At 70.4% G+C, this 56,001-nt stretch carries 52 protein-coding genes and 1 pseudogene (1 of these 53 running past the window's edge); 27 read left to right on the forward strand and 26 right to left on the reverse strand.

The window, feature by feature from the left end; genetic code table 11:
• The 3 genes from H565_RS0101855 to H565_RS0101865 form a co-directional block, all read right to left on the reverse strand.
• Positions 1-984, reverse strand: partial view of a phosphodiester glycosidase family protein gene (locus tag H565_RS0101855; RefSeq protein WP_027459543.1) — the 5' portion only. It extends 348 nt beyond the left edge of the window; only the first 984 of its 1,332 coding nucleotides appear in the window; its start codon is at positions 982-984; the stop codon falls past the left edge of the window.
• Between the two features lie 134 nt (positions 985-1,118).
• Positions 1,119-2,033 carry an ABC transporter permease gene (locus H565_RS0101860; RefSeq protein ID WP_027459544.1) on the reverse strand — a complete coding sequence of 305 codons (915 nt, stop codon included), beginning with the start codon at positions 2,031-2,033 and terminating at the stop codon, positions 1,119-1,121.
• On the reverse strand, positions 2,033-4,018 hold the full coding sequence (locus H565_RS0101865; protein WP_027459545.1) for an ABC transporter permease: 1,986 nt from the start codon (positions 4,016-4,018) through the stop codon (positions 2,033-2,035). Before H565_RS0101865 ends, H565_RS0101860 begins: the two co-directional genes overlap by 1 nt.
• Before the next feature lie 77 nt (positions 4,019-4,095).
• Between H565_RS0101865 and ndk the strand changes: the two genes are divergently transcribed.
• A complete protein-coding gene (ndk, locus tag H565_RS0101870; RefSeq protein WP_027459546.1) occupies positions 4,096-4,512 on the forward strand; it encodes a nucleoside-diphosphate kinase in 417 nt (138 codons plus the stop codon).
• Between the two features lie 126 nt (positions 4,513-4,638).
• Here ndk and H565_RS0101875 read toward each other — a convergent pair whose 3' ends face one another.
• Positions 4,639-5,115: a hypothetical protein gene (locus H565_RS0101875; protein ID WP_027459547.1), complete on the reverse strand. Its 477-nt coding sequence runs from the start codon at positions 5,113-5,115 to the stop codon at positions 4,639-4,641.
• A 32-nt stretch (positions 5,116-5,147) separates the two neighbouring features.
• On the opposite strand from H565_RS0101875, the gene H565_RS0101880 reads away from it, so the two are divergent.
• The 4 genes from H565_RS0101880 (at position 5,148) to H565_RS0101895 (ending at position 8,517) form a co-directional block, all read left to right on the forward strand.
• Complete coding sequence (locus H565_RS0101880) at positions 5,148-5,456, forward strand: hypothetical protein (protein ID WP_027459548.1); 309 nt, start codon at positions 5,148-5,150, stop codon at positions 5,454-5,456.
• A gap of 36 nt (positions 5,457-5,492) precedes the next feature.
• Entirely contained in the window at positions 5,493-6,326 is an 834-nt protein-coding gene (locus H565_RS0101885; protein ID WP_027459549.1) for a nitroreductase family protein, read from the forward strand.
• An 87-nt stretch (positions 6,327-6,413) separates the two neighbouring features.
• Complete coding sequence (locus tag H565_RS0101890; protein ID WP_027459550.1) at positions 6,414-7,313, forward strand: aldo/keto reductase; 900 nt, start codon at positions 6,414-6,416, stop codon at positions 7,311-7,313.
• Positions 7,314-7,449: 136 nt separating this feature from the next.
• Positions 7,450-8,517, forward strand: a complete 1,068-nt coding sequence (locus H565_RS0101895) for a type III polyketide synthase (protein WP_027459551.1) — start codon at positions 7,450-7,452, stop codon at positions 8,515-8,517.
• Positions 8,518-8,811: 294 nt separating this feature from the next.
• Here H565_RS0101895 and H565_RS0101905 read toward each other — a convergent pair whose 3' ends face one another.
• A complete protein-coding gene (locus tag H565_RS0101905; protein ID WP_034408034.1) occupies positions 8,812-10,740 on the reverse strand; it encodes a heavy metal translocating P-type ATPase in 1,929 nt (642 codons plus the stop codon).
• A gap of 282 nt (positions 10,741-11,022) precedes the next feature.
• On the opposite strand from H565_RS0101905, the gene acnA reads away from it, so the two are divergent.
• Complete coding sequence (acnA, locus tag H565_RS0101910; RefSeq protein ID WP_027459554.1) at positions 11,023-13,743, forward strand: aconitate hydratase AcnA; 2,721 nt, start codon at positions 11,023-11,025, stop codon at positions 13,741-13,743.
• A gap of 68 nt (positions 13,744-13,811) precedes the next feature.
• Here acnA and H565_RS0101915 read toward each other — a convergent pair whose 3' ends face one another.
• Complete coding sequence (locus tag H565_RS0101915; RefSeq protein ID WP_027459555.1) at positions 13,812-14,087, reverse strand: hypothetical protein; 276 nt, start codon at positions 14,085-14,087, stop codon at positions 13,812-13,814.
• 193 nt (positions 14,088-14,280) lie between these two features.
• Here H565_RS0101915 and H565_RS16935 point away from each other — a divergent pair, with 193 nt between their 5' ends.
• Both H565_RS16935 and H565_RS0101925 read left to right on the forward strand, forming a co-directional pair.
• Positions 14,281-14,415, forward strand: a complete 135-nt coding sequence (locus H565_RS16935) for a hypothetical protein (protein WP_255344317.1) — start codon at positions 14,281-14,283, stop codon at positions 14,413-14,415.
• 32 nt (positions 14,416-14,447) lie between these two features.
• Positions 14,448-16,136, forward strand: coding sequence for a PRC-barrel domain-containing protein (locus H565_RS0101925; protein ID WP_027459556.1), 1,689 nt, complete (start codon positions 14,448-14,450; stop codon positions 16,134-16,136).
• A gap of 47 nt (positions 16,137-16,183) precedes the next feature.
• On the opposite strand, the gene H565_RS0101930 is transcribed toward H565_RS0101925, so the two are convergent.
• Together H565_RS0101930 and H565_RS0101935 are read right to left on the reverse strand one after the other, a co-directional pair.
• Positions 16,184-17,431, reverse strand: coding sequence for an ABC transporter permease (locus tag H565_RS0101930; protein ID WP_027459557.1), 1,248 nt, complete (start codon positions 17,429-17,431; stop codon positions 16,184-16,186).
• The gene (locus H565_RS0101935; RefSeq protein ID WP_027459558.1) at positions 17,421-18,164 is read right to left on the reverse strand and encodes an ABC transporter ATP-binding protein; all 744 of its coding nucleotides are present in this window, start codon (positions 18,162-18,164) and stop codon (positions 17,421-17,423) included. Before H565_RS0101935 ends, H565_RS0101930 begins: the two co-directional genes overlap by 11 nt.
• A gap of 314 nt (positions 18,165-18,478) precedes the next feature.
• Between H565_RS0101935 and H565_RS0101940 the strand changes: the two genes are divergently transcribed.
• Positions 18,479-18,988: a transcription initiation factor IIE subunit alpha family protein gene (locus H565_RS0101940; RefSeq protein ID WP_027459559.1), complete on the forward strand. Its 510-nt coding sequence runs from the start codon at positions 18,479-18,481 to the stop codon at positions 18,986-18,988.
• A 100-nt stretch (positions 18,989-19,088) separates the two neighbouring features.
• On the forward strand, positions 19,089-19,418 hold the full coding sequence (locus H565_RS0101945) for a cyclic-di-AMP receptor (RefSeq protein WP_027459560.1): 330 nt from the start codon (positions 19,089-19,091) through the stop codon (positions 19,416-19,418).
• Positions 19,419-19,477: 59 nt separating this feature from the next.
• Here H565_RS0101945 and polA read toward each other — a convergent pair whose 3' ends face one another.
• From polA to glmM, 3 genes are all read right to left on the reverse strand, one after another.
• Positions 19,478-22,195: a DNA polymerase I gene (gene polA / locus H565_RS0101950; protein WP_027459561.1), complete on the reverse strand. Its 2,718-nt coding sequence runs from the start codon at positions 22,193-22,195 to the stop codon at positions 19,478-19,480.
• Positions 22,196-22,262: 67 nt separating this feature from the next.
• A complete protein-coding gene (locus H565_RS13980; RefSeq protein WP_051363361.1) occupies positions 22,263-23,177 on the reverse strand; it encodes a leishmanolysin-related zinc metalloendopeptidase in 915 nt (304 codons plus the stop codon).
• Between the two features lie 95 nt (positions 23,178-23,272).
• Positions 23,273-24,604 (reverse strand): phosphoglucosamine mutase, encoded by a 1,332-nt coding sequence (gene glmM / locus H565_RS0101960; RefSeq protein ID WP_027459562.1) that lies wholly within the window; start codon positions 24,602-24,604, stop codon positions 23,273-23,275.
• Between the two features lie 59 nt (positions 24,605-24,663).
• Here glmM and H565_RS0101965 point away from each other — a divergent pair, with 59 nt between their 5' ends.
• Both H565_RS0101965 and H565_RS0101970 read left to right on the forward strand, forming a co-directional pair.
• Positions 24,664-24,945 (forward strand): hypothetical protein, encoded by a 282-nt coding sequence (locus H565_RS0101965; protein WP_027459563.1) that lies wholly within the window; start codon positions 24,664-24,666, stop codon positions 24,943-24,945.
• Positions 24,942-25,922: a phosphotransferase family protein gene (locus tag H565_RS0101970; RefSeq protein ID WP_027459564.1), complete on the forward strand. Its 981-nt coding sequence runs from the start codon at positions 24,942-24,944 to the stop codon at positions 25,920-25,922. Before H565_RS0101965 ends, H565_RS0101970 begins: the two co-directional genes overlap by 4 nt.
• 12 nt (positions 25,923-25,934) lie before the next feature.
• Here the strand turns inward: H565_RS0101970 and H565_RS0101975 are convergent, their stop codons facing one another.
• Positions 25,935-26,537, reverse strand: coding sequence for a DNA-3-methyladenine glycosylase (locus H565_RS0101975; RefSeq protein ID WP_027459565.1), 603 nt, complete (start codon positions 26,535-26,537; stop codon positions 25,935-25,937).
• Between the two features lie 59 nt (positions 26,538-26,596).
• Here H565_RS0101975 and H565_RS15600 point away from each other — a divergent pair, with 59 nt between their 5' ends.
• Positions 26,597-27,967, forward strand: coding sequence for a polysaccharide deacetylase family protein (locus H565_RS15600; protein ID WP_027459566.1), 1,371 nt, complete (start codon positions 26,597-26,599; stop codon positions 27,965-27,967).
• Between the two features lie 145 nt (positions 27,968-28,112).
• Positions 28,113-28,865 (forward strand): DUF937 domain-containing protein, encoded by a 753-nt coding sequence (locus tag H565_RS0101985; protein WP_027459567.1) that lies wholly within the window; start codon positions 28,113-28,115, stop codon positions 28,863-28,865.
• A 106-nt stretch (positions 28,866-28,971) separates the two neighbouring features.
• Here the strand turns inward: H565_RS0101985 and cysK are convergent, their stop codons facing one another.
• Positions 28,972-29,931, reverse strand: coding sequence for a cysteine synthase A (gene cysK / locus H565_RS0101990; protein WP_027459568.1), 960 nt, complete (start codon positions 29,929-29,931; stop codon positions 28,972-28,974).
• Between the two features lie 102 nt (positions 29,932-30,033).
• On the opposite strand from cysK, the gene H565_RS16940 reads away from it, so the two are divergent.
• From H565_RS16940 to mglA, 4 genes are all read left to right on the forward strand, one after another.
• On the forward strand, positions 30,034-31,008 hold the full coding sequence (locus tag H565_RS16940) for a S41 family peptidase (RefSeq protein ID WP_051363362.1): 975 nt from the start codon (positions 30,034-30,036) through the stop codon (positions 31,006-31,008).
• 1 nt (position 31,009) lies between these two features.
• The gene (locus tag H565_RS0102000) at positions 31,010-31,846 is read left to right on the forward strand and encodes a metallophosphoesterase family protein (protein ID WP_027459569.1); all 837 of its coding nucleotides are present in this window, start codon (positions 31,010-31,012) and stop codon (positions 31,844-31,846) included.
• An 83-nt stretch (positions 31,847-31,929) separates the two neighbouring features.
• Positions 31,930-32,415 (forward strand): GTPase-activating protein MglB, encoded by a 486-nt coding sequence (gene mglB / locus H565_RS0102005; protein WP_027459570.1) that lies wholly within the window; start codon positions 31,930-31,932, stop codon positions 32,413-32,415.
• 106 nt (positions 32,416-32,521) lie between these two features.
• Entirely contained in the window at positions 32,522-33,112 is a 591-nt protein-coding gene (gene mglA, locus H565_RS0102010) for a GTPase MglA (protein ID WP_027459571.1), read from the forward strand.
• A gap of 84 nt (positions 33,113-33,196) precedes the next feature.
• On the opposite strand, the gene H565_RS0102015 is transcribed toward mglA, so the two are convergent.
• Positions 33,197-33,847, reverse strand: coding sequence for a hypothetical protein (locus tag H565_RS0102015; RefSeq protein ID WP_027459572.1), 651 nt, complete (start codon positions 33,845-33,847; stop codon positions 33,197-33,199).
• A 280-nt stretch (positions 33,848-34,127) separates the two neighbouring features.
• Here H565_RS0102015 and H565_RS15920 point away from each other — a divergent pair.
• Positions 34,128-34,514 (forward strand): annotated as a pseudogene (locus tag H565_RS15920) (GreA/GreB family elongation factor); the annotation flags it as partial.
• Between the two features lie 87 nt (positions 34,515-34,601).
• Here the strand turns inward: H565_RS15920 and H565_RS0102025 are convergent.
• From H565_RS0102025 to H565_RS13995, 8 genes are all read right to left on the reverse strand, one after another.
• Complete coding sequence (locus H565_RS0102025) at positions 34,602-35,372, reverse strand: ABC transporter permease (RefSeq protein ID WP_027459574.1); 771 nt, start codon at positions 35,370-35,372, stop codon at positions 34,602-34,604.
• Positions 35,373-35,505: 133 nt separating this feature from the next.
• Positions 35,506-36,450, reverse strand: a complete 945-nt coding sequence (locus tag H565_RS0102030) for an ABC transporter ATP-binding protein (RefSeq protein WP_027459575.1) — start codon at positions 36,448-36,450, stop codon at positions 35,506-35,508.
• An 88-nt stretch (positions 36,451-36,538) separates the two neighbouring features.
• Positions 36,539-37,963 carry a superoxide dismutase family protein gene (locus H565_RS0102035; protein ID WP_027459576.1) on the reverse strand — a complete coding sequence of 475 codons (1,425 nt, stop codon included), beginning with the start codon at positions 37,961-37,963 and terminating at the stop codon, positions 36,539-36,541.
• The gene (locus H565_RS0102040) at positions 37,960-39,240 is read right to left on the reverse strand and encodes a PQQ-dependent sugar dehydrogenase (RefSeq protein WP_027459577.1); all 1,281 of its coding nucleotides are present in this window, start codon (positions 39,238-39,240) and stop codon (positions 37,960-37,962) included. Before H565_RS0102040 ends, H565_RS0102035 begins: the two co-directional genes overlap by 4 nt.
• Positions 39,241-39,349: 109 nt before the next feature.
• Positions 39,350-40,189, reverse strand: a complete 840-nt coding sequence (locus H565_RS0102045) for a 1,4-dihydroxy-6-naphtoate synthase (RefSeq protein ID WP_027459578.1) — start codon at positions 40,187-40,189, stop codon at positions 39,350-39,352.
• Positions 40,190-40,299: 110 nt separating this feature from the next.
• On the reverse strand, positions 40,300-41,211 hold the full coding sequence (locus H565_RS0102050) for a bifunctional riboflavin kinase/FAD synthetase (protein ID WP_027459579.1): 912 nt from the start codon (positions 41,209-41,211) through the stop codon (positions 40,300-40,302).
• Positions 41,208-41,732 carry an NUDIX domain-containing protein gene (locus tag H565_RS0102055; protein ID WP_027459580.1) on the reverse strand — a complete coding sequence of 175 codons (525 nt, stop codon included), beginning with the start codon at positions 41,730-41,732 and terminating at the stop codon, positions 41,208-41,210. The genes H565_RS0102050 and H565_RS0102055 overlap by 4 nt, the downstream gene beginning before the upstream one ends.
• A gap of 5 nt (positions 41,733-41,737) precedes the next feature.
• On the reverse strand, positions 41,738-43,351 hold the full coding sequence (locus H565_RS13995) for a histidine kinase N-terminal 7TM domain-containing diguanylate cyclase (protein ID WP_051363363.1): 1,614 nt from the start codon (positions 43,349-43,351) through the stop codon (positions 41,738-41,740).
• 247 nt (positions 43,352-43,598) lie between these two features.
• Between H565_RS13995 and H565_RS0102065 the strand changes: the two genes are divergently transcribed.
• On the forward strand, positions 43,599-44,756 hold the full coding sequence (locus H565_RS0102065) for a deoxyguanosinetriphosphate triphosphohydrolase (protein ID WP_027459581.1): 1,158 nt from the start codon (positions 43,599-43,601) through the stop codon (positions 44,754-44,756).
• Positions 44,757-44,768: 12 nt separating this feature from the next.
• Here the strand turns inward: H565_RS0102065 and H565_RS0102070 are convergent, their stop codons facing one another.
• Positions 44,769-45,140: a hypothetical protein gene (locus tag H565_RS0102070; RefSeq protein ID WP_034404714.1), complete on the reverse strand. Its 372-nt coding sequence runs from the start codon at positions 45,138-45,140 to the stop codon at positions 44,769-44,771.
• Between the two features lie 238 nt (positions 45,141-45,378).
• On the opposite strand from H565_RS0102070, the gene H565_RS0102075 reads away from it, so the two are divergent.
• The 5 genes from H565_RS0102075 to H565_RS14000 all read left to right on the forward strand — a co-directional run bounded on the left by H565_RS0102075 (position 45,379) and on the right by H565_RS14000 (position 52,115).
• Positions 45,379-45,924 (forward strand): hypothetical protein, encoded by a 546-nt coding sequence (locus tag H565_RS0102075; protein WP_027459583.1) that lies wholly within the window; start codon positions 45,379-45,381, stop codon positions 45,922-45,924.
• A gap of 239 nt (positions 45,925-46,163) precedes the next feature.
• Positions 46,164-46,496, forward strand: coding sequence for a hypothetical protein (locus H565_RS16530; protein ID WP_034404717.1), 333 nt, complete (start codon positions 46,164-46,166; stop codon positions 46,494-46,496).
• Positions 46,493-47,236: a fimbrial biogenesis chaperone gene (locus H565_RS16535; protein ID WP_027459585.1), complete on the forward strand. Its 744-nt coding sequence runs from the start codon at positions 46,493-46,495 to the stop codon at positions 47,234-47,236. The genes H565_RS16530 and H565_RS16535 overlap by 4 nt, the downstream gene beginning before the upstream one ends.
• Positions 47,214-49,457 (forward strand): hypothetical protein, encoded by a 2,244-nt coding sequence (locus H565_RS0102090; protein ID WP_157468849.1) that lies wholly within the window; start codon positions 47,214-47,216, stop codon positions 49,455-49,457. The genes H565_RS16535 and H565_RS0102090 overlap by 23 nt, the downstream gene beginning before the upstream one ends.
• Before the next feature lie 84 nt (positions 49,458-49,541).
• Complete coding sequence (locus tag H565_RS14000; RefSeq protein WP_034408040.1) at positions 49,542-52,115, forward strand: ATP-binding protein; 2,574 nt, start codon at positions 49,542-49,544, stop codon at positions 52,113-52,115.
• On the opposite strand, the gene pxpA is transcribed toward H565_RS14000, so the two are convergent.
• From pxpA to H565_RS0102110, 3 genes are read right to left on the reverse strand one after another with little or no spacing between them, the layout of a single operon-like run.
• Positions 52,112-52,864 (reverse strand): 5-oxoprolinase subunit PxpA, encoded by a 753-nt coding sequence (gene pxpA, locus H565_RS0102100; protein WP_027459587.1) that lies wholly within the window; start codon positions 52,862-52,864, stop codon positions 52,112-52,114. The two genes, H565_RS14000 and pxpA, sit on opposite strands and share 4 nt — an antisense overlap.
• On the reverse strand, positions 52,861-53,802 hold the full coding sequence (locus H565_RS0102105; RefSeq protein ID WP_027459588.1) for a 5-oxoprolinase subunit C family protein: 942 nt from the start codon (positions 53,800-53,802) through the stop codon (positions 52,861-52,863). The genes pxpA and H565_RS0102105 overlap by 4 nt, the downstream gene beginning before the upstream one ends.
• Positions 53,795-54,421 carry a 5-oxoprolinase subunit B family protein gene (locus H565_RS0102110; RefSeq protein WP_027459589.1) on the reverse strand — a complete coding sequence of 209 codons (627 nt, stop codon included), beginning with the start codon at positions 54,419-54,421 and terminating at the stop codon, positions 53,795-53,797. Before H565_RS0102110 ends, H565_RS0102105 begins: the two co-directional genes overlap by 8 nt.
• Positions 54,422-54,460: 39 nt before the next feature.
• On the opposite strand from H565_RS0102110, the gene H565_RS14005 reads away from it, so the two are divergent.
• Together H565_RS14005 and H565_RS0102120 are read left to right on the forward strand one after the other, a co-directional pair.
• Positions 54,461-55,765, forward strand: coding sequence for a nitrilase-related carbon-nitrogen hydrolase (locus tag H565_RS14005; protein WP_051363364.1), 1,305 nt, complete (start codon positions 54,461-54,463; stop codon positions 55,763-55,765).
• 9 nt (positions 55,766-55,774) lie between these two features.
• Positions 55,775-56,001, forward strand: a 227-nt coding sequence (locus H565_RS0102120; protein WP_027459590.1) for a transposase family protein, incomplete at its 3' end; no start/stop codon positions are given.

Below are 56,001 nucleotides of genomic sequence, written 5' to 3' on the forward strand. Positions count from 1 at the left end.
GCCGCGCCAGGCGACCTTCTCGCCGTCTGCCCGCACCGCCCGGATGGTCGCTCGGTTGTCAGGAGTGATGGCGAGGCCCGCCGGGATGCGCCCCAGGGCCACCAAGCGCCCCTGCACCACCAGGTCGCCCGCCGGGATATACGACTGCGGATGAAAGTAACTCCCGTTGATGACCGCCTTCGCCCCGCTGAGGCGCGAGAGGGTGCTCACCCGCGCTCCCCGCCCGATGCCCCCCGGCGGCAGCACCGGCGTGACGAGCACGTCGCGCCAGCGCAGGTCCACGTTCACGACCCGCACGGGGATGTTCAGGGGCGTGAGGTGCTTGACGCTCACGGGCTTGCCCAGCGGCTTCGGCGGAATGGGCACCGGGACCCGCTGCGGCACGAGCACCCGCTGACCGGGGTAAAGGCGGCGGCGGTTCAGGTTGTTGAGCGCGAGGAGGTTCTTTTCAGTCGTGCGGTAACGCTTGGCCAGGGTGCCCAGGGTCTCGCCGGGCTGAGCGGCCACATAGCTGTGAATGAGGCGCACTTCGGTCGCTGGGCGCGGCGGGGTGGGGCGAGCGGCCCCCGGCGGCGGCCAGCTGCGGCTGCCGCGGGGGGGCACCCGCAGCTTCTGGCCGGGGCGAATCAGGCTTCCGCTCAGGCCGTTCGCTCCCCGCAGCGCCGCGACGCTCACCCCCGCTCGCTCGGCGATGGCGCTGAGGGTATCGCCGCGGCGCACGGTGTAGGGGGCCAGCCCGCCGGACGCGGGGGGAGCCGCCGCCCCGCCCCGCAGCCGCAGCACCTGCCCCGGACGGATGAGGTTGCCCTTCAACCCGTTGAGAGAGCGCAACTGCTCCACACTCACCCCGGTGCGCCGCGAGAGGTCATACAGGGTATCGCCGGGCCGCACGGTCACCGTGGCGGAGGCCGCGAACGCGGGCGGGAGAGAGGTCAGCGCGAGGAGGAGTAGAACACCGGACACGAGAGACGCACGCTGGACCATCCCCCCCAGGGGAGCACGCGGACGCGGGCGCGGGGATGAGAGGGGCTGACGCGAACTTGGCCCACGTCCGGCCCAAACCGGGAGGGCCGCAGGGGAAGTCCCCCTACGGCCCTCCCGGTTTGGCAGCGTCCCGCCTACCCGTCCAGCGGTTTGCCCAGCGCCTTGGGAGCGGCGCTGCGGCCCGTAAAGGCCAGCGCGACGATGGTGATGAGGTAGGGCAGCGCCCCCACCAGCGTGGGCGGCAGCAGGTTGGTGCCCCCCAGGGTGATGGAGAGCGCTTGCAGGAAGCCGAACAGCACGGTCGCCCCCAGCACGCCCAGCGGCTTCCACTGCCCGAAGATGAGCGCGGCCAGCGAGATAAAGCCCAGGCCCGCGCTGATGTTGCGGACATAGGAGTCGAGGTTCCCAATGCTCAGGAACACGCCCGCCGTCCCTGCCAGAATGCCCGACAGAATCACGCCGCTGTAGCGCATCCGCCGCACGTTGACGCCCATGCTCGCCGCCGCGCCGGGGTGTTCGCCCGTCGCCCGCAGCCGCAGGCCGTAGGGGGTGCGGTACAGCACGTACCAGGTCACCAAGACCGCCAGCAGCGCGAAGAAGACGGGCGGGCTAAAGCGCAGCTCGCCAAAGCCCCACAGCGGCAGGGCGTTCTGCACTTTGGGGCTTTCGGTCGAGCTGCCGTACAGCGCGGTCAGGATGACGGCGGGCACCCCCGCCGCGAGCAGGTTGATGGCGGTGCCGGAAATCACCTGGTCGGCCCGGTACTTGATGGAGACGACCGCGTGCACCCAGGCAATCAAGCCGCCCACGACGGCCCCGGCGAGCCAGCCCAGCCAGGGGGCGAGTGCGCCCAGCGACGGCTCCAGCGCCAGGGTCGTCACCGCGCCTGCGAGCGCCCCGAAGATAATCAGGCCGTCGAGCGCGATGTTCACCACGCCGCTGCGCTCGGAAAAGAGGCCGCCCAGCCCGGTCAGCAGCAGCGGCACCACGCTGCGGATGAAGGTGGCCAGGAAAGCCGTGGTCAAGAGTTGTGCGAAGAGACTTTCCATCAGCTTTCCCCCTGGGTCACTTCTTTGTTGGTCTCACTGGCGACCGTCACGTTGGGGTTGGGCGTGGCCCGCTCCTGCGCGGCCACCGAGGGCGTCAGGCCCACGACCGCCGGAACCGCGTTGCCCCCGCCGCCCGTGGCCCCCGCGAGCTGGGGTGGCGGCGGGTCAGTCACCCGGCGGCTGAGGAAGCCCCCCGCCGCGATAAACAGCACGATGAGGGCCTTGAGGACGACCACGATGTCGCGGCTGATGTTTTCCAGCCGCTGCACGCCCACGCTGCCGGTGTCGATGGTGCCAAAGAGCAGGCTGGCCGCCATCACGCCCGCCGGGGTGTTCTGGCCCATCAGGGCCACCGCGATGCCGTCAAAGCCCACGCTGACGGGCATGTTGGCCTTGAGGCGGTACTCATCGAGCGCCCCGCCGTTGACGTAGTGGGTCCCGGCCAGCCCCGCGAACATGCCCGCCAGGGTCATCGCCAGGATGGTGCCGCGGGCCACGCTGATGCCGCCGTACTCCGCCGCGCGGGGCGAGAGGCCCACCGCCCGCAGCGCGTACCCGGTCGCCGTGCGCCACATCAGCACCCCGAACAGGCCCACGCACGCCAGCGCAATCAGGAAGCTCGCGTTGAGCTGGCTGCCAATCACGGTGACCGGAATCCCGACCCGCCAAGTCAGCACCGCCGCGAGCAGCGCCGCCCCCAACGCCAGCCAGCCGCCGCGGGGCGTGCGCCGCAGCGCGAGGCGAGCTGCCGCATAGACCAGCAGCGCGGCGAGGGGGGCCACCGTCAGGGCCGTCGTGCCCTGGGCACCCACATTGAAGAGGTTCAGCAGGGTGGGCAGCCGCGCCCCTTCCTGCAACTCCTGGCTGGCGGGTTCAAAGCCCTCCGCCTTGAAGGGCAGGCTGTACTCGCGCCCCAGGAAGGTAAAGGTGTTCGACCCAATCAGGAAGATGAAAATCGCCGAGGCGACGTAGTTCAGCATGATGGTGTTGATGACTTCAGAGGACCCGAAACGGGCCTTGAGCACGCCCGGAATCGCCCCCCACAGCGCTCCGCCCAGCGCCGCCGCGAGCACCGAGAGCGGCAGCAAGCCCCAGCCCAGCGAGGCCGGGCCGTACACGCCCACCAGCATCGCCAGGATGGCCCCCATCGTGAGCTGCCCCGGTGCCCCGATGTTAAAGAGGCCCGTGCGGAAAGCAAAGGCCACCGACAGCCCGGTAAAAATCAGTGGGGTCGCCAGCTTGAGGCTCTCCAGCAAGGGGTTGAGCGCCGTTACGGGGGCGAAGAGGGTCGAATACACGAAGTACACCAGGTCGCTCTTGGCCAGCCAGCCTGTCCAGGGGGTCAGCGGGGTGCCCGAAGCGTTCACGGCGGGCTGTACGACCAAGACGACCACCGCGCCCACCAGCACCGCGAGCGAAATGGCGACGGCGGGCACCAGCAGTCCCCGCAAGCGGTTGAATCTCTCCCACCACGCCGGAAAACGGCTCAGGCCCGCTCCCGCCGTCATCAGGCCGCCCAGCACGGTCAGGAAGAGGGCCAGGTTCATCCCTCCACTCTCGTAAAAGGAACGCAGTTGACGCTTGAAGCCGGGGCGCAGGGTGGTGTCGGCGGCGATGCGGGCGGTCTGCTCATTCAGGCCCAGCCCCAGCGTGACGACGGCGGCGATGCCCAGCATGGCCGTCAGCAGCCCCGTCAGCCACACCCAGGGGGCGCGGCGCAGCGCTCCGACCACACTCGCGACCGCGAGGGCCAGGGCCGCCCACCCCAGCGCGAGGACGGTTCCGGTCGGCGGCAGGGGCGCGTCGGGGTTGGCACTGAGGTTGATGACGGTGCCGCTGAGGTGCAACAGGACCGGGTCAGCGTCAAAGCCGCGCCCCAGGGTGGCCAGGGGAAACAGCAGCAGCCCGGCGGCGGCGGCGGCGCTCGCCGTCAGCGCGATTCGCGCCGCTGCTGGCGAGAGGCGAGAGTCAGGAAGGTGCGTCACCCCAGCATTGTAAGCGGGCCTGAATGACCTTCACATGAATGGCTCAGGTCCCCCCACCTGCTATCCTCGCGGGCGGTATGGAACGCACCTTTGCCATGATTAAGCCTGACGGCGTGCGCCGCGGCCTGACCCCGCAGATTCTCGCCCGCATTCAGAACAAGGGGTACCGCATCGTGGGCCTCAAGCAGATGATGATTTCCCGCGAGACCGCCGAAGCCCACTACGGCGAGCACCGCGAGCGCCCCTTTTTCGGTGAACTCGTCGACTTCATCACGGGCGGCCCGGTCGTCGCCATCGCTTTGGAAGGCGAAAACGTCATCTCCGGCTGGCGGGCGATGATGGGCGCGACCAACCCCGCGAACGCCGCCCCCGGCACCATCCGCGCCGACTTCGCCACCACCACCGGCGAAAACGTCACCCACGGCAGCGACTCGCCGGAAAGCGCCGAGCGCGAGCTGGGGCTGTTTTTTGGCGAGGGCGAACTGCTGAAGTAAGGCGGCCAGCTTCCAGCGCCCAGCAACACAGGCCCCGGCTTCGGCTGGGGTTTTCTCTTTTCCCTCTCCCCTGGTGGGAGAGGGCGTTGCGAAGCAACGGGTGAGGGGGCGGCTGGTCGCTGGCCGCTACCGAAACGCCGGCAACACCTCCGGCTGAACCTGTGCTGCGTATCCCCGTGTCACTACCTGTAGGGTGCCGCTGGGTTGTTCCAGAATCACGGTGTCGGCGAGGCGGCTGCCGGGTGGGGGGCGCAGGCCTTCTGCTCCGGTCGCCGTGCGCACCTGCCGCGCCCCCTTGCCCGCGAGGTCGGCGGCGCTGAACTGCGGGGCTTCGAGGTCCAGCCGCCAGGTGAGGGGCCGGGCGTTGCCGTCGTAGCGCACGGTCACCCGCCGGGCGGGGAGGGGCGGCTGCTTTTCCCAGACCGTCTCGCGCAGGCCTCCGCTCACCTTCTCGCCCCGGCGGTCGCCCTGGCGGTCGTAGGTGCCGTTTCCGGTAAACAGCACCTGGGCGGTGAGGTCCTCGGCTTGCCCCCCGGCGCGGGGACCGCAGCCCACCAGCGTCAGGAGGGCGAGAAAGGGAAGGGCGGTGAGGCGGCGGGGCATGGCTCCCAGGGTACCCGTGCGAGCATGGCGGGGTGACCCCGCACCGCCTCGCTCTCCTCGTGACGGCTGGCCTGCTGCTGGGGCTGCTGACGCTGGGGCTGGGCTTGCAACGGGGGCGCTGGAAGGTGGTCCGGTGGCTACACCACGCCCTCTTTTTCGCGGTCTGTGTGGGGGTGGGCTGCTCGGCGGGGCTGGCCTGGCGTTCGGGCGGCTGGGCGCTCTTGCCCGCGCTGGGGGCGCTGCTGCTCATGCCGCGCACGAGGCCGGGCCGGGCCGACCACTGGCGGGGGGCGCTTGCGGCAGCGGCCCTCTTCACGCTGGGCTTGTGGGGGGCGTGGTAGGCTCTCTGCCCACGCGCCCGCGCTAGCCTGCTCCCGATGAGTTCTCCCCCTGTTCCCTCTGCGGCGGCCTCCGTCCCCCTCATCGAGGGGATGCTGGCCCGGCGCACCACCAACGGCCCCTTCCGGCCCGACCCCGTGAGTCGCGAGCACCAGCACCTGCTGCTGCGGGTCGCGCAGGCGGCTCCCAGCCACTTCAACAGCCAGCCGTGGCGCTTCATCCTGATTGAAGACCCGCAGACCATCGCCGAAATCGCCCGCATCTCCGGCGAGAGCATGACCGAGCTGATAGAAGCTGGGGTCTTTTTCGAGCGCTACCGCCGCTACTTCCGCTTCAGCGAGGCCGAGATGGAAGAGCGGCGCGACGGCATTCACATTGACCACCTGCCCGGCCCGCTGCGGCCCTTTACCCGCCAGGTCTTCAGTGACGCGGGCCTGAGGGTGATGCGGCAACTCGGTGTGCCGAAGCGCCTGGGCGAGGACAACCGCCGGCTCGTCGCCGGCAGCCCGTTGCTGCTCGCCGCGCTGCTGGATAAGTCGGAATACCGCCCCGGCGAACTCAGCGCCTTTTACTCGGTCTTCGGGCTCGGCGCGGCCATGGAGAACATCTGGAACGCGGTCGGGGCGCTGGGCATGGGCATCCAGTTCATCTCCACCCCGATGGAGATTCCCCGGCAGTGGCAGGCCATCGGGGCGCTGCTGAACGTGCCCGGCGACCTCGAACTGATGGCCGTCTACCGCCTGGGGTACCTGCCGCACGAGCAGGCGCGGCCCTCCATCGACTGGAGCAGCCGCCACCGCAAACGCCTCTCGCAGTTCGTCGCCCGCGAGCGCTGGGGCGAGCCGGAGGAGGGCGGGGAAGAGGCGGAGTAACCTCCCGCCCCGGTCCCGCGCAAGCCCCGCCGCTCACCGTCCGGTCACGGGGAAGGGCGCACAATGCCTCCCCGGAGGACATCACCCATGACCCAGACCACCCCCAACGCCGCCCAGAGCGGCACCTTCCAGATTGGCGGCGAACTGCGCGTGAACCGCCTGGGCTTCGGCGCGATGCGGATTACTGGCGAGGGCGTCTGGGGCGACCCCGCCGACCGCGAGGGTGCCCTGGCGACCCTGCGCCGCCTCCCCGAACTCGGCGTCAACTTCATCGACACCGCCGATTCCTACGGCCCCGCCGTGTCCGAAGAACTCATCTGCGAGGCGCTGCACCCCTATGACGCGGTGGTCGTGGCGACCAAGGGCGGCCTCACCCGCACCGGCCCCAACGTGTGGATTCCCTGCGGGCGTCCCGAATACCTCAAGCAGCAGGCCTACATCTCCCGCCGCCGCCTGGGGGTCGAGCGCATCGACCTGTGGCAACTGCACCGCATCGACCACAAGGTGCCGCGCGATGAGCAGTTCGGTGCGGTCCGCGAGCTGCTCGACGAGGGCGTCATCCGCTTTGCGGGCCTGAGCGAGGTGAGCGTCGAGGAGATTGAAGCTGCCCGCCGCGTTTTTCCGGTCGCCACCGTGCAAAACCTCTATAACCTCGCGAATCGCAAGTCCGAAGACGTGCTGGAGTACTGCGAGCGCGAGGGCATCGGCTTTATCCCCTGGTATCCCCTCGCCGCCGGGCGGCTGGCGCAGGAAGACAGCGTCCTGATCGAAGTGGCCGCCCGCCTGGGCGCGACCCCCTCGCAGGTGGCCCTCGCCTGGGTCTTGAAGCGCAGCCCCGTCATGCTGCCCATTCCCGGCACGGGCAAGGTGGCGCACCTGGAGGAAAACGTGGCCGCCGCTGCCCTCACCCTCTCGGACGAGGACTTCGCCGCCCTCGACGAGGTGGGCCGCCAGGAGTGGGAGACGCAGCAGGCCGCCCGGCGCTGAGCCGAGCGGGAATCCGGTGGGGGAGAGGGGACGACCTTCTCCCCGCTTTGCTGCCCTGCCCCAAAGGTGAAGCCCCCGTCAGGCCCGACGGTGCCGCAGGGCACGGTGCCCACCCGGAGACGGGAGAGAATGCCGCATGCTCGTTTCCCCGCCGCTGGTGCGCTCGCTCGTGACCGGGCACCCGCCCTACCGCGCCTCCCAGGGCGAGATTCGCGAGGCCGCCCGCACCCTCTTTCCGCGCATGGCGGCCCGTCCGCACCTGCTGGACGTGTTTGACAACGCGCAGATTGACTCCCGCGCCCTCTCGCGCCCGCTGGAGTGGTACCTGGAGCCGCGCGGCTTCGGCGAGAAGAATGCCGTCTTCGTGGAGGAGGCCCGTGCCCTCACCCTGCGGCTGGCGCGGGAAGCGCTTGCGGGGGCGGGCATGGCCCCGGCAGAGGTCGACGCGGTGGTCGTGGTGAACACCAGCGGCCTGAGCACCCCCAGCCTCGACGCTTTTCTGCTAGGGGCGCTGGGCCTGAATCCCCACGCGGCGCGGCTCCCGGTGTGGGGCCTGGGCTGCGCGGGGGGCGCGGCGGGCCTCGCGCGGGCCGCTGACCTCGTGCGGGCGGGGTACCGACGGGTGCTCCTCGTGGCGGTCGAGCTGTGTAGCCTCACGCTGGTGCGGGGCGACGAATCTAAGAGCAACTTCGTGGGCACTGCCCTATTTGCGGACGGCGGCGCGGCGCTGGTGGTCACTGCCGCCGACGTGCCCGGCCCGCCGCCCCTCGCGGCCCTGCATGGCGCTTTTTCCACCCTCATCGAGGACTCCGAGGACATCATGGGCTGGGACGTCGTCGATGACGGCCTCAAGGTGCGCTTTTCGCGCGACATTCCCACTCTGGTACGTTCGATGATGCGGGAAAACGTCGCCCAGGCCCTCGCTGCACAGGGCTGGAGCCGGGCCGACGTGGGCACCTTTGTGGTGCACCCCGGCGGGGTCAAGGTGCTCGCCGCTTATGAAGAGGCGCTGGACCTTCCTCCGGGGGCGCTGGATTCCAGCCGCCGGGTGCTTGCCGCCCACGGCAACATGAGCAGCGTGACGGTTCTCTTTGTGCTGGAGGAGGTCCTGCGCGGGGAACCGCTGGGCCAGGGCCTGCTCTCCGCGATGGGACCGGGCTTCAGCGCCGAGCACGTGCTGCTGAGCTTCGGGCCGCTGGACTGAAAACGGGACGATACGGGAGGGTTCAGCGGCGCTGGTTCTGGGGTTGGATGGCGCCGTGCTCGCCGGTTACGTCCTTGGGGGTCTGCTCGACCTGCCGCCCCTTCTCGGCCATACCGGGACGGCGCACGTCCTTGATGCTGCTGAGGTCATCGGTGTCCTTGACGCCGCCCTGGGGGCTGCGGTCGGCGGGGGGGCGGGGCTGGTCGTCATGCAGGGGTGGACTGCCCTGGGGGTGAAGTTGGGTGTGGGGGGTCAGCGTCCCCCCCCGCGTGCCGCCCCCGCCCTTAAGGTTTCCTAGACCCGGCGGCGCAGCAGCCGCAGGCCCATGAACACCACGAAGACGGTGCCGCCCTCGTGCGCGACCACCCCCAGCGGCAGCGGCACCTGCCCGGCGACCGCGAGGGGCGAGACGAGCAGAATCACCCCGAAGGCGAAGGCGAGGTTAAGCCGCACCGTGCGCCGCGCTTCGCGGGCCAGCCGCACCGCCCCCGCCAGCCGACCGAGGTCGCTTTGCATAAGCACCACGTCGGCGCTCTCAATCGCCACGTCGGTGCCGGAGGCGACCGCCACCCCCAGGTCAGCGCGGGCGAGGGCCGGGGCATCGTTCACCCCGTCGCCCACCATTGCCACCGGGCCGGGCAGCTCGCCGATGAGCCGCAGCTTGTCTTCGGGCAGCAGCTCGGCGCGGTACTCGCTGAGGCCGACCTCGCCCGCCACGGCGCGGGCCACCTCCTCGCGGTCACCCGTCAGCATGACCCGGTGCGGTACACCGCTCGCCGCAAGTTGCGCCAGCGCCTCCCGAATGCCGGGGCGCAGGGCGTCGGCGACTCCCAACAGGCCCAGCACCCGGCTTCCCACCCCCACGATGACCACGCTGCGGCCTGCAGCGGCCAGCTCGTCCAGGGTGGCCCGCTGCGCGTCCGAGAGGATCGCCCCCTGCCGCCCCGCCAGCCGGAGGTTGCCCGCCCAGGCAACCTCGCCCGCCGGGGTGCGGGCGGTGATGCCGTGGCCGGGCACCGCCTGCGCGTCCGAGAGGGCCAGCGGCGTGACCCCGCGCTCTTCCGCGGCGGCCACCACCGCCCGCGCGATGGGGTGCTCGCTGTGCGCCTCCAGCCCAGCCGCCAGGGCGAGGGCCGAGCGCTCGTCGGGGGCGTGGACGTGGGTGAGGGTCATCCTTGCTTGGGTCAGCGTGCCCGTCTTGTCAAAGGCGACCGTCTGCACCCCGGCGAGGGCGTCCAGGGCCGCGCTGCTCTTGAACAGCACCCCAGCGCGGGCGGCGGCGGCCATCGCCGAGAGCATCACGGCAGGGGTCGAGATGACGACCGCGCAGGGACTGGCGACCACCATAAAGGTCATCGCCCGGTACCACGCGTCGTCTAGGGGCAGCCGCAAGCCGGAGTGCAGCAGCGCGAACACGAGGGGCACGCCCAGCAGCACGGCGGTCGCATAGGGACTCTCCCAGCGCTCGGTGAGGGCCTCGGTGCGGCTTTTTTGCGTCTGAGCCTCTTCCATCAGCCGCACCAGGCGGGCCAGGGTGCTCTCGCCCGCGGGCCGCAGCACCTCGGCTTCGACGCTGCCATTGAGGTTGACCGTGCCGGAGGCGAGTTCGGCCCCCGGCCCCTTGTCGACGGGCACGCTTTCTCCGGTGATGGGGGACTCGTCCACGCTGGTCTCTCCGCGCACGACCCGTGCGTCGGCAGCCACCCGCTCGCCGGGGCGCAGCAGCAGCAGGTCGCCCACCCGAATCTCGCTCAGCTCGCACCAGCGCTCCCGCCCGCCCCGGCGAACCGTCGCTCCCTGCGGGCTGAGGTCCATCAGGGCCTGCACCGCGTTTTTGGTGCGGCCCATCGCCCAGTCTTGCAGGGTGTTCGACAGGCTGAACAGAAAGAGCAAAATCGCCCCGTCCGCCGTCTGGCCGATGGAGGCGGCTCCCAGCGCGGCGAGCACCATCAGCAGGTCCACGTCGAGCTTGCGCTCGCGCACCAGACTGCCGATGGCCTCGCGCCCGGCAGGAATGCCCCCCGCGAGGTAGGCCAGCCCGTAGCCCGCCCACATGACGGCGGGCAGCGCCAGCAGGTGTTCGCCCGCCAGCCCCAGCAGCAGGCCCAGCAGGGTGAGGGCGGTCAGCAAGACCGCCGCCCGCAGCTCCGGCGACAGGCGAAAGGGCCGGGGTGCGGGGGCAGAAGCGGGGGTGGGGTGGGCCGAACTCATCGAACTCGTCATGGGGCCTCCAGGGGCACGGAGCTTAATAAGAATCCTTCTCAATAAGGCTCAGTGTACTCTCCTGACCGCTCTCAACTCAACGCCCTATCCGGAGCGGAATGCTGGGAGAAGGGCGAGGGGTGGAGCAGGACGTTGCCTGCCCCCGCTCTTGTTGTCTCTATAGAGGTAACAGCGTTCCTGGGTCGGAGACGGGGTGCCCTGGGGACACTCCGCCTATGATGGAGACATCTTGCCCGCGCTCCTCGCGGGGGCCTGCTGCGAGCGGCCAGAAGGAGACCATTCATGGCGATGAACCTGTTCGGTGCACGGGACGTGCTGACCACCAAGGCTGGGCAGAAGCTCTATTTCTACAACCTGAACAAGCTTCAGGTGGAGGGGGCGGACATTGCCCGCCTGCCTTTCTCGGTCAAGGTGTTGCTTGAAAGCGTCCTGCGCGAGGCCAACAACTACGACGTGCGCGAGGAGGATGTCCGTGCCGTCGCGAACTGGAAGCCCGTCAACGACGAGATTGAGATTCCCTTCAAGCCCGCCCGCGTGATTTTGCAGGACTTCACGGGCGTGCCCGCCGTCGTCGACCTCGCGTCCATGCGCGACGCGATGGTGAAGCTCGGCGGCGACCCCAAGCAGATTAACCCCCTGATTCCGGTCGACCTCGTGATTGACCACTCGGTGCAGGTCGACGAGTTCGGCACCGAGTTTGCCCTCGCCCACAACATGGCGCTGGAGTTCGAGCGCAACCGCGAGCGCTACGAGTTCCTCCGCTGGGGCCAGCAGGCTTTTGACAACTTCGGGGTGGTGCCCCCCGCCAGCGGCATCGTGCACCAGGTCAACCTCGAATACCTCGCCAAGGGCGTGCAAAGCCGCCCCGAAGACGACGGCGTGGTCGTCTACCCCGACTCGCTCGTCGGCACCGACTCGCACACCACCATGATTAACGGCCTGGGCATCGTGGGCTGGGGCGTGGGCGGCATCGAGGCCGAGGCCGTCATGCTGGGTCAGCCCATCTACATGCTGATGCCCGAAGTCATCGGCTTCAAAATCACCGGGGCGCTGCCGGAGGGGGCCACCGCCACCGACCTTGCGCTGCGCGTGACCCAGATGCTGCGTGAAAAGGGCGTGGTCGGCAAGTTCGTGGAGTTCTACGGGGCGGGCCTCTCGAACATGACCCTGCCCGACCGGGCCACGATTGCGAACATGGCCCCCGAATACGGTGCGACGATGGGCTTTTTCCCGGTCGACGAGGAAGCGCTGCGCTACCTGCGCCGCACGGGCCGCCTCGAAGACGAGATTGAACTCGTCGAGGCTTACTACAAGGCCCAGGGCATGTTCCGCACCGACGATACGCCCGACCCCCAGTTCACCGACACCATCGAACTCGACCTCTCGACCATCGTGCCGTCCTTGGCCGGACCCAAGCGCCCGCAGGACCGGGTCGACCTCAAGGACATGCACACGGTGTTTGCCCAGGCCCTCACGGCTCCCCTCAAGCAGCGCGGCTTTGAGCTGCCCCAGGACAAGCTGGACGCGCAGGGCACCATCGGCGGCACCGACCTCAAGATTGGGCACGGCGCGGTCACGCTGGCGTCCATCACCTCCTGCACGAACACGAGCAACCCCAGCGTGCTCATCGCGGCGGGCCTCGTCGCCAAGAAGGCCGTGGAAAAGGGCCTGAAGCCCAAGCCCTGGGTCAAGACCAGCCTGGCCCCCGGTTCCAAGGTCGTCACCGAGTACCTCGAAGCTGCCGGACTCCAGGACTACCTCGACCAGATTGGCTTTAACACGGTGGGCTACGGCTGCATGACCTGCATCGGCAACTCTGGGCCGCTCCCCGAACCCGTCGTGCAGGCGATTCAGGAAGGGGACCTGGTCGTGGCGTCGGTGCTCTCCGGCAACCGCAACTTTGAGGGCCGCGTCAACCCCCACATCAAGGCGAACTACCTCGCCTCGCCGCCCCTCGTCGTGGCTTACGCCCTGGCGGGCACGGTCGTCAATGACATCGTGAATGACCCTATCGGCACAGATAAGGACGGCCAGCCCGTCTACCTGCGCGACCTGTGGCCGACCGGAGCCGAGATTCAGGCCATCATGGACCAGGCGATTAACGCCGAGATGTTCAAGCGGGTCTACGACGGCATCGAAAAGAGCAATGAGCAGTGGAACGCGATTCCGGTCGCCGAAGGGGCGCTGTACAACTGGAACCCCGACTCCACCTACATCCAAAACCCGCCCTTTTTCGAGAACCTCGCGGGCGGCCCCTCCGAAATCAAGTCCATCGAGGGGGCACGCGCCCTGGTGAAGGTGGGTGACAGCGTGACCACCGACCACATCAGCCCCGCAGGCTCCTTTAAGGCCGACACTCCGGCGGGCAAGTACCTGCTGGAGCGTGGCATCCAGCCCAAAGACTTCAACTCGTACGGTTCGCGCCGTGGCAATGACCGCATCATGACCCGCGGCACCTTTGCCAACATCCGCCTCAAAAACCAGCTCGCGCCCGGCACCGAGGGGGGCTTTACCACCAACTTCCTGACGGGCGAGGTCACGACCATCTATGACGCCTCGGTCGCCTACAAGGAAGCGGGCGTGCCGCTCCTCGTCTTTGCGGGCAAGGATTACGGCATGGGGTCGAGCCGCGACTGGGCTGCCAAGGGCACCTTCCTGCTGGGCGTGAAGGCCGTCATCGCCGAGTCGTTCGAGCGGATTCACCGCTCCAACCTCGTCGGGATGGGCGTGCTGCCCCTTCAGTACAAGAACGGCGAAACGGCGGAGAGCCTCGGCATTGTGGGCGACGAGACCTTTGACCTCATCCTGCCCGCTGACCTGAAGCCCCGCCAGGACGTGACCCTGCGCGTGACCGGCAAGGATGGCCAGAGCCGCGAGGTCACCCTGCAATGCCGCATCGACACCCCCGTGGAGATTGACTACTACAAGAACGGCGGCATCCTCCAGACCGTGCTGCGCGGCATCCTGGAGCGCAGCGGCCAGAAGGCGGGCGCTCAGGCTTAAGGCTTCCCGGCTGAGCAAAGACCCCCACCTGCCCATCAGGTGGGGGTTGGCCATTCCTTGCGGCGGCGTCAGTCGCGGCGGACCCGCTGGGGGCGCAACTGGCCCTGGGGCGTCTGGAGATAGTGGCCCAGCCACGCGACCACCACGAGGAGGTGAAGGGTCAAGAGGCCGAACAGCCCGCTGTCAGGTTGAACGGCGTGTCCGTAGGCACCCACGAGCTGAAAGAGCAGCAGGGTCAGCAAGACTCTAGGGCGGCGCTCTGGAAACCGGAGGTAGGCATAGGTGCCGCCCGCCATGCTGAACAGCAGGGGCAGCAAAAGGGCGTTGAGCATCTCTTGACCCATGCCTCATTCTGCGGCGAGCGCCCGGTGCCGAACTGTGCGCTGATGGCGAGCTTGGTTGAGCAAGCTCGCGGCAAAACTATGAGAACTGTGTGCCCAGCTCAAGGGCAGCGCAAGATTGGGTCAACTTCGGGTGAGGAAGGACAGCTCGCACGCTGGGAATGGACTTTCTACACTCCCCGCAGGAGGCTCACCCATGGCTCGATTGCAAGGCACCGGTGGGGGCGGCGGGCGTACGGCGCTGCTCATCATTCTGATTCTGCTCATTTTGTTTCTGCTCGCGTATTTCCTGTATCTCAAACCCCAGGGCATCTTGAATCTCGGCTTCTGAGCTGAAGCTGCCCCTACCCCGGAGGATGTCGCATGATTAAAGGAAAAGAACTGTTGGGCCGCAACATTGTGGCCATCAATACCGGCGAGCGCATCGACAGCGTGCGCGACCTCGTCTTTGACCACCAGGCCAATCAGGTGCTGGGCCTTCTCGTCGATGAGGGCGGATGGTTCCGCTCGGCGCGGGTGGTGCCTTTCGAGGCGATTCGCTCGGTCGGAGAAGATGCCATCATGGTGGACAGCGCCGATGCCGTCACCTCGACCCGCGAGGACGGACGCCTTGCCGAAGTGCTGGATTCCAACATCAGCCTCGTGGGCATGACCCTGCTGACGACCGACGGCCAGAACCTCGGCAAGATTGCGGACGTCTATTTTGACGAGCACACGGGCCGGGTCGAGGGCTATGAGGCGACGGGCGGCCTTTTTAGCGACCTCACGAGTGGCCGGACGTTTGTGCCCGCGCCCGAAGAGGTCCAGATTGGGCACGACGCGGCCATTGTGCCCATCAGCGTGGCGACCGCCATGCAGGAGCAGGAGCCGGGCGGCCTCAAGGGGGCCTACCAGAGTGCTGCCGAGAGCGTCAAGCAGAGCTACGAGAACATCGCCGAAGCGACCAAGGAGCGCCAGAAGGAATACGTCATCGGCAAGACGGCGGGCGGGGACATCACCCTCGATGACGGCACCGTGATTGTGCGCAAGGGCGAGACCATCACCGCCGAGCAGGCGGACCGTGCCGAACAGGTGGGCAAGCTGACCGCGCTCGCGACCGCCGCGACGGGTGGCGTGCTCTCTGAGGCGTACGGCAGCGCCAAGGAGCGGGTGCAAGAGGGTGTGGACGACCTGCGCGGGGCCAGCGCCGAGCGCCAAAAGGAATACGTCATCGGCAAGACCGCCGGAACCGACGTGACTGCCGAGGTCGCCGATGGGGTGCAGGAGGTTATCGTCCACCAGGGGACGGTCATCACCCCCTTCCACGCCGAGCGGGCCGAGCAAGCTGGGCGCTTGCCCGCGCTCGTCGCGGCGGCGGGGGGTGGCAGCCTCCAGGAAACGGTTCAGACCTTGACTGGACGGCGCGACCCCACCACCGTGGAGGACACCATCGGTCGCCGGGTTCGCAGCGACGTCCGGACGCCCACGGGCAACCTTCTCGCCGTGCAGGGCCAGATTGTTACCCCGGCCATCGCCGAGCGTGCCCGCTCTCTGGGGCTGGACGCAGCCCTCATCGCCGCGACGGTCGCCCCCCAGGCGGGTGGGGCGGGCACGGGCACCGCGGCAGCTCTCTCCGGGGGCGTGGCCAGCGTCAGCGAAGGCGCGAGCAATCTGCTGGAAAAGGCCAAAGCTTGGCTTGGCGACAAGCGTGAGGAGGCTGGGGAAGTCCTGGAGCAGCGCCAGCAGCAGCAGCTCGAACAGAAGGTCCGGGACGCTCTGGGCCGCCCGGTCACCCGCGTGATTCTGGCCCCCGACGACACCATCATCCTCAACGTCGGCGAAATCGTGACCCACAAGGCGATTGAGGCGGCGCGGGCCGGGGATGTGCTCGACATCCTGGTCGACAGCGTCAGCAAGGAAGAGCCGGTCATCGACCCCCTCGCCGTGCGTCCCCACGAGACCGGCGTCGCGGCCCTGGAGACCCAGCCGGACCCCACCGAGGGTCAGGCCGACGCCGCTGGCCGCGCCGGAAGCGAAGGGCTATCCCCCACCGACCCGCCCCGCCGGGCCTAAACCTGTCGCGGCTGAGGGCGGCTTCCCCACGTCCGGGGAAGCCGCCCTCAGTTCCGAAAGATGACCTCCTCGCGGTGAAAGGACCGCAGGGCCAGCAGCCCCAGCAGCAGCGCCCCCAGCAGATTGGCCCCTATCGCGCTCAGGGCATGCCCAGCGGTGAGGTTGCCGCGCACGACATCAAGGATGGCCATCATGCTGCCAAAGAGGGGGAGGGCATAGAGGCCGCTTCCCAGGGTCAGGAAGTCGCTGAACTGGAGCAGCACCGCCGGAAAGACGATGGCGAGCGAGAGGGGCGTGACGTAGGTTTGCGCCTCCTTGTACGAGCGGGCATAGATGCTCAGGGCGATGAGGACCGCGCTGATGAGGAGGGCGGCACTCACGACCGTGCCGAGCAGGGCTAGCGCTCCCGCGAGCGTCAGCGTGAGCTGCCCGCCAAAGGCCTGGGTGAGTTCGGGGGTTGCATTGCTTTGCCGCAGCACCGCCCGCGACAGCGCCCCGGCCAGCAGAAAGCCCGCCACGCTGAAAAGGGCCGTGGTGAGGGCCGTCACCGTCGTGGCGAGCAGCTTCCCGGCCACGACCTCCGAACGGCGCACGGGCGAGACGAGCAGGCTTTCGAGGGTGCCGCGCTCCTTTTCGCCCGCCGTGGCATCGAGGGCGGTCGCCATCGCTCCGGTCAGGATGAAGTTCAGCATCAGAAGCGGAATCAGAAAAGCGAGCTGGCCGCTGCGCCGTTCTTGCTCCGGGCTGGCGTCGATGGGAGAGAGGGTGACGGGCGTGAGCGTCTGGGCACCCAGCCCCAGCCCACTCAGGCGCTGCACGGCCAGCTCACGGTTGTAGGCCTCCACGGTCGTCTGGACTTTGGCGAAAGCCCCCGTCTGGGTGCGCAGGTTGCCGAGTTTGGCGTAGACCTCAAGGGTGCCCGTTCCGTCACCCGCACGGGTGGGGAGGGGTAGGGGTGCCCGCAGCGCCGCCTCGACCTCGCCTGACCCCACGGCGGCGCGGGGGTCGCTGACCGGGACGAGCTGGACCCCGGTCCGAATCACGGTGCCGTCGGGGGCCTTCTCGTCGCGGGTGAGGGCCGCCCGCAGCGGCGCGGGCAGGGTGCCCACCACCCCGACCCGCTGCCGCTCCTGCGCCTGCCCGCCGATGAAGCTGCCCAGCAAGAGGGGCAGGCCCAGGGTGAACAGCGGAATCAGGAGCAGCGGAATCAGGATGGTGCTCGCCAGGGTGCGGCGGTCGCGCAGGGTCGAGAGCAGGTCGCGGGCGGCCACCCGCCAGAGATACTCAAGACGCACGGGCGACCTCGCCCTCCAGGCCGCGGACCAGGGCGAAAAAGGCCCGCTCCAGGGTGCGCTCGCCCGTCCCCGCGAGGATGTCGGGGACGCTCCCCACCGTCACGAGTTCGCCCTGGTGCAAGATAGCGACCCGGTCGCAGACCTCCTCGGCCTCGCTCATGACGTGGGTGGAGTAGAGGGTCAGCCGCCCCGGTCGCCGCGCCGCCGCCACGAAATCGAGCAGGGTGCGCCGGGCGAAGATGTCCAGCCCGCTCGTGGCCTCGTCGAGCACCAGCACCTGCGGGTCATGGATGAGGGCGCGGGCGATGGTCACCTTCTGGGCCATCCCCGTCGAGTACTCGCCCGCCCGGATGTCGAGGGTGCGCCCCAGCTCCAGCGCGGCGTCTAGCTCCGCGATGCGGGCCTCGGCCTGTGCCCGCGTCATCCCATAGAGGCCCGCAAAGGACCGCAGCACCTCGCGCCCGGTCAGGCGAGCGGGCAGGCCCATGCCACCGTTGACCACCCCGATGGCCCGCCGCACCGCTTCCGGTTCGCGGGTCACGTCATGCCCGGCCACGCTCGCCGTGCCCGCCGTAGGCCGCAGCAGGGTCGCCAGGATACGCAGCAGGGTGGTCTTGCCCGCCCCGTTGGGGCCGAGCAACCCGAAGACCTCGCCCTCCCCCGCCGTGAGGCTCACGTCCCGCAACGCGGCGTGCCGCCCGTAGGTCTTATTCAGGTTCCTTATCTCCAGCATGGTGCCTCCTGCCCCCCTTACGGGACAGGCGAAAGAAGCGTTGCCGCGTTCACATGGCGCCCGCGTCAAGGCTTGCTGGGCCTGAGCTGCTGCCCCTCTCACGCGGCCCTGAGAGACGAAGAGTACGCTGGAGGTCAGCCAGGACAGCGGAGAGCGGCTCTCCGTTCAACATTTCGTCAGCTGCGCTCATGCAGAAAAGCGCCGCATCTGTCACAATAGGAAAGTTGCGCTGACCGCGCACTTGGACTGAGTGTAGAACCCCGTATCACCGCTGGAGGGGCGACGGCCCGCTTCAGTCGTCTGGAGGATAGCGCATGTTCAACCCCCCCACCCTCGAAGACCTGCAAGAAACCCGGCGTGCCAACGAAAAGCTCGTTCTCAAGGCGCTGGAAAGCAAGCCGGAGTGGGTCGAGACCGAACTGGCCAAGACCACGGGCCTTGCGCTGTCGCACTTGCGGGCGGCCCTCGCCAGCCTGCTGGACCAGGGCCGGGTGCGCCGCTTGCCGGGCACCGGCACCCGCGCCGTGTACGGCCTCGCTGACCCCGGTCTCGCGGACGTGCCCGCGACGCCTCTCACCGAGGATGCCAAGCGCGTGCGCGACTATCTCGAAGGCCGCGCCGACAGCGCCCTCTACATGAGCGAGCAGCTGCGCATGTCCCGTGATGATGTGATGGCGGCCCTCTCGCTCCTGAACGCGCACGGCATGATTACCTGCACCTTTGTGGGCAGCCTGGTGATTTTCCGCCTCAAGGAAGCGCAGGCCCTGGGGCAAGAGCAGGCCCCCACTGCCCCCGCTTCCGGCAAGAAAAAGCAAGTTGCCTGACCCCCTCTTGCCACCTCTCTCTTGGCCTCCCGCTGCGGAGGCCTTTTTTATCGGGGGGTGCTGACCGGGCGCAGACCGGGCCTCTGTTATGCTGAGCTTCATGAAGCTCGTGCTCGCCGTGATTCAGGATGCCGACGCCGCCGCGCTGATTCGGGTGCTGTCGGAAAACGCCTTTGAGGTCACCAAACTTGCCAGCACGGGCGGCTTCCTGCGCGAGGGCAACACCACCCTGATGATTGGGGTTCCCGATACCCGCATGGAAGAACTCAAGCGCCACGTCGCGCAGACTTGTCGCACCCGCACTCGCCTTGTCACCCCCGGCGTGCCGGTGGGCGAGGGCGGCGAGGGCATGGCCGCCGACCCGGTGGAAGTCGCGGTGGGGGGCGCGGTGATGTTCGTGCTGGGCGTGCAGGAGTTCGTCAAGGTCTGAGGTTGGGCGAACTCCAGGGCGTCACGTTGCCCTGAAGCCCGCCCATCCGCTCCGCCCGATTACTTCGTGTCGTACCAGTTCGGTCCCACGCCGACCTCGACCGCCAACGGCACGCTGAGCTGCGCGGCACCCTCCATGACCTCGCGGGTGAGGCGCGCGGCTTCTTCTGCGCGGTGCTCTGGGGCCTCGATCAGCAGTTCGTCATGGACTTGCAGCAGCAGCCGCGCGTCCAGGGCTTCTAGCTCGCGGTCAAGGCGCACCATCGCCAGCTTGATGATGTCGGCGGCAGTGCCCTGAATGGGCATGTTGTAGGCCAAGCGCTCGCCTGCCTCGCGGAGGGTGCGGTTTTGCGCCTTCAGCTCCGGCACGTAGCGGCGGCGGCCATACAGCGTCTCGACGTAGCCATGCTCGCGCCCGAACTCCAGCGTGCGCTCGATGTACCGCCGGATGCCGGGGTAGGTGCTGAAGTACACCTCGATAAAAGAGGCGGCCTCCGCGTAGGGGATGCCCAGGTCATGGCTGAGGCGGTGGGCGCTCATGCCGTACAGCACCCCGAAGTTGACCGTCTTGGCGGCGCGGCGCTGCTGGGGCGTGACGGTCGCCTCATCCAGCCCCAGCACCTGCGCGGCGGTGCGGCGGTGGATGTCGGCTCCCTCCTGAAAGGCCTGCTGCATGAGGCGGTCTTCGGCGATGTGCGCGAGCAGCCGCAGCTCAATCTGCGAGTAGTCGGCGCTGATGAGGACGTGGCCAGGCGAGGCGACAAAGCCCTTGCGAATCTCGCGGCCCAGCTCCGAGCGGATGGGGATGTTCTGAAGGTTGGGGTTGAGGCTGCTCAGGCGTCCGGTCGCGACCGCCGTCTGTGCGAAGGTGGTGTGCAGCCGTCCGGTTCGCGGGTTGACGAGGTTGGGGAGGGGGTCGAGGTAGGTGCCGCGCAGCTTTTCCAGCTCGCGGTATTCCAGCAGCGCGGGGATGATGGGGTGCTCGTCGCGCAGCGGTTCGAGGGCCGAGACCGCCGTGGAGCGTTTGCCCGTCAGCTTGGTCTTTTTGCCGCTGGCAAGGCCGAGTTCGTCGTACAGCACGGTTTCAAGCTGGTCGCGGCTGCGAATAGAAAACTCGCGTCCGGCGAGGCGATGAATCTCGGCCTCCAGGGTGGCGAGGCGGCCCGCGACCGCCTGGGACAGGCCGCGCAGGTAGTCAGCGTCAATCTGTACCCCGCGCACCTCCATCCGGGCGAGCACCGCCGAAAGGGGCCGCTCCATCTCCTCGTACAGCTTGCGGCGGGCCGGGTCGAGTTGAGGTGGGAGGTCGAGCAGCAGCCGGTGGGTCATCGCGGCGCGGAGGGCCGCGTCCTCAGGCCAGGGCTGGCGCAGGTAACGCTCGGCGACGGCGGGCATAGTCGTGTTGGCGGGGTCGAGCAGGTAGGCGACCAGGAGGGGGTCGTCCCCCGGCTCCACGACCGTGCCGCGCACGCTGAGGTGCGCCGCGAGCGCTTTGGCCCCCGCCGCCCGCACCGAGCGCTGCCCGACAAACTCGGCTTCGGAGACGGTGGGGGGGTACATCGCCGCGAGGCGCTGCGAGGCTTTTTCGGCAGCCCGTTCGGCAGCGCGGCGGGCCTTTTCCAGGGCCTTTTGCTCGGCCTTGGTACGGGGCGGCTCGGTCAGCAGGGGGGGCACGGCGGGCGCGTCGGGCAGGGCGCCGGGCGGGGGCGTGCGCTCCTGGGTGGGGGCGACGCGGGCGACCTCGCCGTCGAAGGTGGCCGCCGCAATAAGGTCGGCGGTGAGGTCGTCTTCCCGCGAGAGCACGTACCCCCAGGTCACGTCCGGCCCCGGCGTGCGCCACTCGCCCAGGGGGGGCGGGGTGAAGGTTCCGGCCTCGGACGCCGTGGCCCCCACCTCCGGCGCGGTTTCCTGTTGTGCCAGCGCGAGCACCTCCCGCTTGAGGGACGCCAGCTCCAGCTCGTCGAGCAGCGCGAGCAGCCGGTCGGGGTCGCCGGGGCCACGGGGCACGCCGAGTTCAACCGTCAGCGGGAGGTCGGTCACCATCCGCGACAGCTCGCGGCTCAACAGCACGTCCTTTTCCGAGGCGAGCAGCTTCTCGCGGGTGCCCTTTGGCTCCAGGGTGCCCGCACGGGCGGCCTCCAGCGCGGCGTCCAGGGTGCCGTATTCCTGAAGAATCTTGGCGGCAGTCTTGGGACCGATGCCCTTTGCGCCGGGGATATTGTCGCTGGCGTCCCCGGTCAGTGCCCGGTAGTCCACCCACTGCCGCACGGTGACCCCGTATTTCTCCAGGACCTCCTGCGGCCCTATCAGCGAAAAGTCGCTCGCAATCACCTTGACGTGATCGTCGAGCAGCTGATAGGCGTCGCGGTCGGAGGTCACGATGCGGACTTGCAGGCCCCGGCCCTCCGCCAGGCGCGTCACCGAGCCGATGACGTCGTCGGCCTCGTAGCCAGCCTCCTCCAGACGGGGCCAGCCCAGCGCGTCGACGATGTCACGCAGGCGGCGAATCTGTCCCGGCAGGTCGGCGGGGGTCTGTGCTCGGCCCGACTTGTAGCCGTCATATTGCTCGTGCCGGAAGCTGCCGCCCGGCGGGTCAAACACCACGATGATTTGGTTGCCGGGCTGCCGCGCGAGCCGCAGGGTCTGGCGCAAGAAGCCCAGAATGGCGTGGGTCGCTTCCCCCTTGCTGTTACTCAGGGGCGGCAGCGCGAAATAGGAGCGGAATGCCAGCGCGTGGCCGTCGATGAGCACCAGTGTGTCGGGGGCGGGAGCAGTCATGCGGGCATTCTAGGGGGCACCTGGCTTCCCCTTTCTGCTGCCGTGTCCGTGCCCTGTCGGTGGCCCGTCAGTGCTCGTGGGGGACGTCCCTGAGGCCGTCGGGCGTGATAAGGCGCTCGACGATGGGGAAGGTCTCTAGGCCCTGCGCCGCGACGTTGGCGAGGGCGTAGGCATCGGCCGCCGCGTAGTCCACGCTGTAGCCCAGGTCGGCGAGCGCTCCCAGCGTGAGGCGGCTGAGCGGCATATGGCCCCGGCTCACGAAGCCCGTCATCAGCTCGGCCCCAAAGACGGCCTTTTTCCAGTGGCCGCACTTGGTGCCCTCGCTGTAGCTGTCCTCGACGGGCACAGCGGGAGCGAGGCCGCCCAGCGCCCGGTACTGGGCCAGGCCCGCCGTCCCGGTGTACCGCACTTGGGTCGCGCTCGCGCAGGGGGTCGCGTTCGCGGCCAAGAACTTGTCCCACAGGGTGCCATTGGCCTCTAGGCTCGCCAGGTCCGCTGCGTCGAACTGCATCTCGCCCCACAGCGGCAGGGTGGTGCCGGGCCGCACCTGCCGCGGCCCAGCCTGCCCCAGCACCTTGCCAGGGCCATCGATGGGTACGCTGCTCGCCACAATCAGGAGGTCATCGACCGTGACCCGCGCCCCGGTGGAAATCTGCACGCCCGGCACGTCCGGCAGGCCCGCCGCAATGACCTGCGCCCAGCGCTCTGCCGCCTGCGAGAAGGCCGCTTGTTGCGCTGGGGTCAACGTGCTGCCCGGCGCAAAGACCACCGTGATGCTGAAGGGGTCCGTGCTGGGGGCCGGGGCGGGGGGCGCAGGCGCAGCGAGCACCGTCACCGTGAGGCTGGCCCGCTGGCTGCTGTCGGCCACGCTCGTGGCGGTGACGGTGGCGGTTCCAGGGGCAGCGGCAGGGGGGAGCGCGGACGGCCCGCAGGCGCTGAGGCCGAGGACGAGGCAGAGGGTCAGGCGCAGGGCACGGGGCATGGGGGATAAGGCCTCCCAGGTGGAGTGGCGTGCCTTCACCCTAGCTTCAGAGACCTGGCAAAACTCTGACCTCCCAGGGGGACGGTGCCGCCCGGTCAGGCGCCCTGTCCCCGTGCCTTCACCACCCCGGCCAGGGTGCGGGCAATCTCGTGGATTTCGGCCTCGTCCGGACCCTCTACCATCACCCGAATCAGGTTTTCGGTGCCGCTGGGCCGCAGGTTGACCCGGCCCCGCCCACTCAGGCGGCTTTCTGCCTCGCTGACGGCGGCCTGTACCGCTCCGTCGCAGGCGATGGCCTTTTTGTCGGCCACCCGCACGTTGACGAGGGTCTGCGGAAACATCATCAGGTCGTCATGCAGCTCGTCGAGGGTGGTGCCCAGCTTTTGCATGTGCCCCAAGGTCAGCAGCGCCGTGAGCACGCCGTCTCCGGTGGGGGATACGTCGAGGAACAGCATATGCCCGCTTTGCTCGCCGCCCAGGGTCAGGCCCTGTTCGAGCAGCCGCTCGTGAACGTAGCGGTCGCCCACGGCGGTGCGCTCCAGGCGTGCTCCGGCCTCCTTCAGCTTGACCTCTAGGCCCATATTCGCCATCAGGGTGGTCACCACCGCCGCTTCTCCCCGCGCGCGTGCCCCCAGCAGCAGCATATGGTCGCCGTGCACGACGTTGCCGCGTGAGTCCACGAAAAGGGCGCGGTCGGCGTCCCCGTCAAAGGCCACGCCGAGGTCATAGTCCCCCTCGCGCACGATGCGCTGGAGGTGTTCCAGATGGGTCGAGCCGCAGCCCCGGTTGATGTTGCGGCCATCGGGCGTGGTGTACACCGCAAAGACGTCTGCCCCCGCCGCCTGAAAGACCTTCGGCCCCACCCGGTAGGCGGCCCCATTCGCGCAGTCCATCGCCACCTTGAGGCCCGTGAGGTCGGGGGCGTACCCGCGCAGGAAGCCGGTGTAGAGGCGCTCGGCCTCCGCGTAGTTGGTCACCGAGCCGAGGTCCACACCCGTGACGGGGGCGAGGCCGGGCACCTCGTCGATGGCGGCTTCAATCTCCAGCTCGGTCGCGTCGCTGAGCTTCTGGCCGCTCGGTCCGAAGAACTTGATGCCGTTGTCCTGGTACGGATTGTGCGAAGCACTGATAACGACGCCCGCGTCCGCGCCGAGGGAACGGGTGAGGTAGCTCACGCCGGGGGTGGGCAGCACCCCCACGTGAATCACCGTGACGCCCCGGCTGGTTAGACCCGCCGCGAGCGCAGCTTCAAGCATGTCGCCGCTTTGCCGGGTGTCCTTGCCGATGACCACGCTGGCGCGGGGGTTTTGCCGCTTGAGCACCTCGCCCGCCGCCGCCCCCAGGGTCATCACCCACGCTGGAGTCAGGGGATGTTCGCCCGCCACCGCACGTACGCCGTCGGTGCCGAAATACTTCCGTTCGCTCATGATGGGCCATCATACGCGGGTGCGGGAACCCCCGGCCCTGCTGCCCCGTATCCTGGGCCATGAGCGGATTTTCGGGCGGTTCCTTTTCCTTCGGTCGCAGCCACAGCCATGGACGCCGGGGCTTCGGGATGCTGGGCCACAGCCACAGCAGCGGGCATCGCCGGGGCGGATTTCTGGGCAGCCTGACCAGCCACAGCAGCGGCCACCGGGGCCGCTTTGTCGGGGGCGGGCACTACCGTCAGGTGCGGCGTTCCCGCGGGCTGGGTTGCTTGGGGGCCTGGGTGGTCGGCGCGGCCCTGACCGGGGGCACGCTGGCCGGGGTGTTTGCGCTGCTGGCGTGAGGTTGGCTGCCCTTCTCGGCGACTTGCGGCGGCTTTCGCGTCCCGGCCCGGTGCGCTCGGCGCGGGTGTGGCCGGACGACCTGCGGGCCGCCTTTCCCGGCACGCGGCGCTTGCGCGAAGCCTGGGTGGGGGAGGGGGCGGCCTTTGCCCGGTACGCGGGCGAGTGCGGCCCCCTCTTTTTGAAGTACCTCCCGGCGGGTTGGCGCGACGAGCGGGCCTACCGCAGGCTGCGGCGCGAGGCGAGCTACCTGCGCGACCTCGCGCCCCGCTCGCCGGTGCCGCACGCCCCCCTGCGCCACGCGGCGAGCGACCCGGCGCGGCTGGGCGCACACCTCGTCACCCAGGACCTGACAGACGTGACCACGGGCTGGGGGGCCTTTGCGAGCGACGCCGAGCGGGAGGAGGCGCTCGAGCAGGTCGTGCGGCTGCTCGCCCGGCACCACGCCTTTTGGCTGGACCGCCCCGAACTGCGCGGGGGCTGGGCCTGGGACCCAGCGCGGGCCGTGCGGCAGGCGGGGCGGGTGGAGGTGGCTCCCTCCTGGACTCCGGCGGAGGCCGCGGCGGTGCGGGAGGCCGCCGCCGCCCTCCCCGCGCTGCTGGCCGCCACCCGTGGGGTCACCCTCGCCCACGGCGACCTGCACGCTGGACAGGTGCTGTGGGCGAGGGCGGACGGGTCGCCCCTTCTCATCGACTACGGGCAAACGCACGCCGCGCCGCTGGGCGAGGACCTCGCCCACCTGCTGTACGTGCGGCTCGCTGCCCCGGAGCGCACCCGCCTCGGCCCCCGGCTGCGCGGCGCGTACCTGCAAGAACTGGCCGCCTACGGTATTCGCCGCACGGAGGCGCAGTGGCAGGCGGAGGAACGGGCGGGCCTCGCCCTAAACGTGCTGGCGACGGCGGCGCAGGTCAGGCGCGACCCTGGCAGCGGCGTGCGGGAGGCGCTCGTGCGGGTAGCGGCGGGGTGGCACGGGGGGTAGTGGCGGCTTCTCCTACCGCTCCATGCTCGGCACCCCCGGCGACACCCAGGGATTTCCCCGCAGCAGGAAACGCCACGGCAGGTGCTTGCCCGCGAGCAGGCCGACGCGGGGGGTGACCCCGACCCCCTCGTCGGGAATGGGTGGGCCGGGCAGCAGATGCAGGGCCGGACCGTCCACGGGCTGCTCGGTCACCCGTTCAGGATTCAGCCCCAGCGCGTAGACGAGCTTGGCCGGGCCGTTCGTGAGGTCGCGCTCGCGGGTGACGGGGCGGTGGGTCAGCATGTGGCCGCGGCCCTCTACTGGCTCTAGCGCCCGCAGGAGGACGCTGGCGGGAACCCCCTCTTCCCGGCAGGAGACTTGCAGCAGGGGGTGGCCGTGCGCGGTCCAAAAGAGCCAGCGGCCCGGCGGAACGGCCATCGCCAGGGTGCGGACCCGGTGAAAGCGCCCCGCGGTGCAGGCCGGGTCACGGGGGCAGTCGTAGGCTTCAGTCTCGACCACCCGCCCCGCGAGCACCTCGCCCCCCGGCAAGGTCCGCACCAGGGTGGCCCCCAGCAGCTCGCGGGCGACCTCCACCGGGTCGCGGTCAAAGAACGCGGCACAGAGGGGCGCGGGCATGGTCCCAGGGTAACGGCGGTGAGGATGCCGTGAGGGGGCGTCCCGTACACTCTTCCCTCGTGACCGCCCCGCCGCCTTTGCCTGCCCGCTCGCCGCGCCGCCCCCCACGCCGCCTCCTGGCCCCGCTGGGCTTGCTGGGCCTGCTCGGTCTTGCCAGCCCCGCTGGGGCAGTCCATATCGCGCTTGTTTATCACTCGGTGGGGCACTCGGCTGAACCTGCCGCCCGCGCGGGGGGTGGGGTCACCCTGGGGGTAGACCCGGAGACGCTGCGCCGCCGGGTGCTGCGCCTGCGTGGGGAAGGCTACCGCTTTGTGACCAGCAGCGAGGCCGCCCGCGTGCCGCCGGGCACCGAAAAGACCACCTCCTTGCGCTTTGACGACGGCTTCGAGAGCGTCTACCTCCTCGCCTATCCAGTGCTGCGCGAGCTGGGCGTGCCGGGAACCGTCTATCCCATCTGGGAGCGGGTCGGACAGCCGGGGTACCTCACGGCGGCGCAACTGGACGAACTGCGGGCGGCAGGCTGGGAAATCGGCTCGCACACCCGCACCCATGCGGCGCTCGTCGACCTCACCCCGCGCCGCCTCGCGCAGGAGCTGGAGCCGCCCGCAGGCGCAGTCTCTGAGGGCGGCTGCCTCGCCTATCCCTTCTACCTGCAAGATGCCCGCGTGCGCCGGGCTGCCCGCGCCGCCTACCCCTGCGCGGTCGCGGGGACCTTCGGGGTGCGGGGCGAAGCCCACGCCCTGCCGGGGCCGCTGGCCTCCCCCTGGGACGACTGGCTCTTGCCCTGGCGCGGGCCGCTGGGCGCGGACCTGCGCCTACCCGCCGTCCTCGCCGGGACGGGGCTGGGCGCGCTGGGGCCTGGGGACGCCCCGGTCGCCGCGCCGACCCTGTGGAACCCCGCCGCCCACGAGCTGCTGGGGTCGGGCCTCTTCAGCCTGAGCTGGGCGGGCGGGGTGCGCGACACCCGCTTGCTGTGGCGGGGGGGCCAGTGGGTGTTGGGCCTCAACCTCCTGCGCGGGGGGGCGAGCTACAGCGGGGGCACCCTGGCCTATCACGTCGGCGGGCCGCTGACGGTGGCGGGCGGGTACGGTTCGGCGGGGCCGCTGGGGGCCGTCGCCCTGGCACTGGGTGGCTACGGCGAGGTGTGGGCGCGGGCGCTGCCGGGGTCGGTCGTGCTGGGGGCCGAGGTCCTGCCCGCCGACTACCTGCGATTGCGGGCCGAGTACGACCTTTTCGCCGCCACGGGCCGCGCCGAGGGGAGTTACGCCCTGCCGCTGCGCCCCGGCGAGGGCAGGCCGCTGCGCCTGCTCGCCGGATATGACGGCCATCCCTACGCGGGCGCGGCCCTGCGGGTGGGGGCGCACACGGCGGCCCTGACGGCTCGGCTGGACCGCCCCGCCTTCGGGGTGCGCGTGCAAACGGCGTGGTAAGGGCGGGCATGGTGAGGGCGAACGAAAAAGCTCAGGCCCAAAGCTGAGGGAAGCCTCAACCCCTGCCCCTCCCGGCGGCAGCGGGTGGGGGGCTAGCCTGCGGGGGCACTTCATTCCCCCCACACCCCACAGGAGGCACTCCACCATGATGGACATCTTCAATATGCTCGGCGGAATGGGCCAGGCCCAGACGACCCTCGGCTCTCGCCTCGGCACCTCGCCCCAACAAACCGAAGCCGCGCTGGAGGCGGCCATTCCCCTGCTGCTGGGCGCGATGACCCGCAACGCCCAGGACCCCCAGGGGGCGCAGGCCCTCGCCAGAGCGCTCGACGGGCATGATGGCCGGGCGCTCGACCTGTTCGGGCAGGGGCAGGCCCCCGACCCCGCCGAGGGCCAGCGCATCCTGGGCAAGGTCTTCGGCGGGCAGCAGCAGGCCGCCGCCCAAGCCGTCAGCCGCCGCGCCGGAATCGACCCGCAGCTCGCCCTGCAAGTCCTCTCCATGGCCGCGCCCCTGGTGCTCGCTTACCTCAGCCGCCGCCGTCAGGGGGGACAGGCTGGGGGCATGGGCGGTCTCGACATCGGCAGCATCCTGGGCGGGCTGCTCGGCGGCGGGATGGCCGGAGCGGGAGCGGGCGGCCTCGGCGGGATGCTGGGGGGCGGCCAGGCCCAGGGCGACGGGCGAGGTCCATCCGGACCCTTGGGGAGCGGGCAGGTCATTCCCGGTTACACGCACACTCCGGCCCAACCCCCGCTGGGCCAGCCCGGCCACTCCGGGACGGGCCAGATGGGCGGCGACCTCGGCGGCCTGCTGGGCAGCCTCAACCGCGCCCTCGACCAAAACGGCGACGGCAGCGCCCTCGACGACCTGGTGGGGATGTTTGGGGGACGGAGGCGGTAGGGGGAGCGGCCAGCCGCCAGCTTCCAGCGACCAGCAGAAGGAAGGCCCCGGCTCAGGCTGGGGCTTTTGCTGTTCTCGCTGGCGGCTGGCGGCTGGCCGCTGGCCGCTACTCCTCCATCCGCTCCCGCGAATAGGGCTTGTACCCCTTGGGGGTTCCCGAACGCTCCGGGTGAAAGAGGCTGGTCGTGAGGTACCGCGCCCCCGTGTCGCAAGCGATGGTGGCCACGCGCTTGCCCGGCCCCAGGCGGCGGGCGACCTCCAGTGCGGCCCAGGCCATCGCGCCGCTGCTCATGCCCACAAAGACGCCTTCCTCGCGGGCGAGCCGCCGAGCAAGGGGGTAGGCGTCTTCTTCCCAGGCGGGAATCACCTCGTCGATGACCGAGCGGTCAAGGTTGGGCGGGATAAAGCCTGGCCCCATCCCCTGAAAGCCGTGCTCGCCGCGCTCGCCGCCCGACAGGACGTTGCTGCGGGCGGGTTCGACCGCGATGACCTGAACCTTGGGGTCTTGCCGCTTGAGGAATCTCCCCACCCCGCTGATGGTGCCGCCCGTGCCAGAGCCGTAGACAAAGGCGTCGATGCGGCCCTCCATCTGCTCCCACAGTTCGGGGCCAGTGGTGCGCTCGTGTACGGCGGGGTTGGCGGGGTTGGAAAACTGGCCCAGCAAGACCGCCCCGGTCTCGGCGGCGATGCGCTCGGCTTCTTCGATGGCGGCGAGCATCCGGCGCTCTGGGTCGGTGAGGACGAGTTCGGCCCCGTAAGCTTGCAGGGTGCGCTTGCGCTCCTCGCTCATCTGGGCGGGCATGCACAGGATGAGGCGGTAGCCCCGCGCCGCCGCCACCTGCGCCAGCCCAATCCCGGTATTGCCGCTCGTCGGCTCGACCAGGGTGCCGCCCGGCTTCAGGAGGCCCCGCTCCTCGGCGTCCGTCACTAGCCCCAGGGCGGTGCGGTCCTTGATGGAGCCGCCGGGATTCAGGCCCTCCAGTTTGACGAACACGTCCGCCATGTCCGGCCCCACCACCCGGCGAAGCTGCACGAGCGGCGTCTTTCCGACCAGCGCGTCAATCATGGCCAGGAGCATAGAGCGGCCAGGGTTCTGTTTTCCGGAGTCGGGGGCGCTATTGGAGGGGGAGCGGAACGTTGGGGGCCGCCGCGCCGTAGCCTAAGCGTGATGGGTTCCCACCTGCGCCGCGGCCTCACCCTGCTGGGTCTGTTGCTGGGGCTGGCGGGAGCGGGGGGCGTGGGTGGCCCGCTGCCCCCGGCAGACGCCTTGGCGGTCTATGACGCGGCGGCCCGGCTGCTGCGGGCGCATTACGCGGGGCCGCGCATGGGAGAGGTGGGCGGCCTGCTCGCCGCAGAGCGGGCTGCCCTCGTGCAGCGATGTGGGAGGCAGAGTCGCTGCCCGGTAGTGCAGGGCCAAGCCGCGCTGGAGACTGTGCTCGCGGCGCTGGGCGACGGGCACACCCAGCTTCTGCGGAGTATTGTCCTGAACCCTGCCCCGCCCCCCGCAGCCCTCGACCCTCAGCTGCGGCCCACCCTGCGCTGGGAGGGTCAGGTCGCCGTGATTGGCTTGCCCGAATGGTTTGAGGTCGGCATGGGGGCCGCCTTTCGGGAGGTCCTGGGGCAGGCCGCAGCGCGGGGGGCGAGCGGGCTGGTGGTGGACCTGCGCGGCAATCCCGGCGGTGTGCTCGACGAGTGCCTGGCGGCGGCGCAGGGGCTGGCCGGGGACCGGGTGAATCTCATCGGGGTGGGCCGCAGCGGGGCCGCGCTTTACACCTGGCGCACGGCCGCGCTGGCCCAGGCTGCCCGCGCCTGGCCGCGCTGGACGGGTCCCCTCGCCCTGCTCGTGTCGCCCGACACGGCGTCGTGCGGCGAACTCCTCGCCTACTGGGGCCAGCAGGCGGGCGGCACGGTGGTTGGCCTGCCCACGCGGGGGCTGCTGAATACCCTCACGCGGGATTTCGCGCTGCCCGGCCCCGCAGTGCTGCGCCTGACGGTGGCGCGGGCCACCCTGGATGGCCGGGTGCGCCTGCCGGGGCGGGTGCAGCCCGACCTCCGCGCTGGGCCGGAGGTGGCGGACATCCTCGCGGGCCGTGACCCGGTGCTGGAGGCCGCGCTCAGGGCGCTGCGCCCCGCCGCCCCCTAGAATGCTCCCCGTGCGCCTCGCCGTCATCGCAGATATTCACGGCAATGCCGATGCGCTGCGGGCAGTGCTGGCCGATGCACGGGTGCAGGGGGCCGAGCACGTCCTTGTCAACGGCGACGTGGTCAACCGGGGGCCGGACTCCGTGGAGGCCCTCGCGCTGCTGCTCTCGCGGGGGGACGTGACCTTTATCCTGGGCAACCACGACGACCTCGTGCGGCTGTGGCAGGGGCGCTCGGAGACGCTGCCGGGAGAGTGGTTCACCGACCCCTTCTGGGGCGCGACCGACTGGACGGCGACCGAGCTGGACCGCGCTGGCTTGCTGCACGTGCCTGCGGGGTGGCCGCTGACCCGCACGCTGGAGGTGCCCGGCCTCCCGACCGTTCTCGTCGCCCACGGTACCCCCGCCGACTACCGCGAGAGCCTCAGCGAGCGCACCGACCCCCAGCGGGTGGCCGACCTCGCGGGCGGGGCGGGCGTGCTGGTTGGGTCGCACATCCACCGCCCGGCCCAGGCCGAGCGCGGCGGCGTGCTGATCTTGAACACCGGGGCCGTCGGCACCCCGATGGACGGCGACCCCCGCGCCGGGTACCTGTTGCTCACCGCCGCGCCGGGGGGCTGGCTGCCGGAGCTGCGGCGAGTGCCCTATGACCGCACCGGGGTGCTGCGCCGTTTCGGCACGAGCGGCCTCCTCGCCACGGGCGTCAGCGCCGAAATCTTCCACGATGAGGTTCTCACGGCCCGCAGCCTCTACACGCCCTACTGGGTCTGGACGGAGCAAGGCAGCCTGCCCCGCAACGCCGCGACCTGGGCGGCCTTCCGGCAAAGGGTGCTGGGCTGAAACCCTCCTCCTGGCCGCTGGCACCCTCTTGGTCGAGGGTTGTCAGAAGTTCGTGTGAACCCCCCTCCTATACTGACGGGGACATGATTGAACCTTCTCTCGCCCTGTATGGCGACGCGTTCGAGCGGGTTGACGGGCACCTCGAAGAGCTGCTGGGAGCCACGGGCGTCCGCTACTGCCTGCTCGTTGACCGCAAGGGCTTCGTGCTTTCGCACAAAGAGGCGCTGTGGGCACCGCGGCCCCCTGCCCTCGACAGCGTCGCTACCCTGGTCGCCTCCAACGCCGCCGCCACCGCTGCCCTGGCGAACATGCTGGGCGAGCGCACCTTCAGCGAGCAAATCCATCAGGGCGAGCAGGGCACCCTGTACGTCGAGTCGGTGGGCGACTCCGCGCTGCTCACCCTGATTTTCGACGTGTCGGTCCCGCTGGGCCGGGTCAAGGTCCACACCAAAAAGACCATCGCGCAGGTCGCGGCCATCCTGGCCGAACTTCAGGACGCGCCGCCCATGCAGTTCAGTGACGATTTCTCGAATGGGGCGAATGCCCTGCTCGACGACCTGTTTGGCTAAGGGGGCCGGGGTTCACCCCAGCCCAGCGCGTGCGCGCTCCGGACACCCTCACGCCACACCGCCAAGCTGAAGCCTGAACGTCCTACAGGCGGGGAGAGAAACAGCCATGAGCACCATCAACTTCGCGGCCCGCGAAATCAACTGCAAGATTGTCTATTACGGTCCCGGCATGTCCGGCAAGACGACCAACCTCAAGCACGTCTTTTCCAAGGTGCCCAGTCACCTGCGCGGCGAAATGGTCAGCCTGGCCACCGAAGACGAGCGCACCCTCTTTTTCGACTTCCTGCCGCTTGACCTCGGCACCGTGCAAGGCTTTAAGACACGCTTTCACCTCTACACCGTGCCGGGACAGGTCTTTTACAACGCCTCCCGCAAGCTGATTTTGCGCGGGGTCGACGGCATCGTCTTTGTGGCCGACAGCGCCCCCAATCGCCTGCGCGCCAACGCCGAGAGCATGCGCAACCTGCGCGAAAATCTCGCCGAGCATGGTATCGACGTGCGTGACGTGCCCATCGTCCTCCAAATCAACAAGCGCGACATCGAAGGGGCGCTGCCCACCGAGATGATTCGTGCAGTCGTAGACCCCAAGAAAGAACTGCTCGTCTTTGAAGCCACCGCCCACAACGGCGGCGGCGTCTTTGAAACCCTCAAAAGCGTGAGCAAGCTGGTACTCGACCGACTGGCGCAGAACAAATAGCGTGTGGCTCGTGGCTTGTGGCTTGTAGGGGAAAGAGGAAGGTGGGAGATACGGCTCGCGTCCCCCACCTTCTTGTTCCACAAGCTACGAGCCGTTTTCCTCCGTCCCCGGTAGAGGCCGGGTGCGGGGTGGGCCGCCGTCGATGCCGCCAGACCCCGCCGCGCGCCCTCCCCGCACCTCACCGCCCGCATCCTGGCTGGGGTCCGCGAGGCGGGGGGCACCGTCCGGTTGGTCGCTGCTCGCCACGCTGAAATCCGAAAAACTGCCCGGGACGCCGTCGTCAAAGCCGGGTTCGTCGTTGACATTGCCCGGCACAAAGTCGGTGCCGTAGGCCGCCGCATTGTCCATCATCTCGGCGCGGAGGTCCGGGTCGACGCCGTCGTCATAGAGCACGCCCGCTCCGGCCAGGGCGTCGCTGCCTTCGCCCCGGCGTCCGCCCGACACGTCGCCGGACACGGGCAAGTCGGCGTCTTCCTCGGCCACCTCGCGCACCAGCTCGGCGTTGGCCTGGGTGTCCTGGTTGGCGGGGGCGTCGTCTTCGGGCAGCGAGTAATCCATGGTGGCCGCGCCCGCGCCGCCGACTGGGTGCAGCTCGGCGTCCGTCGGCTCGTGGTCGTCCCGCCCGAACTCCTCGGCGGTGACGGTGCGGTCTTCCTGGAGGAGGTCTTCTGGGGTGCGGTCTGCCGAATCGGCGGAGGAGGGGTCGCGGGGGCGAGGGGTGTTGGGGTCGGTCATGGGGTTCCTCCTGGGGCCGCCCTGCTGGGGGCCGCGCTGCCTCTGGATTACAGGCCACCTCCGCGCCCCGGCGGTGAGGATTTCGAAAATGGGCGTTGGGGCATGTGCTCGCTGGGGGCTTCCTCAGGACCGTCATAAGTCCGCTGTCACCGGGCGTGAGCACAGGCCCCCTACAGTTCCTTCTGACCGGGGACTTCTGGCGGGGGAGCCGCCGCGCCCCCGCCAGAGCGCCGAGAGACAGCAAGGGAAAGCAGGAGGGCTTATGGCAGACGAAGTGCAGATGACGGCGGAAGGCTACCGTCGCCTTCAGGAGACGCTGGCCAAGGAACGCCAGCGGCGCGACGATGCGGTCGCTCAAATCGCCGCCGCCCGCGACGACGCGATGGACCTCGAAGACCGCAACCTGGAGCTGAAGGACGTGCTGGCCCGCGCCGTTCTCGTGGAGGGCACCCCGAAGGAGGGGGGACGGGTCACCCTGGGGTCCCTGGTCGTCTTGCGCGACGACGAGCGTGGCCGCGAGGTGGAAGTGCGCCTTGTGAGCGCGGTCGAGGTCGACGCCCTCGCGCAGGGAGCCACCCAGGTCAGCGAAGACAGTCCGGTCGGGCAGGCGCTGCTGGGCCGCCGGGTGGGGGAGAGCTTTGAGGTCACCCAGGGCGAGCGGCGGCTGCGCTACACCGTCCCACCGTCCGGAGCGTGGGGTAAAGCTCGCGGGGGCGGGGGGCACGCGCTTCCCCACCCTCCTGTGGTCCCCGCCCTACACGTCCCGCCGCTCAAAGGCCAACGCCGCCAGCACCCCAAACCCCAGGGTGTAAATCAGCAGCAGAATCAGCCCTGGTGTCACGTCCGCCTGCCGAACATAAAGGTCAAAGTGGCTGGTGGGCAGCAGCCGCTGAAGGCTTTCGGGAAAGACGGCGAATAGGCGCAGGATGTTCAGGGTCGCCAGCGTCGCGAGGGCGGCGGCAGCGGTGTTGAGGTACATCACCCCGAACAGCACCGCGAGGCTGGCGACGGGCAGCAGCATGACGGCGGCGAGGAACGAGGCACGGAGCACCTGCCCCAGCGCCTGTCCCGGCGTCAGCGTCCCGACCCCTTGAAAGAACCCCGGCCCCAGCCCGGTGCCCCCGGTAAACGGCCCCAGCCCCACGACTAGGCCCGCGAGCAGCGACCCCGCTACCGTCGCCAGCACCAGCAGCAGCGGGTACAGCAGCGCGACGAGCAGCTTGCCCGTCAGGACACGGGTACGGTTGACGGGCCGCAACAGCAGCGGCGCGAGCGTGCCCCCGCTGACCTCCGACCCGATGAGTTCGGCGCAGGTCACCGCGATAAAGAGGGGCAGCAGAAACTGCACCAGCACCCCCAGGCTGACTGCCGGGAGCTGCCACCCGCTCACGAGTTCAATCCCGAAAAGGGCCTCCACGCGGGGTGCCCAGGGCCACAGCAGCGGCAGCAGAAAGCACACCGCGAGGCCCAGCCGGGCGCTGCGGCGGCGCAGCAGCTTGCGAAGTTCGAGGGCGAAGAGGGTCATAGCAACTCCGATGAAATCCTGCCTCTGGCAGGATGAAATCCGACCGGAGGGAGAGGGAGAAGAACGCGTTCCGGGCGTAGAGTGTCCAGTCCGGTGTTTTCCCGGAGTGGACACGGAACAGACGGAATGCGTATCACACCGCCACCTCCACCCGTTCGCGGTAGTACTCGTACAGGTCGAAGTGGTCGGGGGCAGCCTCCAGCACCCGGAATCCGCCCTGAGCGAGGTGCGCGAGGGCGTCGGGCACCCGCGCCTCATCGCCCAAGTGCGCCAGCGCGTAGGGGGTGCGGGTGCCCACGCTGCCCACGAAGGGGAGGCGGCGCAGGTGCTCGGCGGCCCCGGCGGGGTCGTTCACCCGGAAGCGGTAGGCGGCCTGCCGGGAGCGCAGATCCACGGTGTCCACCAGCCGCCCGCCCGTCAGGATGCCCACCCGGTGGGCGTAGGTGGCGATTTCGCGCAGGTGGTGGGTGCTGAGAAGGACCGCGCAGCCCTCCGCCGCGAGGTCCGTCACGATGCGGTGAATCAGGCCGATGCCCAGCGCGTCCAGCCCGCTCGTCGGCTCGTCGAGGATGAGGACGCGGGGCCGGGCCAGGATGGCGCTCGCCACCCCCAGCCGTTGCCGCTGCCCCAGCGAGTATTCCCCGACCCGGCGGTCCGCCATGCGGGTGAGTTCGAGCAGCGCGAGCACCTCGCGGATGCGGGCCATATCAGGCCGCTCGGCCCCCGGTGCCATCGCCGCGAGGCCCGCGTGCATTCGCAGGTTCTGGATTCCGGTGAACTCCGGGTGAAAGCGGGCGGGGGCCTCCACCACCGCCCCCAGCGCGGCGCGGGCGCGGGGGCCGTCGTGGTGCACGTTGCGCCCCAGCAGGTGCACCGTTCCGGAGGTCGGAAAGGCCAGCCCGGTCACGGTGCGAATCAGGGTGCTCTTGCCCGCGCCGTTGGGTCCGGTCAGCGCGTACACCTCGCCGGGCGCGACCGTGAGGTCGATGTCATGCAGGACGCTGTGGCGTCCATACCGCTTGTGCAGGCCGCGCACCTCCAGGGCGGGGGCGGGCGCTTCGGGGGGAGGCTGAGTCACGCCCGCCAGCGTAGGAGGGCGAGTGCGTCGAGAGTCTTACAAACTGAGGGGAGACCGCGTGGCCTCCCCCCTCAGTCCCCGCCGAGCTTCAGAACTTCCCGAAGCGGGTCAGCCGGAAGGGGGTTTCCGGCGGAATCCCCGCCATATTGCGGTCGAGCTGCGCCTGGGTCACCACCAGGTCACCCCCCACCAGCGCCAGCGTCGCCGGGAAGCGCAGGCCGCGCAGGGGTTCTTCCGCGACGAGCTGCCCGGAGGCGGAGTCCGCCGTGAGGCTGACCTTGCTCACGACCTGGTCCTTGTTGCGGGCGACATACAGGGTGCGCCCGTCGAGCAGCAAGCCGTCACCGTTGGTCAGGCCCGTCATCACTCGGCGCACGGCTTTCGTTCGCAGGTCGATGCGCCACAGCTCGCCCGTGTTCGTCTGCATCGCCAGCAGGAAGCGCCCGTCGGGGGTGGCCACGATGCCATTGAGGTTGACGCCGGGGCCGTATTTGATGGGCGTCTTGCTCAAGTCCAGCCACGCCGTCAGGTTGAGGTCTCGGTCCACCCGGAAGATGACCGGGCGGTTGGAGTCGGTGACATACACGTGGCCGTCGGCGGCAGGCGTGAGGTCGTTGACGTAAGGGTTGGGCGACTTCGGCGTTTCCAGGACCTTCAGCGTCACGCCGCCCGGCGTCAGGATGCTCACCGTGCCCTGTGCCCCGCCCGCGACCCACAGGCGGCCCTGCGCGTCCACCTTCAACCCCAACGCGGCCTGCCGACCCAGCGCCCCGCCCTCCTGGAACTTGCTGACGGCTCCGGTCGCGGCGTTGATGGCGTAGATGGTCCCGTTCAGGGCGCTGCCGGTGTAGAGCACCCCCCGGCGGGCATCGTAAGCCACACCTTCGGGGAAGTCCTGAGCACCGGGCAGGAGGTAGTCACGGGTGGTGAAGTTGTCGCGGGTCATCACGCCGCAGCGCTCGCGGGCACCCGACATCCCCGCCGGGTCGGTCTTGTAGTCGTCGGGGCGGGCGTGAATGACCAGGGTGCGGTTCAGGACCCCGTTCGGCCCGGTGAGGCTGAACTTGTCGGTGGTGAAGCTCGCCCGGCCCACCCCGTCCGCGCCGACGCTGAGCATGGGGGCGTCGCCGCCGTGCCCGTACAGGTTGGGGGCCTGCGGGCCGTCGTGGTTCTTGCTCATGCCGGGGTCGAAGTGCCCGCCCGCCCCACCGAAGGGGACGACCGTGTTCGTCGCCTCGTCTACGCCGGGGGTGCAGCGTCCGTACTCGTGGACGTGCATGCCGTGCTGGCCGGGCGTCAGGCCCCGCGCCTCCACCGTCACCTGCACGCCCATGCCCCGCTGCACGAAGCGGGCCATCCCCAGCACCTGCCCGGCGGGGTCACGCAGGGCCGCCGTCGCCGTCAGGGGCGTGCTCGCCGGGGCGGTCGTCATGGGGGCACCCGCCCCACCCGCCAGCGCCGCGCCGAGGGCGAGGGTGCCGAGGGCGAGATATCGCTTGGTCTGAAGCTTCATCGCTGGCCTCCGGTGTACAGCACGCGGTAAATCACGCCGCTCTGGTCGTCGGTAAAGAGCAGGCTGCCGTCCGTGTAGGTCGCCACGCCCGCCACACGCCCGAACTGCTTCCACTCGCCGTTCTCCTGGTACACGAAGCCGGTCACAAAGGGTTCGATGGCGGTGGGCCGGTTCTGCGCGTCGAAGTTGATGCGGGCGATTTCGTAGCCGCTGGGTTCGCTGCGGTTCCACGACCCCCGGAAGGCGACGAAGGCGTCATTGCGGTACTCGGCGGGGAACTGGCTGCCGGTGTAAAAGGTCAGGCCGATGGCCGCCGCGTGCGCGGTGTAGTTCAGCAGGCTGCCCTGGGTGAGGCTGCAATACTCGGCCTTGGTGAGTTTGCCGGGAATCTGGCTGGAGTTGGTGTAGGGGTCGGGGTTGCGGTCGCCGTAGCAAAAGGGCCAGCCGTAGTTGCGCCCCCGCACAATCACGTTCAGCTCTTCGGGTGGGATGTTGTCGCCGTGCCAGTCGCTGCCCTGGTCCATCCCGTAAAAGACCCCCGTGACCGGGTGCCAGCCGAAGCCGATGGTGTGGCGCAGGCCCCGCGCGTACACCTCGCGCCACTGCCCGTCGGGGCGGATGCGCAGGATGGTCGCTTCCTCCGGGTTTTGGGTGGGCGCGTCGTTGTTGGTCGAGCCGAAGGACGCGTAGAGATAGCCGTCGGGTCCCCACTTCAGTCCGCGGGCAGGGTGCTGTCCGGCGTCGGGAAAGCCGTCGGCGAAGACGCGAGGCACACTCAAGCCCCCGTCGCGGCTCATGTCCATCACCCAGATGGTCTTTTCACCGACCGCGTACAGCTTGTTCTGCCTCACGTCCAGCCCGTGCACCAGCTTGAGGTTCTGCGCGACCATCCGGCGCTCGCCCGCGTCAAAGAGGCCGTCTTTGTTTCTGTCTTTGAGGTACCAGATGTCGCCCTGCGCCCGCCGGGTGAGGTAAATCCCGCCGTCGGGCATCACGTGCATCATCCGGGCGTTGCCCAGTCCCGAAGCCATCACCTTGATTTGGAACCCCGCCGGGACCTTGAGCCGCGCGAGCTTGTCGGGCGTGAAGCCCAGAGCGCGGGGTTCGTTGCGGGTGGCCGTCACGGTGACGGGTGGCTCTGGCGCGGGGAGCGGGCGGGGGGTGGGGACAGCCGTCTGGGCGGGTCCGGGGCCGGTGGGTGAGGCCGACCCCTGAGCGAGCGCGGCACCCAGGGCACCGAGTGCGACCGTCAGGGCAGCGAGCATGGGCTTATGCATGTGGGTTCCTCCGGCATTCACGCTCCCATGCCGCCCGCCCGTGGAATCCTCGCCCAGTACACCTTCTGAGAACTGCCCCAGGGTCCTCTTAAAGCGGGATTCGCCCCGCTCATCCCTCCACAAACAGGGGGAGGGTTGAGGGCCGCGCCGCCCCTGCCGCGACTGCCCGCCGGTGCAACTCGCGCACGGCCCGCTCGCCCTCCTCACCCACGTCGCGTGAGAAGTCATTGACGTAGAGGTCAATGTGCGCCTGCATCACGTCGTCGCTCATCTCCAAGGCGTGCTCGCGGATGTAGGCCTTGGGTTCATCGGGGTGCGCGTAGGCATATTCCAGACTCTCCCGAACCGCCGCGTTCAGGCCGCGCTGCACCTCCGGCGGCAGGTCGCGCCGCACCAGAATCGCCCCCAGCGGAAGGGGCAGGCCCCCCGTCCCTTGCTCCCACCACGCGCCGAGGTCGAGAAGCTGAACGAGGCCGTGCTGCGGGTACGTGAAGCGCGACTCGTGGATGATGAGTCCGGCGTCGTACTCCCCACGGGCCACGGCGGGCATGACCTCGTCGTAGCGCATGGGCGTGAGCCTCGCGTCCGGGTAGGCCAGCCGCAACAGCAGGTCGGCGGTGGTCAGGTTCCCCGGCGAGGCCACCCGCTTGCCGTTCAGGTCGCCGAGGTCCTCCCGCGCCACCACCAGCGGCCCCACACCCCGGCCCAGCGCCCCGCCTGCCCGCAGGGCGACATACTCCTCCATCACCTCGAAGTAGGCGCGGTAGCTGATTTTGGTGACGGGGAGGCGGCCCTCCCGCGCCCACTCGTTGAGGGTCTGCACGTCCTCCAGCCGCTCCTGCACGGGCAGCGGCGCGGGCACCCGCCCCGCGTGCAGCGCGTAGAAGATGAAGGTGTCGTTGGGGCAAAAAGAGTAGCCGAGGTCGAGGACGGCGGGAAGGGGGGTCATGGGCGGATGATAGGGGGCGTGTGGCCTGTCGCTTGTGGCTTGTGGAGGGATGCGGGAGCTTGCGCGCAAGGCTCCCGTCCCCACCTGCCACACGCCACGAGCGACAGGCCTTACTCCACGTCCCGCAAAGCCTCCCGCGCCGCCTGCGCGTCCCGCGCAATCTGCGCCTTCAGCTCGTCTAGGCCGCTGAACTTCTGCTCGCCGCGCAGGCGGGCGAAGAACTTGACGCCCACCTCCTCGCCGTAGAGGTCCCCCTCGAAATCGAGAAAATGCACCTCGAAGCGGCGCTCTACGCCGTTCACGGTGGGCCGGAAGCCGACGTTGGCCACCCCGTGATGGCGCTGCTGATTCCCCGGCCCGCGCTCGGTGAGGGCAACGACCGCGTAGACGCCGGGCGGAAGCGCCTTGCCCTGGGGCACCTGAAGGTTGGCGGTGGGCCAGCCCAGTTGACGGCCCAGCCGGTCGCCGGGCACGACCACCCCTTGCGCGTCGTAGTGGCGGCCCAGCAATCGGCGGGCGCTCTCCACGTCGCCGAGGCGCAGGTACTCGCGGATGCGGGTGCTCTTGATGTCCTCACCGCCGAGCTGGTGCATGGGCACGGTCACCACGTCGCGGGTCACCTCCCGCAGGTCGTCCACGCTTCCGGCTCGCCCGCGCCCAAAGTGAAAGTCCTCGCCCACCACAATCGCTTGGGGCCGCAGCGCCCGCAGGTCCTCCAAGAAGGCCTCCTTGGGCCGGGCCGCGAACTCACGGGTAAAGGGCACGGCGACCGTCTCGTCAATGCCGTAGCGGGCCAGCAGCGCGAGCTTTTCGGGCAGGGTGGAGAGGTATTCCACCCCCTGGGTGAGCACGCGGGTGGGCGGGTCAAAGGTGTAGACCACCGTGGGCACCCGGTAGCGCCGCCCCCGCTCCTTGAGCTGCGCGAGGAGGGCCTGGTGCCCCAGATGCACCCCGTCAAAGGAGCCGACCGCGACCACCGTCCCCGTGTCGGGCCGAGCGGTGGGGGAGACATAGGTTTTCACGGCTTCCCCGCCGCGAGGCGCTGAAGGCCGTACAGCGCTGCCGCCACCGTGCTCGCGCTGCCCTGCAGGGTGCCGTCGCGCAGGCCGTCCAGCACCTCCCCCGGCGGCAGCCACACGACCTCCAGGTCTTCGTCCTCGTCGTGGGGTCGGCGGCTTTCACGCAACCCTTCGGCGGCGAACACATACAGCAGCTCGTCGCAGAAGCCGGGGCTGGAGTAAAAGCGGGTCAGCAGGGTCAGCTCGCCGTCCAGCCCCGCTTCCTCCTGAAGCTCGCGGCGGGCGGCCTGTTCGGGGGTTTCGCCCTCGTCGATGAGGCCCGCTGGGGCCTCCAGGGTCACGGCCCCCACCGCCGGGCGGCGTTGCCGCACGAGCAGCATCTCGCCCCGCTCGCTCAGCGCGAGCACCGCCACCGCGTCGGCGTGCCGCACCACCTCCCACTTGCCCCCCAGCACTTCCAGCCGCACGACGTGCCCGTCGTAGATCACTTGGCTGTCCTCGCGGCCTGTCCCATTGCCCGTCATGCGGGTCACTGTAGAGCAGAGGCTTCGGAAGAAGCGCTCTCCGGGGCCGGGAGGGGGGCCACCTGGCACCGGTTGCGCCCGCCCGCTTTGGCCGCGTACAGGGCTTCGTCGGCGGCGAGGAGCACCCGGTCGAGGTCGGGTCCGTGTCCCGGTGCCCCCGCTACCCCCAGCGAGACGGTCACGGCCACCCGCTCTCCGTTCACGGCGACCTCGTGCGCCGCAATCGTCCGCCGCCAGCCCTCCGCCCGCTGGCAGGCCTCCAGCGGCAAAACCCCCGGCAGCACGACGATGAACTCCTCCCCCCCGTAGCGGCAGACCGTCTCGCCGGGCCGGGCGTGCTTGGCCAGCAGGGCCGCCACCGACCGCAGCACCGCGTCACCGGCGGCATGGCCGTAGCGGTCATTGACGCCCTTAAAGTGGTCGATGTCCAGCAGCACCACGCTAAAGACCTCCCCCCGGAGCGCCTCCAGCACGGCGGTGAGGTGGCGGCGGTTGTGCAGCCCCGTAAGGGGGTCACGCACGCTCTGCTCGCGCAGCTCGGCTTGCAGGTGCTCAATCTGCGCGAGCCGGACCTGGAGTTCCTGGTGCGCCCGGCGCAGCGCGGCTTCGGCCTCACGCTGCCCGGTCACGTCGCGCCACACCACGGCCTGCCCCTGCGAGCGGCCCCGGCGGTCCCGCAGCTCGGTGACCCGCACTTCCAGGCAGCGGCCCTTCAGCCACAGCTCAGTGGGGCCATGGTGGACGGCGGTCGCCAGCGTGGCCGCGTCCCACAGCGGAAAGACCCGCGCTGCCGCTTGCCCCACTGGGCTGGCAAGCGCAGGGTCGGCAAAGCGCCGGGCCGACGCGTTGAGGTCCAGCACCCGCCCCCAGGGGTCTAGGACCACCACCCCCTCGCCCATCTGCTCGACGATGAGGTGCCGGGCGACCGGCACAAGGTCAAAGAGCCGGAACCCCAGCAGCCCCCACAGAAAAATCAGCGCCGTCGCCATAAAGAGCATGGGCGTCAGGTCGAAGTCCGGAAAGGGCCGCTTGCCGAGCACACTGACCAAGTTGACCAGCCACGGCAGGCACAGCCCCGCGAGCAACACCCCGGCCTGGCGGCGGTAAACTCCAGAGGTCCGCCACCAAAACTGCCCCAGCGCGAGGGCACTCAGGCCCATCAGCGCGTAGCCGTGCAGCACGACCACCCGGAACCACGGTCCCCCCGCCAGGCGGGTATGGGCGTCGCGCACCGCTTCGCCCCCAAACAACACCCCGCCGGGGTCGCCAAAGAGCAGCAGGCCCCACGTCACCCCCGGCACGGCGAGCAACGTCGCCCATTCACCCGGCCCAACGGGGCGGCCCGGCTGGGTAAACTCGCGGGTGAGGAGCCACACAAATACGGGCGCTCCGACCACCCCGAAAAAGGTGGCGTCCAGCCAGAACGCTGCACCCGGCGGCGCGTCTAGCCAATGCAGGGCGTAGGTCAGCGTCCAGACCGCGAGCGAGAGCAGCAGCAGGGTGAGCGGGGTCGCCCCCGGTGCTTGCCGCCGCCGCCACGCGAAACGGGCCGTCAGCAGCGCCACGAGCGCCGACCCTGTCAGCCACGCCGTGAAGGAAGAGGCAAGGGCGTCATTCATACGGCAGTTCGCAGGGGGGTGGCCGGGTCAGAAAGCCCGCGTCCGGTCGGGGGCGGCAGCCGTCTGGAGGGCAGGAAGGAGGGGGTCATGGGTGCTCCCGGTCACAGAGGGACTGGAGGGACTCAGGCCAGGCGCAACTCCCCCGGCCCGCTTTTAAGTATGACGGACGGGGCAGCCCTGGCGGGGTCCCTGCCCTCCTCCCGGCTGGGGAGACCTGGCCCTGCGCCCTTTCTGCCACAATCCCCCCATGCTGACCCGCGCTGACCTGGAGGCCCGCGAGGCGGCCACCCTCGCGCCATACGCCACCCTCAGCCGCACGGCGCGGGGCCGGGCCTTTCCCGAATCCGAAAGCGCCACGCGCACCGCCTTTCAAAAGGACCGCGACCGCATCCTGCACACGACGGCCTTTCGGCGGCTGGAGTACAAGACGCAGGTCTTCGTCAATGTGTCCCTGAGCGGCGGGCAGGGCGACCACTACCGCACCCGGCTCACCCACACCCTGGAGGTCGCGCAGGTGGCCCGCTCGGTGGCCCTCACCCTGGGGCTGAACGAGACGCTGGCAGAAGCCATCGCCCTCGCGCACGACCTGGGGCACCCGCCCTTTGGGCACGCGGGCGAGCGGGCGCTGAACGTCCTGATGCAGGAGTATGGCACCGCGCCCGACAACACCTTTGACCACAACACGCAGGCCCGGCGCATTGTCACCGTGCTGGAAGACCGCTATCCCGACTTCCGGGGCCTGAACCTCACCCTCGATACCCTCGACGGCCTGAACAAGCACCGCCGGGAGGGCCTGGGGTCGCCCAGCCTCGAAGCACAGCTCGTCGACGCCGCCGACGCGCTCGCCTACACTGCCCATGACCTCGATGACGGCTTACGCAGCGGCCTCTTGACCCCGGAGGACCTGACCGAGCTGCCCCTCTGGGCCGAGCTGCTCTTGCGGGTGCCCCCCACGTCCCCTGCCCTCACCGAGCGCGACCGCCGCACCCTACACCGCGAGCTGCTGGGCTGGCTCATCGGTGACCTGACGCAGGCCACCCACGCGGCAGTGGTCGCGAGCGGCGTGCGCACCCCGGAAGAGGTCCGCGCCCTCCCAGAGCGCTTGGTGACCTACAGCCCCGCCATGCGCGAGCGCCTGCGCGAGACGGGCGACTTCCTGCGCTCGCGGCTCTACCGCCACTGGCGGGTGGAGATGCAGGTCGAGCAGGGCACCCGGCTGCTGGGTGACCTCTTCACGGCGCTGCTCGCGCGGCCTTCCATGCTGCCCCCCTCCGTGCGGGCGCGCGCCGAGGAAGACGGCCTGCCCCGCGCCGTGTGCGACTACGTCGCCGGGATGACCGACCGTTACGCCGCCGAGCTGCACGCGGCGTTGCGGCCCCCCACGCCGGGGGCGGGATGGCGCTAGTCCCCCCCCCGGCTAGTCAAACCAGAACACGCGCGTGCTGGCCGTGCGGCCTGACTCCTTGCTGCCGGGCAGGGCCGCTGCGGGCAAGGGGACATACTCCATCAGCTCGGCACCGCTGGCCTCCCGGTGGACGGCTTCTAGGCGCAGCGGCCCCAGGGCACGTACGGCAGCGGGCATGCCCGGCAACAGCCGCGGCTCTTGCGGGGGGGCCATGCCCGCCGTGCAGCGCAGGAGCAAGCGCCCCCCGCTGAGCTGCGCGACCTCGCAGACCTCCTGGGCTTGCGCCCGCACCTCGGTGCGCAGCGTCGCGCCCCCTGCCCCCGCCGGCGCTCCCGTCAAGACCAGCAGTGCCACCCAGACCATCCCCGCCGCGCCGCGTGCCATACCCCGACTGTAAGTCGGGCGCTCTCACAGGGTTCTGACGAGCGGGAACACCCCCTTGGGGTGCCCACCCCGTCCCCACCATTAATGAGCATTGCCCATCATTAGGCATCCAAGTTGACTTTAATTTTTTCGGCTCTGCACAATCAACCCACGGCAGAACAAGGAGCATCGGTTGCCGGTCGAGCTGGGAGCGCTTGACCCGGCAAGGGGGAATGCTCATCTGTCCAAGGAGTAGACCATGAAGAAACTGGGCATGATGCTGGTGGTGGGGGGCACGCTCTTAGGGCAAGTGCAGGCGCAGAGCGTGAGCGGCCCCAAGTTCGTGGACATAGGACAAGACATCATTGTCAGTGTTTACAATGTCTGCACCTTTGCGGGCAGCAACGAGGCCATTGACAGCGAGTTCGACCGCAACAACACCGCCCAGCCCATCCGCTTTGACTACCGCGCCAATCAGGCCAGCTCTGGCAGCGGCCAAGTGTTTAACATCCGCTGCACGGCGGGCACCCCGGTCCGAGTGACCAATACCACTGAGGGCCGTCAGCTGACGAACGAGGGCGAAAACGAGTCTGAGACGACTCTGCAGAAGGTGGGCGACAGCAGTGCCACAGAGCTGCGCGTGATTCTCAGAGAGCGGCTGAACATGACCATGAGCGACGGCTCCAACACCAGCCCGGATCGGTACGTCCTGCGTCTGAATGTCCGCGCTCCTGCCGGGCAGTACGGGGTGACCAAGGGCGACTACGCCAAGACGTTGGTTTACCGCTTCGAGTACGACGAGTAAGTTCTTTGTCGGTCCAGCGCCCGCCCCTGCCCCCTTTTGCGGGCAGAGGCGGGCCTTTACGCCCCTTTTTGCCCCGCAGCCCGCCCCGCTGGGGGTTAGGATATAGCCCTTCATCCCCTTCCTTTTCCCGCTTGCCCCAAGGAGTGCCTATGCCTCTTTTCTCCCTTTTCTCGTCCGCCCTGGCGCTCTTCTCTTCGCTGGCCTTGCCTGGTCTTCCGGGCCGCGGGCCAGAGGGCTGCGTGCTCAGAACCGCGCTGTCGTTGCCCCCCTACGGGGCCGCGCAGGGCGCTCAGGGCGAGGTGCAGGTGCAGGTGCGCTGCCCGGACGCAGCGCGGCGCTTCCGGCTGACCTGGCCGGGGGCTGCCGTGAGCGGCGCGGCCCTGGAGGTCACCTTGGGCAATGGGCTGCGGCTGACGCTGCCCGGCGCGGCGAGCGAACTGACCGGGGGGCAGAGCTGGGTCGGGTCTCAGACCCTGCGCTTTCCGGTCCGCGCCGAGGCCGGGCAGTGGGGCGTGCGGCGTGGCCCCGCCCCCTTGCCGCCCCTGGTCTTGACGGAAGGGGGCGCGTTGTGAGGCGGCTGGGCAAGCGGGCCGTGGCCCTGGCCACCGCGCTGACGCTGCTGGGGTGGGCGCTCGCGCAACCGCTCAACTTCTCGATTGCGCCGACCTCGTTTCAGATAGAGTCGAGCAAAACCCTCTCTGGACAGACTCGCCTGACCAACGTCAGCACCCAACCGGCGGTGTTTACTGTCAGCGCCCTGAGCTGGGTGCGGGTTGGCGGCGAAGACCGATTGGAACCCACTCGCGACGTGCTGGTTTCGCCCAGCCGGTTCGTTTTGCAGCCGGGCAGCAGTCAGGTGATTCGAGTGGCGGTCCAGCGCCGCCCCGGTGCGGACGAGTTGACCTACCGAGTGTTGGTGCGGCAGGTGCAACCCGAAAAGGGCGAGTTGCCCCCTGGACAGGAGGTCAGCGCCCGGCTCGACAGCTTGATCGAACTCAGCCTCCCGGTGTATGTCGTGCCGCCGGGGGCCGCGCCGCGCATCGGGTACCGGGTCTTGCGCAGTGCGGATGGCAAAGACCTGTCGCTGGTGTTTTCCAACGCGGGCAACCGCAGCTTCGTGCTGCGCGGCCTAGAGGTCAGTGCCGGAAGCGACCCCACCCGCAAGGCCACCGGGGTACCGCCCAGCTTCCTGATTTTCCGGGGCAATGAGTACCGGGTGCCCCTGAGCGGCTTTGGCACCGAGCGGCGGCTGACCTTCTCCTTCCAGACGCCCGAAGGCCGGACGGTCCGTGAAACCGTTGACGTGCCCTGAGGCAGGCCTTCGGCGCGGCTCTTCGTTCGCCCGTGCCCGCTGGCTGCTCGCAGCGGCGCTGCTGCTGGGGGGGGCAGGGGCGCAGACGGCTCCCGCATCCCCACCCCCAGTGTTGCCCCAAGCCGCCTCGCCCTGCTTGGTCGAACCGGAGCTGGCCTCGGTGCAGATTGCGGGCCTGAGCCGGGGCGACTTGCCCGTGCGGCTGGTGGGCAGCGAGGTCTGGGTGCCCGCCGCCGCCCTGCGGGCAAACGAGGCCAACTACGGGGCGGGCCGCGCCACCTGTGACGGAGAGGAGTACGTGCGGCTCTCGCCCGCGCTCAACGTGCAGTACGACCCTAGCGAGCTGACCCTGACTGTGCAGGCGGCCCCCGCGCTGCTGGCGGGCGGCGAACTGGATTTTGCGGGGACCTTCGGCGACCCCCTGCCGAGCCTCCCCGCCTTTTCGGTATCGGGCCGTGTTGACGTGCAGCGCCCGGCGGGTGAACCGCTCGCGGGGCTGCTGGGGGTAGGGGCCAGCCTCCAGACAGGCCGCTTCCGCGCTGGGGCAGAGGCCACCCTCAGCGGCACCCTGACGGGCGAGGCGAGGTCGCTGCGGCTGGGGGGCAGCCTGTCAGCAGAGGCGGTGCTCGATGACGTTTGGACGGTTGGCGGCGTGCTGCGGCTCGGTCCGGGGGGGCTGGGAAGCGGTTTCAGCGGTCTGGAGGTGCGGGCGCGGTCGCCAGAGGGGACGCTGGTGCCCGAACTCGCCTTGGAGTTGCCGCTGGAAGCGGTCGTGACCCTGCTGTACGAGGAGCGCCAGATAGCCCGTTTCCGCGCTCCTGCCGGGCGCTTCGTGCTGCGCAATCTGCCGCTGGCCCCTGAGGGCGAGCTGCTGGTCTTTATTCAAGACGAGCGCGGGACCCGCCTCGTGACCCTGCCCCTCAGCCCCACGCAGGTGCGCCTGCGCGAGGGGGCCTTTGCGGTGCGGGCGCAGGCGGGTCTGGAAACGGGCCGCCCCATCCTGCGGGCCAGCGGTGCCTACGGCCTGACCGGAGCGCTCACCGTGCAGGGGCAAGCCGAGTTGCGGGCTGACCAGCAGTCGGTGGCGGCCTCGCTGGGGGGGCCGCTGGGACCGGGCCGGGGCCGGGTGGGGGGAACCGTCGTGCGGAGCGCCGCTGCGGGGGTGGCCGCCAGTGCGCAGCTTGGCTATGCGGTGCCGTTGGGGCCAGTGAACGCCGCTGCCGACCTCAATCTCCCCGTCGCGCCGCTGCGGGCACCCTCCGTGTCCTTGGGCCTGAGTTACGCTGACCTACGGGCACAAGCCTCGCTGACGGGAAGCTACGATTTCGCCCTGCGGGAGGGTGCGGTGCGCCTGAGCGGGAGCTACCGCCTGACGCCCGAATGGACCTTGCAGGGTCAGGGCACGTACCGCACGTCGGGGGGCTACGGGCTGGGGCTGGGGCTGACCTACCGCCTGCCCAACGGGTGGGTGCTGGGAACGGGGGCGGCGGCAGACGGGTCTGTGCCGTTCCGCTCCGATGGGGCGGGGGGCAGCCTGAGCGGGCGCGGCGTGGTCTCTGCCCGCCTCGGCGAGCACGAGGTCGCGCTGACGGGGCCAGGGCCGTGGGGGGTGCGCTACCGCCATACCGGGGTGTGGCCGCTGAGCGTGCAGGCCGACCAAACGGGCTTCCTGGCCGCGCAGGGCGAGCTGGGCCTGACCTGGACCGGGGGGCGGCTGCTGCGCGGGGTGCCCGCCGAGGGCGTATCGCTGCTGGTCCGCACCGGAGTACCGGGCCTCGCTGTGCGGGTGTCGGGGGGCAACTTTCAGCGGGCAGACGCCCAGGGCGACCTCTTCTTTACGGGCCTGCCCGCCGGGGGCACCGTGGTGCTGTCGGTCGACGCCGCTCCCCTGAGTTTCGAAGTCAATGTCACCGACAGCGAGCAGCCGCTTCAGCTGGGGCTGGCGGGCGTCTCCTTGTACGACTGGAGCGCGAACTTTCAGCTGCGGCGCTGGGTGCGTTTCGTCTGGCCGGACGGCTCCGCTGCTGCCTACGCCGTTGTCACCGTGGATGGGCGCATCTACTCGGCGGACCTGGACGGCAACGTGCTCCTGGACCGCCGCCTCGCTCCTGGTCTGGCCGTCACCCTCCGCAGCGAGGACGGCGCGCGGCGCTGCACCCTGCGGCTCACCGCCGCCGAAGAGCAGCGTTGCCCGGCTCTGGAGGAAGACCGGGGGGCCTGACGAGGCCCTCCTCCTCGCCTTCATGAAGCTCGCCTGACCGATTTGCGCGGCGTGAGGGCCGGGTGAAGTCCTATACTGGGGGGAGTGGAGACCCCCCCAGTTCCTGCCCTGCTGCTGCTGGGTTCCCCAGAGGTCCGGGGACCGGGGGGCCACGTGCGGCTTTCCGGCAAGGGCCTGCTGCTGCTGGCTTACCTTGCGCTGGAAGGTCCCCAGGACCGGGAGACGCTCGCAGCCCTGCTGTGGCCCCACTTGCCGCGGGCCGACGCCCGCAACAACCTGCGGGTGACCCTGTGTGGGATGCGCCGCAAGCTGCCGGGCGTCTTGGAGGCGGGGCGGACGCGGGTCAGGGCCGCGCCCCTGTGGACCGATGTGGGGGCCTTCGAAGAGGCGCTGGCGAAGGGGGACCTCGTCGGGGCCACGCGGCTATGGCGCGGGCCACTGCTCGATGGGGTGCGGGCCGAACCGGGGCCGTTGGCGACCTGGCTGGCCGGGGTCCGCGCCGCGATGCGACCGCCGCAGCGGGAGGCTCCGGCGGTTGACCCGCTGCTCGGCGGGAGGCTGACGGGCCGCGAACTTGACCGTCACGCCCTGCTGCGCCGCTTGGCCGAGACGCCGCTGGTCACCCTGCATGGCCTGGGGGGGGTGGGCAAGACCGCTCTGGCCCGCGAGCTGGCGGCGAGCTGGAACCGCCTCGCTGCTGCGGGGGAGGCCTGCTACACCGACCTCAGCGGCGCTGCCGGGGCTGGGGAGGTCCTTGTGCGGGTCGCGCAGGACCTGGGCGTGCCGGGGGCGCAGTCGTTGCAGGACCTGGGAACGCGGCGGCGGCGGCAGCCTGGCCTGCTGGTGCTCGACCACCTGGATGGGGTACCTGAGACGGCAGCGGTGGTCGCGGCCTTGCGTGCTGCGCTGCCAGAGCGCACGCTGCTGGTGGTGCGCCGCTTGCCGCTGGAGCTGCCCGGCGAGGGACGTTACCTGCTGCGGCCCCTGGCGACGCCGCCCATCACCGGGCACCCCTCCTGGGAAGAGACCCTGGCCTATCCCGCTGCCGCCCTCTTTGCCGAGCGGGCGCGGGCGGTGCGGCCAGGGCTGGTGCCCGACGCGGCGGCGGTTGCGGCCATCTGCGCGGCGCTCGACGGTCTGCCCCTCGCGCTGGAGGCGGCAGCGGCGCACTGCGCGGTGCTGACCCCGGCGGCGCTGCTGGTCCAGTTGGAACGTCCCCTCGACCTGCTGGGCTGGCCGAGCCGGGACCCCACCGACCTGGCCGGGCGACTGGCAGGCACGCTGGCCGCAGTCAGCCCCGCCGACGGGGAACGGCTGCGGGCCATCGCGGTCCTGGAAGGCGGGGCCACCCTGGAGGAACTGGCCTTGCTGCTGCAGGAGGCTCCCGGCACGCTGCTGCTCGCGCTGGAGCGCTTGTGTGCGGCGGGCCTGCTGCGCTGCGCCGACGCGGAAGGCCAGAGCCTCTTTGCCCTGCCCCGCCTGGTGCGGGCGTTGGTGCGGGTGGACGCGCCGGGGGGAGCACTCTCGGCAGCAGACACCGGGGCGCTGCTGCGCTTGCTGCTGGGCCGCTTGCCCGCGTGTGCGGCAGCGCTGCGCCGGGGGGGCGGGGAGCAGGCGCGGGCCACCCTCTTGCGCCTGGGTCCCGACGTGCGGGCGGCTCTGGCCGCAGCGCGGGAGGTGCCCCGCTTGCATGACCCCGCGCTGCGGCTGTGCCGCGCCCTCTTGGGGTGGTGGCTGACTTCTGGGCAGCAAGCGGAAGCCCAGGAATGGCTGGAAGCGTTTGGGGCACCGCACCGGCTGCCCCTGGCCTGGGCCGCCGTGGGCTGGAGCCGGGGAGAAGTGCAGGCCACCCGGCAGCTGGAAGCGCTGTGGGCTGACCCGGCTCACCCCCTGCCGGACCGGGCGCTGGCGGCGACGCTGCTGGCCGGAGAGCAGGCCCTGCCCGCAGAGCTGCGGCAGAGGTGGTGGGAGCGGGCGCAGGAGTGCGGGCAGTGGGGAAGCGCGAGCGAGAGCCGCTGGCCGGAGGCTCTGGCCACCCGGCTGCACGCGCTGGCTGCCGAAGACCCCGCTCAGCGGCGGCGCGGCTTGCAGCGCGCCCACGACCTTTTCAGTGAGGTGGGCGACCCCTGGGGCATGACCCTGTGTGCCCTGGAGGTGTGGGGCCTACGCGGCGAGCGGCGGACGGCGGCGTCCCTGCGCGAGCGGGTCGAAGAAGCCCGCGACCTGGGTCAGCCGTGGGCGCTGGGCCTCAGCTTGCACATGCTGGGGGCGTGGTGGCTCGAACAAGACCGCCCTGAGGGGGCCGCGCCCCTGCTGGAGCCGCAGCTTGCCGCCTGGCAAGAATGCGGCTGGCGCTGGGGCGAGGCGCTCGCGCTCGGCCAAGCGGGGGAGGTGGCCTGGCGGTTGGGGCAACGGACGCTCGCCTGCCGCCTGCTGGGGCTGGCGCGGGTGCTGCGGCAGGCGGGCGGCGCGGCGCGGGGGTCCCCACCGCTGGAAGCGCTGGATGCCCGGCTGAGCGCGGTGCCCACCACCCTGCGCCGCGCCACTGAGCGGCAAGCCTGGCGCGAGGCCCTTCAGACGCCGCCCGAAGCCTGCGCTGCCCAGGGCCTGCGGTGGCTACGCGACCTGCAAGGGGCTGAGGTGGCCAGCCGCCGCTAGCGGCCCGGTGCAGCCACCCGCACTCCCGCTGCCTCCAACCCCCGGCGCAGGTCGCGGGCCAGCTCTGCCGCTTCTGGGCCGTCCCCGTGCAGACAAAGGGTCCGGGCGCGCACCCGCACCGGCTCACCGCTGACCGCTGTGACCAGCCCCTCCCGCGCCAGCCGCACCCCCTGCGCGACGGCACCGGCGTGCGGCAGCAAGGCTCCGGCTTGACCGCGTGGCCACAGCGAGCCGTCCGGCGCGTAGCCCCGGTCGGCAAAGGCCTCGCCCACCGGGGTCAGCCCCAGGGCTGCCGCCTCGCGCAGCATCACGGACGCCCCCCCCGCCAGCCCGAAATACAGCCGGATGCCCGAATCCGCCGCTGCCCGCGCAATCGCGCTCGCCAGGGCCGGATCCTTGGCCGCCATGGTGTAAAGCATCCCGTGGGGCTTGACGTGAGAGAGGCGCACACCCTCCCGCGCCGCGACTGCCTTCAGGGCTTCAAGCTGCTCGCGCACAAAGGCAGTCACCTCCTCCAGCGCGAAGTGCAACTCGCGCCGCCCGAAGCCCTCGCGGTCGGGAAAACCGGGATGCGCCCCCGCCGCCACCCCGTGCCGGGCCGCGAGGCGCAGGCTCTCGCGCATCGTCGACGCGTCCCCCGCGTGGCCCCCGCAGGCGATATTGGCACTTGTGACAAAGGGCATGACCGCCGCCTCGTGCGGGCTACCCTCGCCCAGGTCGGCGTTGAGGTCGATAAGCGGGAAGGTCATCCTTCCTTGTACCACTGCCGCAGCGCCGCCTCCACCCCGCGCAGGGTCCGTTCGCGTGCCCGCAGCGCCGCGTGCGCGGCCTCCAGCGTCACGGGCTGAAAGCGAACCTGGTCGCCGGGCCGCAGTTGCCCCAGCGCCGGGCGGTCGACCGCCGCCACGACGAGGGGGGTGGGGTAGCCCCCGTGCGTGCCCGCGTCCGGCAGCAGCAAGATGGGCCGTCCGTCCGGCGGAAGCTGCACCGCGCCGGGCACGTTGGGCAGGCTGACCCTGGCGGGGTCGTGCTCAGCGGGGACCTCCCCCGCAAGCCGCACGCCCATGCGGTCGGCTTGCGCACTCACCCCGAAGGGCCGCTCGGTGAGGGCCGCCAGCAGCGCCGGGGTCGCCTCCGGGGTGCTCAGGACCCGCAGGGTGAGGACCGGTCCCGTCGGGGTGTGCAGGGTGGGGGAGAGAAAGGCCCGGCGGGGCGTCACCCGTGGCAGCTCGCTCCACCCCAGACGGTCTCCCCGCTGCAGAGGCCGCCCCTCCAGCCCCCCGAAGCCCGCCCGCAGGTCGGTGGCGCGGCTGCCAAGCACCTCCGGCACGTTCAGCCCGCCCCGCAGGGCGAGCACGGCCCGCAGCCCCCGCGCCGCCGTCCCCACCTCCAGGGTGGCTCCGGCGGGCACGGGGACCGCCCAGCCCAGCGGAAAGGGCTGGCCCTCCAGCGCCGCCCGGAAGGGAGCGCCGCACAGGGCAATGAGCGCGTCCGCGTGAAAGCGCAGGGTGGGTCCAGTCAGGGTCACCTCCAGCCCCGCGGCCCCCGCCGGGTTGCCCACGAGCGCGTTGGCCAGCCGCAGGGCCACGGGGTCCGCCGCGCCGCCCCCCGGCACGCCGAGGGCCAGGGCACGCCGCCCCGCGTCCTGCACGGTGGTTTGCAGGCCGGGGCGCAGGACCTCAAGCATGCACGGCGGCCCAGCGCACCCGGTCCCCCGGCCCCCACCACACGGGGTCAGGCCGCCCCAGGTCAAAGAGGGGCACGTCCGTTCGCCCCACGATGCGCCAGCCCCCCGGCGTCTGGCGCGGGTAGACGCCCGCCCACGGCCCCCCCAGCGCCACGCTGCCCGCCGGAACGCGCTCCCTGGGGGTGGCGAGCCGGGGCATCTGAAGGTGCGGCGGCAACCCGGTCAGAAAAGCGAAGCCCGGCGTAAAGCCCAAAAAGGCCACCGTAAAGGTGACCTCCGTCAGCGCCCGCACGAAGGCCGCCTCGCTCAGGCCCGCTCGCTCGGCACACCACGCCAGGTCTGGCCCGCCGAAGGTGACGGGGAGCACCCGCAGGCGGCCCGGCGGGGGGGACTGTGCCTCCAGGCCCCGCAGCCGCTCGCGCAGGGCCGCCGCGAGCGCTTCCGGCCCGGTTCGGAGCGGGTCATAGAGGACGGTGAGGACCGCCAGTGCGGGCACCGTCTCCTGCACGCCGGGGAGGGGCCGCGCTGCGAGGTCCGCCCGCAGCGCCGGGGCCAGCGCTGAGCGCACGAGCAGGGCGCTGTCGCCCAGCGGGGTGATGTCGGCGGGCGAGCCGGACATGCCCGCATGATTTCACACCGGACCGCTACCCTGGGCGGCATGACCCCCGGCGCAGCCAGGCCCCGTCACTTCCGTGTGTTTGCCGTTCAGCCGCAGTGGAGCGCGGAGGATTTCAGCAGCCCAACGGCCTTTCGGGCCTGGCTGCGCGGGCAACTGGAGGGGGTGCGGCCCCATCTCGCCCCGGACCGCCCCAACCTGGTCGTCCTGACCGAACTCAACGGGCTGCCGCTGGTGCTGCGCGGGGTGCCCTTGGCGGCGCGGGCGGGCACCTTCGAGCGGGCGGCCCAGCTCCTCGTGTTGCGGCACCTGCCCCGCGTGCTGCCCGTGCTCCTGCGCGAGCGCGTCTCGCCCATTCGGGCGCTGCAACTTGCCCTGAGCGCCGAAAACGCCCGCCTGTACCTGGAAACCTGCCGCGACCTCGCCCGCGAGTACGGGGTCTACCTTTGTAGCGGTTCCGCGCCCCTGCCGCGCCTCCGCCGGGCGGGCGGGCGGGTGCGCCGCGAGCCGGGGGTGCTGCGCAATGAGGCCGTGCTCTTTGACCCGCAGGGCAATCTGATTGGCGTGACCGACAAAGTGCATCTCACCCCCGACGAGGAGGCGGGGGGCGTAGACCTCACGCCGGGGCCGCTGGAGGAGCTGCGGGTCTTTCCCACGCCGGTGGGTGACCTGGGCGTCGCCATCAGCCTCGATGCTTTCCGAGCGGATGTCCTCTCGCGCCTGGAAGCTCAGGGCTGCACGGTCCTCCTGCAACCCGACGCCAACGGCTCTCCCTGGACTGCCCTGGAGGGCCTGCCGCCCGACCCGGCGCGGGTGCGCGACCAGCCCGTCGCGTGGCTGGAATCGAGTTGGCAGGCGAGCACCGGGGGCCGTTCCATCCGCTACGCGGTCAATCCGATGGTGGTGGGCAACCTGCTGGACCTCACCTTTGATGGCCAAAGCGCCATCACGGGCCGCGCCGAGGACGCCCCGCAACTGCGCTCCTACGTCCTCACCGACCCTCGCCCTGGGTTTCTCGCCCTGATGCCCTGGGTCGAGGAAGGCGAGCCGCAGCGCCTGCGGGAAGCCGGGCGCGAGCGGGCGGCGGGCAGCGGGCACCCCTGGGAAAACCGCTACCGCACCGGCGTTTTGCAAGCCGACCTGACCCTTCCTCCCTCCCGCGTCCCCCCCCCGCCCCGCACCCACCACGAGGAAGTCCTGGCCGCCCTGCTGCGCGGCGAAGTGGCGTGGCCCCGACCCCTGCCGGGCTGGCGAGCCGCTCTGGGCGCAGCGCTGCTGCTGGGCTGCTGGCTGGGGTCGGGTGGGGGGCAGGCTTTTATCTTGACTGAGGCCAAGAAAAAGGGCTGATAGGGAGTTGTGCAACCACCCATCAGCCCACTGCCCTTTTTAACCCAAATCCCGGACTGGCGCGACCAGAAGCGCATCACATACCCCTGGGAGACGCTCTGGACGGTCATTCTGGTCGGCCTGCTGTCTGGGCCGGAAAACATCCTGGCGCTCTCTCAGTGGCTGCAAGGGCAGCGCGAGGTGCTGACACAGCACCTCGCGCTCGATCGAATCCCACAGCAAGCCATGATTTACCG

This window comes from Deinococcus murrayi DSM 11303, from assembly GCF_000482805.1.
GTDB lineage: Bacteria > Deinococcota > Deinococci > Deinococcales > Deinococcaceae > Deinococcus > Deinococcus murrayi.

Coding starts and splice junctions, on each gene's coding strand:
- H565_RS0101895 (WP_027459551.1), top strand. CDS start 7,450: ATGCTCGTTTCCCCGCCGCTGGTGCGCTCGCTCGTGACCGGGCACCCG.
- H565_RS0101905 (WP_034408034.1), bottom strand. CDS start 10,740: ATGACGAGTTCGATGAGTTCGGCCCACCCCACCCCCGCTTCTGCCCCC.
- H565_RS0102070 (WP_034404714.1), bottom strand. CDS start 45,140: ATGGCACGCGGCGCGGCGGGGATGGTCTGGGTGGCACTGCTGGTCTTG.
- H565_RS0101885 (WP_027459549.1), top strand. CDS start 5,493: ATGAGTTCTCCCCCTGTTCCCTCTGCGGCGGCCTCCGTCCCCCTCATC.
- H565_RS0102045 (WP_027459578.1), bottom strand. CDS start 40,189: ATGACCCCCCTTCCCGCCGTCCTCGACCTCGGCTACTCTTTTTGCCCC.
- pxpA (WP_027459587.1), bottom strand. CDS start 52,864: ATGACCTTCCCGCTTATCGACCTCAACGCCGACCTGGGCGAGGGTAGC.
- H565_RS0102025 (WP_027459574.1), bottom strand. CDS start 35,372: ATGACCCTCTTCGCCCTCGAACTTCGCAAGCTGCTGCGCCGCCGCAGC.
- H565_RS0102015 (WP_027459572.1), bottom strand. CDS start 33,847: ATGACCGACCCCAACACCCCTCGCCCCCGCGACCCCTCCTCCGCCGAT.
- acnA (WP_027459554.1), top strand. CDS start 11,023: ATGGCGATGAACCTGTTCGGTGCACGGGACGTGCTGACCACCAAGGCT.
- H565_RS0101935 (WP_027459558.1), bottom strand. CDS start 18,164: ATGCTGGAGATAAGGAACCTGAATAAGACCTACGGGCGGCACGCCGCG.
- mglA (WP_027459571.1), top strand. CDS start 32,522: ATGAGCACCATCAACTTCGCGGCCCGCGAAATCAACTGCAAGATTGTC.
- H565_RS13995 (WP_051363363.1), bottom strand. CDS start 43,351: ATGAATGACGCCCTTGCCTCTTCCTTCACGGCGTGGCTGACAGGGTCG.
- H565_RS0101940 (WP_027459559.1), top strand. CDS start 18,479: ATGTTCAACCCCCCCACCCTCGAAGACCTGCAAGAAACCCGGCGTGCC.
- H565_RS0101975 (WP_027459565.1), bottom strand. CDS start 26,537: ATGCCCGCGCCCCTCTGTGCCGCGTTCTTTGACCGCGACCCGGTGGAG.
- H565_RS0101925 (WP_027459556.1), top strand. CDS start 14,448: ATGATTAAAGGAAAAGAACTGTTGGGCCGCAACATTGTGGCCATCAAT.
- H565_RS14005 (WP_051363364.1), top strand. CDS start 54,461: ATGACCCCCGGCGCAGCCAGGCCCCGTCACTTCCGTGTGTTTGCCGTT.
- H565_RS0101860 (WP_027459544.1), bottom strand. CDS start 2,033: ATGGAAAGTCTCTTCGCACAACTCTTGACCACGGCTTTCCTGGCCACC.
- H565_RS0101875 (WP_027459547.1), bottom strand. CDS start 5,115: ATGCCCCGCCGCCTCACCGCCCTTCCCTTTCTCGCCCTCCTGACGCTG.
- H565_RS0101890 (WP_027459550.1), top strand. CDS start 6,414: ATGACCCAGACCACCCCCAACGCCGCCCAGAGCGGCACCTTCCAGATT.
- H565_RS0102075 (WP_027459583.1), top strand. CDS start 45,379: ATGAAGAAACTGGGCATGATGCTGGTGGTGGGGGGCACGCTCTTAGGG.
- H565_RS16940 (WP_051363362.1), top strand. CDS start 30,034: ATGGGTTCCCACCTGCGCCGCGGCCTCACCCTGCTGGGTCTGTTGCTG.
- polA (WP_027459561.1), bottom strand. CDS start 22,195: ATGACTGCTCCCGCCCCCGACACACTGGTGCTCATCGACGGCCACGCG.
- H565_RS0102055 (WP_027459580.1), bottom strand. CDS start 41,732: ATGACGGGCAATGGGACAGGCCGCGAGGACAGCCAAGTGATCTACGAC.
- glmM (WP_027459562.1), bottom strand. CDS start 24,604: ATGAGCGAACGGAAGTATTTCGGCACCGACGGCGTACGTGCGGTGGCG.
- H565_RS0102105 (WP_027459588.1), bottom strand. CDS start 53,802: ATGCTTGAGGTCCTGCGCCCCGGCCTGCAAACCACCGTGCAGGACGCG.
- cysK (WP_027459568.1), bottom strand. CDS start 29,931: ATGATTGACGCGCTGGTCGGAAAGACGCCGCTCGTGCAGCTTCGCCGG.
- ndk (WP_027459546.1), top strand. CDS start 4,096: ATGGAACGCACCTTTGCCATGATTAAGCCTGACGGCGTGCGCCGCGGC.
- H565_RS0101915 (WP_027459555.1), bottom strand. CDS start 14,087: ATGGGTCAAGAGATGCTCAACGCCCTTTTGCTGCCCCTGCTGTTCAGC.
- mglB (WP_027459570.1), top strand. CDS start 31,930: ATGATTGAACCTTCTCTCGCCCTGTATGGCGACGCGTTCGAGCGGGTT.
- H565_RS0102040 (WP_027459577.1), bottom strand. CDS start 39,240: ATGCATAAGCCCATGCTCGCTGCCCTGACGGTCGCACTCGGTGCCCTG.
- H565_RS0101965 (WP_027459563.1), top strand. CDS start 24,664: ATGAGCGGATTTTCGGGCGGTTCCTTTTCCTTCGGTCGCAGCCACAGC.
- H565_RS0102110 (WP_027459589.1), bottom strand. CDS start 54,421: ATGTCCGGCTCGCCCGCCGACATCACCCCGCTGGGCGACAGCGCCCTG.
- H565_RS0101985 (WP_027459567.1), top strand. CDS start 28,113: ATGATGGACATCTTCAATATGCTCGGCGGAATGGGCCAGGCCCAGACG.
- H565_RS0101945 (WP_027459560.1), top strand. CDS start 19,089: ATGAAGCTCGTGCTCGCCGTGATTCAGGATGCCGACGCCGCCGCGCTG.
- H565_RS13980 (WP_051363361.1), bottom strand. CDS start 23,177: ATGCCCCGTGCCCTGCGCCTGACCCTCTGCCTCGTCCTCGGCCTCAGC.
- H565_RS0102000 (WP_027459569.1), top strand. CDS start 31,010: ATGCTCCCCGTGCGCCTCGCCGTCATCGCAGATATTCACGGCAATGCC.
- H565_RS0102035 (WP_027459576.1), bottom strand. CDS start 37,963: ATGAAGCTTCAGACCAAGCGATATCTCGCCCTCGGCACCCTCGCCCTC.
- H565_RS0102065 (WP_027459581.1), top strand. CDS start 43,599: ATGCTGACCCGCGCTGACCTGGAGGCCCGCGAGGCGGCCACCCTCGCG.
- H565_RS16935 (WP_255344317.1), top strand. CDS start 14,281: ATGGCTCGATTGCAAGGCACCGGTGGGGGCGGCGGGCGTACGGCGCTG.